46 protein-coding genes and 1 other RNA gene (1 of these 47 only partly in view) are annotated in these 57,671 nt (G+C 39.5%); 12 read left to right on the top strand and 35 right to left on the bottom strand.

From position 1 onward, the window contains the following. The 7 genes from BW944_RS06390 to ilvD form a co-directional block, all read right to left on the bottom strand. On the bottom strand, nt 1–1,174 hold the beginning of the coding sequence (locus BW944_RS06390) for a 3-hydroxyacyl-CoA dehydrogenase/enoyl-CoA hydratase family protein (RefSeq protein ID WP_076557877.1). Its footprint begins 1,226 nt before the window's first position; the window shows 1,174 of its 2,400 coding nt (coding positions 1–1,174); its start codon is at nt 1,172–1,174; its stop codon lies beyond the left edge, outside the window. Between the two features lie 164 nt (nt 1,175–1,338). Next, nucleotides 1,339–2,130 (bottom strand): STAS domain-containing protein, encoded by a 792-nt coding sequence (locus tag BW944_RS06385; RefSeq protein ID WP_076557874.1) that lies wholly within the window; start codon nt 2,128–2,130, stop codon nt 1,339–1,341. Continuing rightward, nucleotides 2,117–2,761 (bottom strand): cobalamin B12-binding domain-containing protein, encoded by a 645-nt coding sequence (locus BW944_RS06380; RefSeq protein ID WP_076557871.1) that lies wholly within the window; start codon nt 2,759–2,761, stop codon nt 2,117–2,119. Before BW944_RS06380 ends, BW944_RS06385 begins: the two co-directional genes overlap by 14 nt. 7 nt (nt 2,762–2,768) lie before the next feature. Next, on the bottom strand, nt 2,769–3,137 hold the full coding sequence (locus tag BW944_RS06375) for a hypothetical protein (RefSeq protein ID WP_076557868.1): 369 nt from the start codon (nt 3,135–3,137) through the stop codon (nt 2,769–2,771). Further along, nucleotides 3,134–3,439 carry an antibiotic biosynthesis monooxygenase family protein gene (locus tag BW944_RS06370; RefSeq protein ID WP_076557865.1) on the bottom strand — a complete coding sequence of 102 codons (306 nt, stop codon included), beginning with the start codon at nt 3,437–3,439 and terminating at the stop codon, nt 3,134–3,136. The genes BW944_RS06375 and BW944_RS06370 overlap by 4 nt, the downstream gene beginning before the upstream one ends. Before the next feature lie 145 nt (nt 3,440–3,584). Next, entirely contained in the window at nt 3,585–4,397 is an 813-nt protein-coding gene (locus tag BW944_RS06365) for a VLRF1 family aeRF1-type release factor (protein WP_076557862.1), read from the bottom strand. 238 nt (nt 4,398–4,635) lie between these two features. Then, nucleotides 4,636–6,330, bottom strand: coding sequence for a dihydroxy-acid dehydratase (gene ilvD, locus BW944_RS06360; RefSeq protein WP_076557859.1), 1,695 nt, complete (start codon nt 6,328–6,330; stop codon nt 4,636–4,638). Between the two features lie 201 nt (nt 6,331–6,531). Between ilvD and murB the strand changes: the two genes are divergently transcribed. Beyond that, nucleotides 6,532–7,449, top strand: coding sequence for a UDP-N-acetylmuramate dehydrogenase (murB, locus tag BW944_RS06355; protein WP_076557857.1), 918 nt, complete (start codon nt 6,532–6,534; stop codon nt 7,447–7,449). Nucleotides 7,450–7,566: 117 nt separating this feature from the next. Here murB and BW944_RS06350 read toward each other — a convergent pair whose 3' ends face one another. From BW944_RS06350 to BW944_RS06330, 5 genes are all read right to left on the bottom strand, one after another. Next, complete coding sequence (locus BW944_RS06350; protein WP_076557855.1) at nt 7,567–7,887, bottom strand: hypothetical protein; 321 nt, start codon at nt 7,885–7,887, stop codon at nt 7,567–7,569. Between the two features lie 44 nt (nt 7,888–7,931). Beyond that, complete coding sequence (locus tag BW944_RS06345; protein ID WP_076557853.1) at nt 7,932–8,234, bottom strand: hypothetical protein; 303 nt, start codon at nt 8,232–8,234, stop codon at nt 7,932–7,934. Between the two features lie 235 nt (nt 8,235–8,469). Continuing rightward, the gene (locus tag BW944_RS06340) at nt 8,470–9,795 is read right to left on the bottom strand and encodes a TniQ family protein (RefSeq protein WP_076557851.1); all 1,326 of its coding nucleotides are present in this window, start codon (nt 9,793–9,795) and stop codon (nt 8,470–8,472) included. Between the two features lie 78 nt (nt 9,796–9,873). After that, on the bottom strand, nt 9,874–11,082 hold the full coding sequence (locus tag BW944_RS06335) for a HEPN-associated N-terminal domain-containing protein (RefSeq protein ID WP_076557849.1): 1,209 nt from the start codon (nt 11,080–11,082) through the stop codon (nt 9,874–9,876). A 221-nt stretch (nt 11,083–11,303) separates the two neighbouring features. Further along, nucleotides 11,304–11,489 (bottom strand): hypothetical protein, encoded by a 186-nt coding sequence (locus BW944_RS06330; protein ID WP_076557847.1) that lies wholly within the window; start codon nt 11,487–11,489, stop codon nt 11,304–11,306. Nucleotides 11,490–11,640: 151 nt separating this feature from the next. Here BW944_RS06330 and BW944_RS06325 point away from each other — a divergent pair, with 151 nt between their 5' ends. Together BW944_RS06325 and BW944_RS06320 are read left to right on the top strand one after the other, a co-directional pair. Beyond that, a complete protein-coding gene (locus tag BW944_RS06325) occupies nt 11,641–12,699 on the top strand; it encodes a hypothetical protein (RefSeq protein ID WP_076557845.1) in 1,059 nt (352 codons plus the stop codon). Then, nucleotides 12,696–13,145 (top strand): hypothetical protein, encoded by a 450-nt coding sequence (locus BW944_RS06320; protein ID WP_143525665.1) that lies wholly within the window; start codon nt 12,696–12,698, stop codon nt 13,143–13,145. The genes BW944_RS06325 and BW944_RS06320 overlap by 4 nt, the downstream gene beginning before the upstream one ends. 67 nt (nt 13,146–13,212) lie before the next feature. Here BW944_RS06320 and BW944_RS06315 read toward each other — a convergent pair whose 3' ends face one another. From BW944_RS06315 to BW944_RS14850, 12 genes are all read right to left on the bottom strand, one after another. After that, nucleotides 13,213–14,457, bottom strand: coding sequence for a DNA methyltransferase (locus tag BW944_RS06315; protein ID WP_076557841.1), 1,245 nt, complete (start codon nt 14,455–14,457; stop codon nt 13,213–13,215). 29 nt (nt 14,458–14,486) lie between these two features. Continuing rightward, nucleotides 14,487–15,854 carry a DNA methyltransferase gene (locus BW944_RS06310; RefSeq protein ID WP_076557839.1) on the bottom strand — a complete coding sequence of 456 codons (1,368 nt, stop codon included), beginning with the start codon at nt 15,852–15,854 and terminating at the stop codon, nt 14,487–14,489. Nucleotides 15,855–16,265: 411 nt separating this feature from the next. Further along, a complete protein-coding gene (locus tag BW944_RS06305) occupies nt 16,266–17,381 on the bottom strand; it encodes an AAA family ATPase (RefSeq protein ID WP_076557837.1) in 1,116 nt (371 codons plus the stop codon). Beyond that, a complete protein-coding gene (locus BW944_RS06300; RefSeq protein ID WP_159438174.1) occupies nt 17,335–19,968 on the bottom strand; it encodes a TnsA endonuclease N-terminal domain-containing protein in 2,634 nt (877 codons plus the stop codon). Before BW944_RS06300 ends, BW944_RS06305 begins: the two co-directional genes overlap by 47 nt. Before the next feature lie 43 nt (nt 19,969–20,011). Beyond that, nucleotides 20,012–21,319, bottom strand: coding sequence for a TniQ family protein (locus BW944_RS06295; protein WP_076557831.1), 1,308 nt, complete (start codon nt 21,317–21,319; stop codon nt 20,012–20,014). 855 nt (nt 21,320–22,174) lie between these two features. Then, a complete protein-coding gene (locus BW944_RS06290; protein WP_076557829.1) occupies nt 22,175–28,219 on the bottom strand; it encodes an ATP-binding protein in 6,045 nt (2,014 codons plus the stop codon). A 695-nt stretch (nt 28,220–28,914) separates the two neighbouring features. Continuing rightward, on the bottom strand, nt 28,915–29,670 hold the full coding sequence (locus tag BW944_RS06285) for a hypothetical protein (RefSeq protein WP_076557827.1): 756 nt from the start codon (nt 29,668–29,670) through the stop codon (nt 28,915–28,917). A 118-nt stretch (nt 29,671–29,788) separates the two neighbouring features. Further along, nucleotides 29,789–31,297, bottom strand: a complete 1,509-nt coding sequence (locus tag BW944_RS06280; RefSeq protein WP_076557825.1) for a TniQ family protein — start codon at nt 31,295–31,297, stop codon at nt 29,789–29,791. A gap of 21 nt (nt 31,298–31,318) precedes the next feature. After that, nucleotides 31,319–32,437 carry an AAA family ATPase gene (locus tag BW944_RS06275; protein WP_076557823.1) on the bottom strand — a complete coding sequence of 373 codons (1,119 nt, stop codon included), beginning with the start codon at nt 32,435–32,437 and terminating at the stop codon, nt 31,319–31,321. Beyond that, complete coding sequence (locus BW944_RS06270) at nt 32,430–35,057, bottom strand: TnsA endonuclease N-terminal domain-containing protein (protein ID WP_159438171.1); 2,628 nt, start codon at nt 35,055–35,057, stop codon at nt 32,430–32,432. The genes BW944_RS06275 and BW944_RS06270 overlap by 8 nt, the downstream gene beginning before the upstream one ends. Before the next feature lie 33 nt (nt 35,058–35,090). After that, nucleotides 35,091–36,395 (bottom strand): TniQ family protein, encoded by a 1,305-nt coding sequence (locus BW944_RS06265; protein ID WP_076557818.1) that lies wholly within the window; start codon nt 36,393–36,395, stop codon nt 35,091–35,093. Nucleotides 36,396–37,504: 1,109 nt separating this feature from the next. After that, entirely contained in the window at nt 37,505–37,696 is a 192-nt protein-coding gene (locus BW944_RS14850; RefSeq protein WP_143525664.1) for a hypothetical protein, read from the bottom strand. Between the two features lie 304 nt (nt 37,697–38,000). Here BW944_RS14850 and BW944_RS06260 point away from each other — a divergent pair, with 304 nt between their 5' ends. After that, nucleotides 38,001–38,495 carry a hypothetical protein gene (locus tag BW944_RS06260; protein WP_076557816.1) on the top strand — a complete coding sequence of 165 codons (495 nt, stop codon included), beginning with the start codon at nt 38,001–38,003 and terminating at the stop codon, nt 38,493–38,495. Nucleotides 38,496–38,518: 23 nt separating this feature from the next. After that, nucleotides 38,519–39,100, top strand: a complete 582-nt coding sequence (locus BW944_RS06255) for a hypothetical protein (RefSeq protein ID WP_076557814.1) — start codon at nt 38,519–38,521, stop codon at nt 39,098–39,100. A 505-nt stretch (nt 39,101–39,605) separates the two neighbouring features. Here BW944_RS06255 and BW944_RS06250 read toward each other — a convergent pair. The 3 genes from BW944_RS06250 to smpB all read right to left on the bottom strand — a co-directional run bounded on the left by BW944_RS06250 (nt 39,606) and on the right by smpB (nt 41,307). Continuing rightward, nucleotides 39,606–40,088 carry a DUF4367 domain-containing protein gene (locus BW944_RS06250; RefSeq protein ID WP_076557811.1) on the bottom strand — a complete coding sequence of 161 codons (483 nt, stop codon included), beginning with the start codon at nt 40,086–40,088 and terminating at the stop codon, nt 39,606–39,608. Nucleotides 40,089–40,425: 337 nt separating this feature from the next. Beyond that, nucleotides 40,426–40,790: a transfer-messenger RNA gene (gene ssrA, locus BW944_RS06245) on the bottom strand. 46 nt (nt 40,791–40,836) lie between these two features. Next, the gene (gene smpB, locus BW944_RS06240; RefSeq protein ID WP_076558092.1) at nt 40,837–41,307 is read right to left on the bottom strand and encodes an SsrA-binding protein SmpB; all 471 of its coding nucleotides are present in this window, start codon (nt 41,305–41,307) and stop codon (nt 40,837–40,839) included. Between the two features lie 123 nt (nt 41,308–41,430). Between smpB and BW944_RS06235 the strand changes: the two genes are divergently transcribed. Then, nucleotides 41,431–42,264, top strand: coding sequence for a GNAT family N-acetyltransferase (locus BW944_RS06235; protein ID WP_076557809.1), 834 nt, complete (start codon nt 41,431–41,433; stop codon nt 42,262–42,264). Between the two features lie 240 nt (nt 42,265–42,504). Here the strand turns inward: BW944_RS06235 and rnr are convergent, their stop codons facing one another. The 3 genes from rnr to secG form a co-directional block, all read right to left on the bottom strand. Continuing rightward, nucleotides 42,505–44,763, bottom strand: coding sequence for a ribonuclease R (gene rnr / locus BW944_RS06230; RefSeq protein WP_076557807.1), 2,259 nt, complete (start codon nt 44,761–44,763; stop codon nt 42,505–42,507). Nucleotides 44,764–44,807: 44 nt separating this feature from the next. Next, on the bottom strand, nt 44,808–45,551 hold the full coding sequence (locus BW944_RS06225) for an alpha/beta hydrolase (RefSeq protein ID WP_076557805.1): 744 nt from the start codon (nt 45,549–45,551) through the stop codon (nt 44,808–44,810). A gap of 215 nt (nt 45,552–45,766) precedes the next feature. After that, nucleotides 45,767–46,000: a preprotein translocase subunit SecG gene (secG, locus tag BW944_RS06220; protein WP_076557804.1), complete on the bottom strand. Its 234-nt coding sequence runs from the start codon at nt 45,998–46,000 to the stop codon at nt 45,767–45,769. Nucleotides 46,001–46,303: 303 nt separating this feature from the next. On the opposite strand from secG, the gene BW944_RS06215 reads away from it, so the two are divergent. From BW944_RS06215 to ytzI, 6 genes are all read left to right on the top strand, one after another. After that, nucleotides 46,304–47,050 carry a DeoR/GlpR family DNA-binding transcription regulator gene (locus BW944_RS06215; protein WP_076557803.1) on the top strand — a complete coding sequence of 249 codons (747 nt, stop codon included), beginning with the start codon at nt 46,304–46,306 and terminating at the stop codon, nt 47,048–47,050. Further along, nucleotides 47,047–47,964, top strand: coding sequence for a 1-phosphofructokinase (gene pfkB, locus BW944_RS06210; protein ID WP_076557802.1), 918 nt, complete (start codon nt 47,047–47,049; stop codon nt 47,962–47,964). Before BW944_RS06215 ends, pfkB begins: the two co-directional genes overlap by 4 nt. 2 nt (nt 47,965–47,966) lie before the next feature. Then, nucleotides 47,967–49,853: a PTS fructose transporter subunit IIABC gene (locus BW944_RS06205; RefSeq protein ID WP_076557801.1), complete on the top strand. Its 1,887-nt coding sequence runs from the start codon at nt 47,967–47,969 to the stop codon at nt 49,851–49,853. A 53-nt stretch (nt 49,854–49,906) separates the two neighbouring features. Continuing rightward, entirely contained in the window at nt 49,907–50,173 is a 267-nt protein-coding gene (locus BW944_RS06200) for a phosphocarrier protein HPr (protein WP_076557800.1), read from the top strand. Nucleotides 50,174–50,177: 4 nt separating this feature from the next. Next, on the top strand, nt 50,178–51,896 hold the full coding sequence (ptsP, locus tag BW944_RS06195) for a phosphoenolpyruvate--protein phosphotransferase (protein WP_076557799.1): 1,719 nt from the start codon (nt 50,178–50,180) through the stop codon (nt 51,894–51,896). 63 nt (nt 51,897–51,959) lie between these two features. Continuing rightward, complete coding sequence (ytzI, locus tag BW944_RS06190; protein WP_076557797.1) at nt 51,960–52,109, top strand: YtzI protein; 150 nt, start codon at nt 51,960–51,962, stop codon at nt 52,107–52,109. A gap of 28 nt (nt 52,110–52,137) precedes the next feature. On the opposite strand, the gene BW944_RS06185 is transcribed toward ytzI, so the two are convergent. The 5 genes from BW944_RS06185 to BW944_RS06165 all read right to left on the bottom strand — a co-directional run bounded on the left by BW944_RS06185 (nt 52,138) and on the right by BW944_RS06165 (nt 57,657). Beyond that, entirely contained in the window at nt 52,138–52,737 is a 600-nt protein-coding gene (locus tag BW944_RS06185) for a YdcF family protein (RefSeq protein WP_076557794.1), read from the bottom strand. A gap of 96 nt (nt 52,738–52,833) precedes the next feature. Further along, nucleotides 52,834–54,123 (bottom strand): phosphopyruvate hydratase, encoded by a 1,290-nt coding sequence (eno, locus tag BW944_RS06180; protein WP_076557792.1) that lies wholly within the window; start codon nt 54,121–54,123, stop codon nt 52,834–52,836. Nucleotides 54,124–54,164: 41 nt separating this feature from the next. Then, nucleotides 54,165–55,703 carry a 2,3-bisphosphoglycerate-independent phosphoglycerate mutase gene (gene gpmI, locus BW944_RS06175; protein WP_076557790.1) on the bottom strand — a complete coding sequence of 513 codons (1,539 nt, stop codon included), beginning with the start codon at nt 55,701–55,703 and terminating at the stop codon, nt 54,165–54,167. Continuing rightward, nucleotides 55,696–56,457: a triose-phosphate isomerase gene (tpiA, locus tag BW944_RS06170; RefSeq protein ID WP_076557787.1), complete on the bottom strand. Its 762-nt coding sequence runs from the start codon at nt 56,455–56,457 to the stop codon at nt 55,696–55,698. Before tpiA ends, gpmI begins: the two co-directional genes overlap by 8 nt. An 18-nt stretch (nt 56,458–56,475) precedes the next feature. Continuing rightward, the gene (locus tag BW944_RS06165) at nt 56,476–57,657 is read right to left on the bottom strand and encodes a phosphoglycerate kinase (RefSeq protein WP_076557785.1); all 1,182 of its coding nucleotides are present in this window, start codon (nt 57,655–57,657) and stop codon (nt 56,476–56,478) included. Between the last annotated feature and the right edge of the window lie 14 nt (nt 57,658–57,671).

Raw genomic sequence — 57,671 nt, 5'->3', positions numbered from 1 at the left:
CATCAATGGATACGATATCGTCCGAAATTTCGCCGGTGAGTTCCGCAGAATACAATAGGACAGGTTTCACGATCGACCAGACGAAGTCTCCGGCACTATCTCCTTTCGCTTTAACGAGGGAAGCAAGCTTCTGTTTCGGGCCTTTCTGCTGCCCGGCCACCTCCGTCGCTTTCGTTTTCATCTTTCCGCGCTCCTGATATTCCATCGTTTCCGGATTCAGTTCGAGAATTTCAGACCCTTTTTCGCTTTTCTTTTTCTGGAAGAAACCCTGACCTGCCTTTTGGCCGATCCATCCTTTTTCGTTCATGTCCTTCATGAAATCCGGGACCTCGAAGACCTCTTTTTCCTGACCCTGAACCTGATCATGAACGTTGTTCGCTACATGAATGAATGTATCCAGCCCTACGACATCAAGTGTTCGGAATGTTGCGCTTTTCGGCCTGCCGATCATAGGTCCGGTTATCGAATCCACTTCCCCGACGCTGAGGTTCTGATCGAGCATTTCTCTCACTGTAACCAGTAACCCGTAAGTGCCGATGCGATTGGCGATAAAATTCGGAGTATCTTTCGCCTCTACGACACCTTTGCCGAGTGTATCCTCGCCGAACTTCTTCATGAATTCCAGTACGTCCCGGTCCGTGTTCGACGTAGGAATCACTTCGAGCAGTTTCAGATAACGTGGCGGGTTGAAGAAGTGTGTACCGAGGAAATGTTTCTTCATATCGTCACTGCAATCTTCGGACATCGCCTCGATGGAAATCCCTGATGTGTTGGAACTGATGATCGATCCTTGTTTTCTATGTTTGTCGACTTCCACAAATACGGATTTTTTGATATCCAGATTCTCTACAACGACCTCGACTACCCAGTCGACTTCTGATAGCTTTTCCATATCATCCGTCATGTTACCGGTTTCAATGAGGTGTAAATTTTCTTTGGAAGTCAGTGGGGAAGGCTTCTGTTTCTTCAGACCTTCCTTACCTGACTCCGCAACCCGGTTTCTCACCTGCTTGTCTTCCATCGTGAGTCCCTGTTTTTTCTCCTTATCCGTCAGGTCTTTCGGTAAAATATCCATCATTAGTACCGGAATACCGACGTTAGCCAAATGAGCAGCTATCCCGGCTCCCATGACACCGGAACCGAGTACTGCGGCCCGTCTGATTTTTCGAGTCATAATAAGATCCCCCTTGCATCCTTTTGAATGAATACTCATTCATTTTTAGTTCAAAAAAATAGAATACCTTTTCTCCTTTAACTATAAAATACTTTCTGACTTTTCGCAATCATTATTTACTGATCACCTTACAAAATATAGAAAGCTCCCCGGAAGAAGAGACGCTACTCCTCCTTCTCTTCCTCCAACAGCTTCTTTTGTTCGTTCAGATAATTTGCGACTACCTGCTCCAAAGATTGCATGAACTGCACATTCGAAGGCAGAGACCATTTATAGATATTCGGCACATGAGTCGGGCGAAGTCCTATCACTGTAAGATCCACTCCCATATGACTGAGGGCTTTCATCACAGAAGCAAGGAATTCGAAGCCTTCCTTCTCAATGGAACCTACAGCTGTAAAATCGAAAAGAATCCGATCCGCTTCACTGTCGCGCACGTCTTCGAGCAGCGTCTCTTCCACACTCATTATTTTCTCATGCGTAAGGTCCCCGAACAGTGGCACAAGTGCCGCTTGTTCTGTAAGCGAGATGAAAGGAGCGGACAGCTTATTGTTCTGCACCGTTACGTTCTCGAGCCGTTCTTTCTCATCTACGAGTTCACTTTTCGTTTTCGTCAGTTCGGTCTGCATCGATTTAAGCCGGGTGGCCACTTTATCGATATGATGATCTTTCGGTATCAAAAGTACTTCCGCTGCCTGAGCGTTCTTCCAGGTAACGTAAACATCAGCGAGGATGACATCCCCGTTCCCCTTTATGACATTCACTTCCACAGCTGCCTTCTCATGTGTCGGTCGGATCCACTCTTTTGCTTTTCCTGAGGTTTCATAGTCCACGACTTCTCTGAGATTACGGGGAACGCCGAATATCTCCTCCGCTTCTTTAGAATACCCATGGATGTCCCAGAACTCATCCACCTCAAAATACGGGAGCGGGAAAGCTGTTTCATATTTTTTCATCGAAAACACCCTCCTTCTCCCTGATAAGCCAGTCTTTGATTTCGGGTAACGTACGAAGGGTCTGGACCCGGGATTCATTCCACTCTTCCCTGCCATAGTTCTTCACGATACGCCCTCCAATCAGAATAAATGCTTCCGGTATACGTTCTCTCAAAATACGGATGATCTTTTGAAGAGACGGCACTCTATAAGAAAGAGAAGCCGACACACAAATGACTTCCGGCTGGAATTTTTCGATCTGCGCGAGAACATGATCATTCGGCACTCCGGATCCGAGAAATCTCGCTTCCCATCCTTCTTCCCGGAAGAGATCCGCTGCCATTTTCAGTCCCAGATGATGCTCTTCTTCCTCTACATTGAAAAATACCGCTTTCCTTCCATGGGTTTCGTAGTTTCTTGGAGATAGGAGCGTCATAATGTAATCGCAAATCGCTGTAGCAAGATGCTCATCAGCCACGGAGATTTCATTCCTTTTCCATAATTCCCCTACATGGTACATAGCGGGAGTGATGATCTCTTCATGAACTTCCATCAATGGCAGCTTGTCTCTCCATTCCCGGACGAGCTGAAGAGCTTTCTTCTCTTCCCCCTCTACTAACAGAGCGGCAAGTTGTTCGTATGCTTCTTTCATCCTTTGTTCACCCCGTGTTTGTCATCTGCTTCAAGTAAGAAATCGATGTTTCCAGCACATGTGTGTAGAAACTCCGCTCCTGTTGATCTATTTCCACATCCTGCATATATCTTTGTATCATATCATAATTTTCGATGATGAGCCTCGTGCCCACTCCGCGGGAAACGAGGACGTCATTCAACCATATCGAATAATCTTTGAAAATCTTTTCATCATCAAGTTCATAAGCCAGTTCAAGGTGACGGAGGTGGTGTTCATTATCTTCACGGGTATGTTTTCTACCCTTTTCCCCGAACTTCTCTTCAAGCCATGGGTAATTCAAATAGAACTCCTTTACCACGCAGTCCGTGATATACTGCTTCGCCTCTTCTCTCATGTGGCAACTACCTCATATTTATATACTTTCGGTACGTATCCCTGTAATTCCTGATCCGGATAGTTCTTCTCCAGTTCGTGAATCTTTTTGAACTGTTCACTCCGGGCCCAATCGAGATAAGCCTGTTTGCTTTCCCATTCCATGTGCACCGTAAGCTCCCCGGGACGATGTTCATTCTGCAGGAGTTGAAAAGAAAGGAAGCCTGCTTGTCCGTCCACCAGACGGGAGCGGTTCTGATAGATGGAAATCAGATCGTCCGCTTTATGATCAGGGACGGTCACTTTTGAATCTACGACGTACATTGGTCCACTCTCCTGTTCCATTCAATCATTTTTTATTTTAACACATTTCACTGAATTATCGCTTGCAGCTCTTCACAGTTCTGAAAAGATTTCCAATCAAAAAAAGCCCCTGCAGTCAACATTGACTACAGGGACTGCTTACCAACTATTCTTCATACAGAACCTGGTCGATAACTTTCATCTCTTCGTGATCAAGCAAGTTCTTATTGACTACTTTGTCGGCTTCTTTATTCATATTGTCTCTGAGGTCGTCGATTTCTTCTTTGTCTCCGACCATAATGATGCGTTCCCAGCCGAGTTCTTTCGCCTGTTTATCAAGTTTCGGAGCTACACTCTTATACCAGCGATAACGGTTAGCTTCGAATCTTTCATTATACTGATCGGACTTCGACTGCTTCGCGCCACCGCTACCCATGGAAGCGCCTGCGCCGTGACCTCCCTGATGGAGTCTCCAATCTTCTGTAGCAAGGTCCAGTTCATACATTTTCGTATCTTTGAGCTGACCGAGCTCTGCGTCGATCAGTTTGATATTTTCTTTTTGGGTAAGTATGATGCCCGTTTTCGGGAATTCTTCATACATTTTCTTAAGCTGGTCCACGACCGGCTGCTCTTCCCAGTAGAACGCTGTCCCTACAGGTAACTGGAATCTCTCTGCGAACCAGACTGTTTCATCGGCTGAAGCGATGATGACCAGACTTTTAGCAAAGTCCTGTTCATTTTCCTTAACATAGTTTTCTACCTTTTCCTTCACAGCCCAGTAGTTACGTTTCTCATCGGAATCTCCATCTTCCTGAAGATAATGTTCGAAATTGTTCAGTCCATTCTTCAGATGGATCTTCCATTCACCGCCCTGCTGGTCAGGATCGGATGGATCTGTATTTAAATACATAGTAAATACTTTTTCCGGTTTCATTAAGTGTACATTCTCTAGTTTAGTTATTTCTTTTTTCAAATCCAAAGCCTTTCACTCCTTCAAAACGTGTTTGCTTTGTATGTTTCCTGAAAAAACGGTAGTTAAACATTATATTAGAAAAAGTCGAAACTTCCTTCTGATTCTCAACATTCATGGGAGCATATCACGTAAAATCTCACCCGTTTTGGGCCGTGGATCAAAATACCTCAACGCAATGACCTTCCCCTCCCCCACAAAAAAAGCCGCCCTCCCTATTAATCAAGGAGAGCGGCTGGTCATGTCATTATTCGTCAGGGTCGTCTGTGACCGCTCCTTTGGCCGCAGAGGAAACGAGTTTCGAATATTTGGCGAGAACGCCGCGCTTATATTTCGGTTCCGGACGTTCCCAGCGGTTCTTCCGTGCTTCGAGTTCTTCGTCACTCACTTTCATATTGATTTCCTGGGTTTTACTATCGATGTTGATGATATCTCCGTTCTCAAGCAACCCGATCGGACCACCGACATAAGCTTCAGGAGAAATATGACCGATGACGAATCCGTGGCTGCCACCGGAGAAACGACCATCCGTAAGAAGGGCCACTTTGCCACCGAGTCCCTGTCCGACAAGCATCGCAGTGATCGAAAGCATCTCAGGCATACCCGGTCCGCCTTTTGGACCGACATTTCTGATGACGACGACGTCGCCTTCTTTCACTTCACTGTTCGAAATCGCGGCTGTCGCTTCGGCTTCGCTGTCGTATACTTTCGTCGGACCTTCAAAGTTGGTGATTTTAAGGCCTGACATTTTCGCTACAGCTCCGTCCGGCGCGAGATTCCCTTTCATCAATACGAGAGAACCTTCCGCTTTGATCGGATTATCAAGCGGACGGATGACTTTCTGGCCGTCCTTCAGTGGATCGACGCTTTCAAGATTCTCGGAGATCGTCTTGCCTGTCACTGTCAGGCAGTCCCCGCGCAAGTACCCATTATCATTGAGAAGCTTCATCACAGCAGGCACGCCACCCGCTTCGTAAAGGTCCTGCATGACGTACGTTCCGCTCGGTTTCATATCTGCGAGGAAAGGGACTTTACGGCGGATACGTTCGAAATCATCCAGGTCGATATCCACTTCTGCTGCGTTGGCCATCGCTGTCAGGTGAAGGAACGCGTTCGTCGAACCACCAAGCGCCATCACTACGGTGATTGCATTTTCAAAAGCTTCTTTTGTCATGATATCTTTCGGGTAAATCTCTTTTTCGAGCAATTCGACGACGAGTTCTCCGGCCTGACGGCACTCTTCTTCTTTATAATCGTTGATCGCCGGCGTCGAGGAAGAACCAGGGATGCTCATACCTAGAGCTTCGACAGCCGCTGCCATTGTGTTCGCGGTATACATGCCGCCACAGGCACCTGCACCCGGACAGGCGTTACACTCTACGCGGTGCAACTGTTCAGCGTCGATTTCTCCACTCTGGTACTGACCGACCGCCTCGAAAGAAGAAACGATGTCGATATCCTTCCCGTCGAGCTTACCAGGCTGGATTGTTCCTCCGTAGATATAAACCGATGGAAGGTTCAGACGGCTCAATGCGATCATACAGCCAGGTGTCGTCTTGTCACACCCGCCGATAGCTACGACGCCGTCGAGCCGCTCCGCTCCGGTTACCGTTTCAATGGAATCCGCGATGATTTCACGACTCGGAAGCGAATAATGCATCCCTTCGTGCCCCATCGCAATTCCGTCAGAGACCGTAATCGTATTGAATATCATCGGTGCTCCACCGTTATCACCGGCTCCGCTCTTCGCTTTCCGTGCCAGTTCATTAATATGTACGTTACACGGCGTAACTTCACTCCACGTACTCGCAATACCGATCATCGGCTTTTTGAAATCCTCATCCTTGAAACCTACGGCTCTCAGCATCGCCCGGTTCGCCACTCTATTTTCATCGTCACTGATGACTTTACTTCTTATTCTCAAATCTTTCTTTTCAGACATCGCATAGCATCCTTTCAAAACAAGTTTACAATGATGATACTAGTTTATCGGTGATTTAGCAATGAGTTTTCTGAATAGGAGAAACTTTCACAAAGGCGTAACATATGCTTAATGCGAGAGGGAGAAGTCCCCTCTTTCCAATGAAGACAGATTGTTATAAACTTAGATAGGAACAGATTATCGACGAGGAAGTGTACTTATATGGAAAAAAACGAGATATACAGTGCCCTGAAGGACATTGTTAAACCTGAATATGTAAAAATGGATGAACCGCTCAAAGATCATTTATATACGAAACTTGGAGGCAACGCCGACTTTTTCGTCATGCCGACGACGTTCAAAGAAGTGCAGGAAGTCGTGAAGTTCACAAACAGTATCGGAATCAGGCACACACTGCTCGGCAACGGATCGAACCTGATCATAAAAGATGGCGGTATCCGCGGAGTCATCATGAACCTGAAGTATCTGAATGATATCAGCAGCGAAGGGGAGACTCTCGTGGCCCAGAGTGGGGCCAGGATCATCGATGCCTCCCGCTACTCGCTGGAACAGAATCTATCCGGTCTCGAATTCGCCTGCGGTATTCCGGGCACAGTCGGCGGAGCTCTTTATATGAACGCAGGTGCGTACGGCGGAGAGATCAAAGACGTGCTCGATTACGCCTATGTCGTCGACAAACATGGGAATCTGGTAAAACGGAACGCGAGAGAACTCGACCTCGATTACCGGAGCAGTAATATCCCGGACAACGGGGACATCGTGGTGGAAGCGACTTTCCATCTGAAACCTGGTAAATACGAAGACATAAAGGCCGTCGTGGATGATTTGACCTGGCGTCGTGAATCCAAACAGCCACTTGAATATCCGTCCTGCGGCAGTGTGTTCAAACGTCCACCCGGCCATTTCGCCGGAAAACTCATCCAGGACAGTAAGCTTCAGGGAACGAATATCGGCGGCGCCGAAGTGTCCACGAAGCATGCCGGATTCATCGTAAACAAAGACAACGCCACAACCACGGATTACATTGCGGTGATCGAACATGTCCAGAAGACCGTCAAAGAGAACTCCGGCGTGGATCTCGAACGGGAAGTCAGGATCATCGGAGAAGATAAAGCATAAATCCTAAGAACGTATACCGATAAAAAAGCCTTTGAGCATAAAGGAGAGCGGCACACATGTCGTGGCCCTCCCTGCACTCAAAGGCTTTTCCTATAGCTCTGTTCCGGTCAAAACCATTCACCTGCTCGGAGTGAAGGTGAAAATGGAATAAGGATCCTTTTTGAAATCTTCCTGGATCCGGTTCGCTTCCTGCAAGGAAATGAAAGATTCCTTCCTTATAGAAGGGTAACTCTGAAGTTCTTCTCTTTCCGTTAAAGTCAAGTTTTCAATCGGGTACGGACGGTAATAAGCGACAAGCGATTCCGTTCTGGATCGTTTCGTTCCGTCTTTATTGCTCGAGGAATAACGCAATACCGAAGCAATTTCGATAAGGTCTCCCTGTTCATTTTTTTCGTATTCTTTAACATATTCGTGCGTTCTTTCCATTATCATTTTCATATGTATTTCTCCTTCGTCTGACGTGAGTTGCTAATCAATAACCTTTACACTTTCAGCTCCTCCGATGGGGGATCTTGAGTCATCCATGCCTGGTACCTATTATATGTAACGATAACGTTATCTCCGGTTTCAATAGCTCGGAATTCCTCCTCCGAAATAATGAACCAGTACAATTCTTCTTTCTTTTCAGATTCCACTAATATACGGGTGTTGGATTCACTCCGTTCTTTGACAACTCCTGTTTTCTGTATATATTCCACTTCAGGTTCATCCGAAGTGAAACCACATCCCGATACAAGAACAGGTATGATCAACAATAATAGAAGGAGTGATCCAAGAAGCTTCAATGATAAAACTCCTGACACGTGAGGTGATTTAAAAGTTCTGATAAATGTGACGTGAAGCATTAAATTTCCCCCAATGAAGCATAAGTCTTCCACCCCAGTCATGGCAAGGGTTTACAGTAGTTCTTTCAATGTAATCACTAAAACACTCTTCGATAATTGAACTCTAGGAAACTCTATTACTTCATTTTTTGAACTTTAGGAAGCTTTATGCTTCATTAAAGAACTTTAGGAAAACTTATGCTTCATCAAAATTATACCCTAGCTCTTCCAATAACTCTTTCCTATATTTATTGTATTTTTGAATCCGAAAAACGTTAGGAGAGTTAATTTTTGCTGCAACAGTATCCACGCTCGGATAAACATCGTTAGAATGCAAAAGCATAATTGCTTCATAAATTAGTTTTTTAGTTTCATTCTCCCTCTTCCTTACTTCATTTTTTTGATATTCTTCGTACCTTTGAACTAACTCATTCACTTTTTTATTCTGATATTTCCTTAAAGTACGTTCAGAAATATTAACCTTTATTAAAAAATCGTTCTTGCTTATAGGAATTTTCGTTTTTAAAGCTCTATCCAATTCCTTCTCAATAAATAACCTACGAACTTCTACATCTGATCCTACAATATCAAGCCCACTAGTATATTCAAATGCTGCAGTTCTTTTTAATGGGATACTATTACTAATTTGACCCTTAGTTATTTTCTCAATTCCTTTTTGAAACATTAAATCATAAACTGAAATATCAAAAGAATAAGATATATTCAAAATATTTTGAACTTTAGGGCTGTAATCTCCCCTTATCCAAGCGTAAACCGTTGATTCTTTCACTCCTGAGGCCTCAGCAATAACCTCTATAGAACCAGTTCGATCTTTTAAATTTCTAATAAAAAATGTGTTGAACAATTTAACTGGACAACTATTCATATTTGGTATTTTGGCAATTAACTCTTCAAAATTATTCAAATTATGCTTATCAATCACTTCTACATTAGAATCTATCCTCACTCCTGTTCCCCCAAGGAAGGAGTGACAGTTATAGCAAAACGCTATTAAGTTACTAGGATGGATGTGATTCAACTTACTATTACAATGTTCACATCGTTCACTTAAATATACATTATGTTCCTTACAGTATTTAACATCATAAATTGTCCATATCAATGGTTCATAGAAGATTCCTCCATCTTCCTTCATTTTTTCAATGCACATAGGGCACCATTTTCTATACTCATTGAATTTGAGTTTATTTAACATTCTACTCAAATTTAACATTGTCATATAGTGCAGATCATCTCTGGGTGAAGAAAACGTAAGTGCTTCCAAAAATTTTAGTCCAAATTCTGTATTTGTTAGTATTTTAGATACTTTCTTTCCTTTGAAATTGTATCTTCTTAAATAACCTGAGTCACCGTACTTTTCCAATATAAAATCTAATAATCGAGTAGACGGTACTAAATGTTCGTCAGATATCCTTTTAATATAACTGGTTATACTTTCCACGGAATTTGTCCCTATTCCAATTGGATTCAAACTATATAAAAAGCTTCTGTTTCCACTCATCTTTTTCATCCCCTGCTATCCATTATGTTTAACATTAATATATCTTCACCGTAATGAATAAAATGAAGTTTTTTAAATTCAGCTAGTTAAGTGTGATACCTTAGTTAATATCATCTCACATGCAGTGCTGTTACCATCCTGTTCTCCAAAATCCTTATTTTCAAAGAAGAGAACGTAGGATTGTTTTCCATCCCTAGAACTTTTAAATCTAATACCATCTAGAGACTCGCATTTTTCAGTTTTAAATATGTGTCTAAAATATTCAGTAACTATTTGAGTTGGAACATAATCAACATGTTCTTTGCCATCTTTACTAATAGGTTTAGTAAAGTCATCAAGAAAGTTGTAGAAAAAATGTATTACATGTCTTTTTTCTCTTTCATCTTCATTAAAAATACTAGGTACTTTAGGTAGTAATGTTAAATCAAGAATGGTTAAATCCCTATTATTCTTGAACTCTCCAATGCTTGCTACTACGTCTTTACGGGGATTATAGTCAACTTCCTTAAGAGCTGTTTCTTTCTCGGCAGCACCATAAAACATAGGAATACCTGCGGGACTCATTCTATTAGAATTAATAGCATATTCCCTGGGTGGTGTCCCTATTTTTTTAGAAGAATAAAAGAATTCCCCATCACTAGAAACACGAACTCTGTAAAATATTTCTTTGGAAGGTATATTTTTGATCAGACCTATATCTGCCACCATTGAACCAATAAAATCTATAATTTCATAAGGATTAATGAAACTGTCGTCAGCGTTAGAATCTGTTACTTTATAGAATACATATCTAGTCTCATATTTAACCAGATTTGAAAAAGCCCTCCAAGAGAAAGACAATTCCTCTCCCTTAGATAATCCATATGGGTCAATTTCACACCACATTGTATCCATTAATTTTTCTCTTATATCTTCTATTAAATCGGAATTTTCAATTTCCGCTTCATCACATAAAACATCTTCAGAAAAATCCCAGCCATCATAAACAGAAACCCCAAGATACCCTCCTTCTCTTGAGTCATAACCAACACCTTCATCATCAGGGTTCCCCCACTCATATTTAATATGGTCAATTATAAATTCCATCACCTCATCAATATCTGCTGCTATCCAGGAACCTTCCTCATTATTACGTCCACAGTAGTCACAATAAGTCGAGCATGCATTTTCCTTAATATAGGTTTGTAGAACATTTTCATTTATACACTGTGCACACACATAATTATCACCAAAAGTAGTAAAGCCATACTCACTTTGCCTATCTAGTAACCGGTCATGCATTCCCATTTTCATTCTCCCTTCTACCATATTACTCTTAATACATTTGTATTATTTAATTCTTGAGCTCATAAGTTTTCAATCTGGTGGACATTCTTCCCTATGAACATTATTCAATATTTGAAGTGTTCTGTAGTTTCCGATTCATTTCTTCCTTACTTTCCCATATTATCATAGGTGAAAAAGCAGAAGTGAAAACTCCCATAAATTAACCTTACACCTAATTAATCTTAGAGGAATTTAAATTCCCCTTCGATATATTCTGCAACGACTTTCGGTAGTTCTGATTTCATACTAACCAAATCTTTATAAGTATAAATTTTTATCATATCTTCCCCTCTATACCTTCTTTGGCCATCATTAACAACTATACATACTGCAATCCCAACAACAGTTCCTAACAAAAAATATTGCATGATCTTTCATCCCTTAATAATTCTATTATCTAATTGATACATTTATACCAAAAATGGATGACTATAGTCATTGATAAAGTTGTATGAACGAGCACAATGTGCTACCATATTGGTAATTTAAGATATATATATATAGAAGGGTTTGTTTCTTTTGGAAAAAATAACATTGTGGGCGGAAACTGAAGCTGAAATACAGGATTTTCTTCACGAATTTGGAGACCAATTAGACTTCGAAATTGATAGCGTATATGTAGCAAAACGCTCTAGTGGTAAAAGAGCAGTAGGTCACCGTTACTTAGAAGGTGTTTATTACCCATATGATTTGAATTTGGGTGCTACTCTAGAAGAAGAAGTAGTTTCTCCTGACTTCATAAAGGATTTAGTTCAATGGTGTTCTCAAGATATTATTATTGCTACACAAGACAAACCACTTCTTTCAATAGAATTAACTTACCACCTTCTAACTTATAATAACGTTGCACAGAGAATTCCTCGCCTAGTAAATAGTGCTTCTTTAGAAGTTCCAACTGTTATATTCCAAAAAGTAGATTACGAAAAATACCCTCTCCATAACAGTTGGTTCTTACAAACTTTTCTAAAAACGTCAGTAATATATGACACTCCTTGTATGGCCTTAACTTTTGACGAAAAAGAGTTCGAATCGGCAAAAAATTCATTGATTGAATTGGTGAACTCTTCTGTAAATGATGAAATAATGTTTTCAATAACAGCAGAATCAGTGATTATTGATATGAAAGAAAAAGCTCAAGATTTTGATGTTAATACCGTTACACATGGAAAAAATGGGAAAGAAAGAAGATGGGTGACTGAAACAGATAATAGAGTAACGGTCTCTATTGGAGTAAGAGATAATTGTGCTCTTACAGGAATTCCAGGTTATGGTTGCCAAGGCGACAGGGAAGCACAAATTAAGTTTAAAAAAGAACTTAAACATAGACCTACGGGGGCAAAGGGATGTGTATGGCTTTCTAAAGGTACAGGTGGCATGGATCCTTACCCAGGATTAGTAAAAATGTGCGAAATTCTATTATGTTATGATAATAATGGACAAAGGATTAAAGAACTCTTCTCATTTTTTACTTGTTTACCACAAGACTTCTGGTGGTTCCATAAGTATCCAAATGAAACTTATTATAAGTTAATTCGTGAATTTTCTGATAAAGTATTGTATGCGGATGATTACAAGTGATTAGGATCACACAAACTTATTTAATAAACTTCACAATTACTCACTATACTCATCAAGGTTGGGAATTATTATATAAGGATTTGCCAGGTGGAAGAAGGTCAGGAATGGGACAGACAGCCTCGATAAATGAATTGTGGGAAGGCATTTACAATCTTTCACCTGATATATTGTTATATAAAGATGGAAACCTCTTATTATTCGAAGTTGACAGTAGTTTAAATAGTGAGTATTTAAATAAGCTCAAAAAGTACAAAAAAAAAGAAAATGAATTAATTAGTCGTCTCGAAATTATTCTAAACGTCAAGATAGATAAAATTGATTATGGATTTATAGCTAAAAGCGTTCAAATCCCAGAAAGTATTCCCATAGATTTATACCCCTTCACTTATATGGGATATGATAAAGAAACCCACACATTAAAGGGGAAAATTTATAAAACAGGTTAAAAAAAGAATGACATCTATCTTCTGGATAGATGTCATTCTTTTTGAAATAGTATTTGTCAGTCACAATCTATTCTTTGCTTGAATCATACTTTTTTAGAATGATTATCTGTTCTTCTTTACCTGAAGTTCTCATCTTTTCAGTTGCAGGGTTTGATTTTATTTCCGTTTTTTTAGTTAGTAATGAGGCATGCATACCAGAATGTGGACCAAAGACTTTTTTATCAACAATATCTTCGAGAATTAGATCAGCTTTTCTAGCTTCCTCTATTATTATTTCAGTAGTATTTACATATTCTTTTTTTACTATAGAATTTGCATTTACAATACAACAATAACTACCTGGTTTTAAAACACGAGAGAATTCCTTTAAGCATAGACTCATATCGTTTCTATACCTATCAACTACATCCCCTACTCTTCTAAGGTGCCTTCCAATTTCTTTATTGTTATATTCTTTAACTCCAAGGTTGAGCCAAAGAAATCTGAATTTATGATAAAGTCCATAATCCCATGAATTCAGGTATGGAGGAGATGTTACTAAGAAGTCACATTTCTCATCCTCAATAAAATTTAAATACCTAGAATCACTATTGTGTATCTCAATTTCAACATTTCCAGTACTCCCATTGAAGTCCTCTATTTTATCTATACAAATTCTTAAGTGGTCTACAAATTTGTCGATTGCAACTCCATTTTCTATATTCTTATCGACAGCTTTATACTTAGATTCTGTTTGTTGATTAGAAACTGAAGTGATAATTCTAGAAAACGCTAGAAGACATAAGTTTTTAGCTGCCTGTACTTTATCTTCATGCCAATCCTTAGTTTGAAAATACTCTTCAATACTTAATTTTATTAAACCAAGTTCTTTTAGTACATTATCTTGAAACCACTTTTTTTCATTATGAATTTCTGGTTTAATAATCTCTATTTTCTCCAAAACTTCATAGTGATCAATATATTCATATTTGGTCAGTAAGTATTCAGGTAAGTTCATGTATATATCTTTTAATATAAAGTTATCAATTGATGTTGTTTTCACTTGCGCCATTAGTGAAGCTAAGGGATTAGCATCCACTCCAATTCCATTTTTACCAAGTGCTTTAGCCTCGACTAAAGTTGTACCGCTACCGCAAAATGGGTCAATAATATATTTAGAGTCAGGAGCTAATTCTTCAATTAATGTTCTTGCTATCATCGGGTGAAATTTACCAAAATAGGGATGTAAATCATGAGTGAAATTTTTCGCCTCTTTTTTAAAATCACCAAATTGCCAGTCTAATTGCTTCAAAGTGCTATAGTCAGTCTGCACCAAACTTCCCCTCATTTCCTTTTCGAATATTAATTTAATGGCTTTTTAAGAATCATTATCATTTCGTATTTAATTTTTCCACCAGTTTTGTTTCTGTTTACTTTTAATTTTATGTTCCTGAGCTGATGATAGAAATAGGTATCTAATTCGAATCCAACACGATTAGAAGTAGCTAATTCTCTAATATATTCATGTGTAGGGATATATCTTTTACGGATGTTATTATCACCAATAACAATAATTAAATTTTTACCTGGTTTTAAAACACGATAAGACTCCTGCAAAAACCTAAGCATATTGTCAAAGTATTGCCAAATAATATATGCTCGATTTCTGTCCGTAGTGTCTCCCGTACTATATAAATCCTCTATTATATCATCAACAACTTTATATCCTAAAAGTCTTTTTTGAGAATATAAAGACTTTGTCACGACTCTCTCAGTTACTCCCACATAATCTCTGCAGTGATTTGAATAATCATCAGGGTTAACTAAGTCTAAAAAGAATAAGTTATACTTGTGAGCCATTGGGTAATCGATAGCATTAAGGTAAGGTGGAGAAGTTACAATTAAGTCTACATAATTGTCATTTAATTCTATTTCAGTTGCATCTCTAGGGACAATTTCAGAAACTGTATTAGTACCCTTTACATGATTGGAAAATTCAATCATACTCTCCAAGTGCTTATGAACTACCTTCAAAAATATATCCAACGTATCAGGTAATCCTTCATCAAATTTGTCTTTCTTTTTTCGTACTTTAATCTCTCGTTCATCGAAGTATGAAACTTTCTTAACCATAGATGAATAACAAATTATCAAGAAGTCCTTCAAGTCACTTAGCTCTTTATTGTCTATAGTAAACCCAACAGATTCTGTATCTAAGTTCCTGATTATTCTTTTTATTCTTATCAAATCTATGGCATTCTGTTCCTCAAACCAAAAATTCCAATTCTCGTGAAGGTTAATATCCTCTTCTGAGTTATCTATTTTAATATAGCTGTCATCTTGAAGGAAGATATGTTTAATTGAACTTATTAGAATCTCAATATTGAGTTCGTTTAAAAAATGCATTGGAGTAGTTTTAACCTTTGCTAACAGTCTCCCTAATGGGTTTATCTCTGTCGCATATGAGTTAAAACCTTGCAGTTTAGCTTCTAATGAAGTTGTGCCACTTCCATTAAAAGGATCTAAAACAACGTCCCCTTTTTTTAGGTCGCTATATAAAAAAGCCCATCTAGGAATTTGAGGTATATACTTTGCTGGATAATTGTGCATACCATGGGTGTAGTTCGTAACTTCTCTTGAAACTTCAGGTTTGAAAGTATAAATAGAACCTTTTTCTATATATTCATAAGGAAAAATGTTAACTTCCTCAGGAGTAAGGACTTTATCCACTTTATCACTTCGCTTTTTTCTTAGTCTAAAACATTCTTTGCTTAAATTTACCTTTTACCAGTAATTAGAGTTAAAAGGACAAAGTCAATTATACCACACGAATGTACAAATTTAAATTGCCTGAAACCTTTTGTGTAACAGGCACCAGAATCTTTGATTGCTTATAATGAAGGTTTGGAAATATATACTTTTTCGTTTTCTGAATAAGGCTCATTAATATCTTTGATACATTGGCAACAGATACTTTTTAGTGATGGGACTACTAGGTTAGGGTATTATTCTCCTAATAGTTTTGACGTTCACATATCTAAAATTTTGGCATAATACAGGAACAGGTCTTGATGGAAAATTACCAGCACTGTCTCATTTGAAAATTGGATATGGAAACTCATTTACTCGTGATACGGTTCATCAAACCTCATCCCTATTAGGTTTTCTTTTACCAGGATTGTTGTTTCCTTTTCTCTTATTAGGCTTGTCTTCTAGGTTTTCCACACCCAACATCTTCTTAAGTTCAATAGCATCGCTTTTACTTTCTTTAAAAATTTCTTCACCTACAACTATTTCCTTAAACAATGTTAGTAGTTTTGTATGATTCATGGAGGTTTTCCTTAAACTTTCTAATGTAATGGTCTCCTCCCCATTTTTTATAGTTTCTCTTAAGCTTTTTTGCAACCAGGTTTTAAGGATACCCACGCATCCTAAGCTTTTTTCGTAAATGTATTTTCTTTCACTCAACAAGTCAGGTGGTTTCTCTACAGGAAGTTTTCTTTGAAACGTATATAGGATGTTAATAAAATCTTCCACATCTTTCTCATTATTTAAATCATAACGGGGGAAATGGATCTCCTCAACTCTGCGAGAAAGTTGACCATCTAGGTTCATTATTGAAATTAAATCATAGGTACCAAACAAAATTATCTTAGCTCCGGACATATTTGCTAAAGACTTAATAGAATTAAACTGTTCTGCTACTGCCTTTCCAGTCTTCAGCCTAAAAAAATGCTGAGCTTCATCTATTATTATCGCTCTTGTTCTTCTATGATAAATAGCTCTTTCTAACGATCTCCTTAGATCTCCTACTGTTGATTTTCTCCCTTCATTTACATATCGATCATTATTTCTAACCCCTCTATTCACATTAGTTTTCCTGTCAACTAACGGTTCATTAAGACTTAGCAATACCCTATAATAAAAATCTTTCCAGTTGAAGTTTCCTAGATCTGGATTTGGAAGCTCTATTCCAGTTATAGGAATGAAGGAAGTATCCTTTATCATTTCCTCTTCCATAGAGTCTAAAATTTCTTCAATGAAAATCTCTGCAAGTTTTGACTTACCTACGCCTGACGGCCCAACAACTAAAAGAATGTTGATATTTTCATCAGCCATTACTTCTTCCTTAAGTTCCTTTAAAGCCTCAGCCATTTTCGCATGTGGAGACGTGTAAGCATCAAACTCTGACAAAAGCTTCTTTGAATCCTTATTCAAATTCATCAAACCCTTCAAGTAATTTGAGTTTGCTTTCATCAATTTCAATTTCATCCTTATGGAAGCTCATAGCATCAGTGCTCGTATACTCGCTATTTTTGTTTTCAGATCCGTCATTACTTTCATTTGCTCTCTTAAACTCCTCCATATTGTTCTCCATATGTTCTGTCTCAATAATAAATTTAGCTATCATTTGTGCATTGATACTGACTATTCTTGAATAACTTTTTTGCTTCTCTCTAATCTTATCTGTTATGATTTTCAACTCTCTTTCGGTTTTTCCACTTAAAATCTTATATTGTTCAGAGAAACATTTTTCCCATCTTCCATGCACGTAAACATAGCAAACACTAATATCGTATGGATCGTACTTAATTTCTACATCTTCTTCCTCTACCCCCCCATCTCTAAATGCGTCACACCAGTAATATGCATAATTAAGCTTAACTCCTCTACCTACATGAACTTTTCTGGTTTTTCTTCTAGGAGAAGGTAAAGTCATAATCATGAAAGTTTCGTCATAGGGAATATACCTTCTCTCTCTAACTCCACTATCTCTTAAAGAATCATTGAATCTTTCATTAGGTGATTCAAAAGTAGTGGAGTGGGTCTTATTATGATAGACGTCTTCTATCCACAGTTCCATCCTTTCAATCAACAATTCCAATTTCCACACTACTTTCTCTTTCGGGTTCACACTCTTTGTAACCTGACGCACATTTTTTGTAATTTTTGTATTTCCCTCTAAATTGTGTATAAATAGTTCATTTATTGTACCGAAAAACCTTTCTCCCACATTTCCGTAGCGAGAACGCCCTGGCGGTCGCTCTTTTTTGTGTATACTGTGCATAGCTAGAAGAGATTCAAAGTAAATACTGTTAAATTCTTTTCCACCGTCCACAACAATACTATTTGGCAAACGATTATGTTTTCTTACACAATCTCTTATTGCATTCATACACGCTACATAAGAAGGAGGATCAAAACTTATCACTAAAGCTAGTACTTTTCTTGAATAGGCATCTATCATGCAAGTACACCAAGGCCTTTTAGATTCCTTTTCATTATATTCTACCTCTACATCTAACTGTGTGTGGTCAATATGGGCTAATTCTAAAGCTCTTTCCCCATGTTTAGGCGAGGTGAACCGTTCTTCTTTATAAAATTCTTCATTATTATATGCAGCACGTCTTCCTTTACGTTCCCTAGTTTTAACATAAACATTGATATTACTTATTTCTTCACAAAAAGATCTATAGCTAGGTGCGTAAAGCCTTCTTTCTTTACAAGCTAAAGCAAACTCTCCATATACTACTTTTGCTGACTTGGATTTACCCAAATAATAACTGGTTTCAATAATTTCATTCATTAAGTCTAATGTTTCTTTAGGGAACCTTCTTTTTTTGTTTCCTTTCTTTTTTGTTGAAGGTATCAAACCTATATACCCATTACCATACTTTATTTGAGCGTCTTTAAACTTCTTGACCCAACTTCTAATCGTTCTTTTTGTGACTATGCTGTTCAAATCTTTTTCTTCCAAATAATTCATAACTGCTTCATAACGATCATTAGCAACTTTCAATTCACTTTCACTGGCACTTTCTAATATTCCCATTGATTCACTTTGACTAGCGTTGACTTTTTTCCCAACACCTCTAATATGCCCTTTTTGAACATAGTCTTCAAATAAACCTAACGGAAGTTTCAATGCTTCCTGCTTAAAGGAAACTAAAAAAACAAATTTGTTATCACAGTTTACTATCTCCCACTCAGCTTCCCCCCAGAGTATAAGTTCACCACTTTTAAGTTTAACTTCTTCAATGTTCCTCCAAATTTTGTTTTGATTAAAGAATTGAAACCCTGCCATCTGCTCATTAGATAAAAAAACGTTCACTTTTTCTGTATCCTTCAGTAATTGAGTGTTTAAATCTACATATATTAAATTATTAGCGAGAGAAGATAGGATCATTTGCTTACTAAATCCAATTTCTTCTAAGCTTTTCAATGTAACTCCTGGTTTTTTAATTAATGTTTTCTGTAACTTATCATAAGAGACCTCGTCTACAAACCAATCACTTGTAAAATAATCTTCTATATAAGTTAGATTTCTTTGGAATATCCAATTAATATTCTCAGATGTAAACACTTCAAAACCAATCCCTAATTCTTCTGCATACCTTTCTCCGGGCAAATAACTCCATCTTCCACTAACATAAGAATACTTAGTTGAATCTTTTTGCAGTAGGTTTAAGAGTTCTTCTTCTCTTTTACACTCTACCCAGTATGCTTTATTCTTTTCAATTACGAAAAAATCAGGTGTATATAAAAACGTGCTCTTCTTTCCATTTTTAGTAATATGATTTACTTTTAATTGGAGAGGTTGATCATAAAACTCCAGTACATCATCATTATGCTCTAGTTGATAAATATAAGGCAGTTCTACTTTGTGGCTTTCGAATTGAATTGTAGACTTCATTTTCTTACTACTGAAACGACCGGTTACACTGTAGCGACTATCTCCTACTCTTCTAGATGGCGGAGTACGCCTGATTTCTGATATTTCTTCAAGGGCCTTTGATGATAGATCAGAGTTTTGCTTCCATTTCTCAAACGTTTTATCATCCATCATTGGTATCCTATCCCTTTCTTCGAAATTTATCACGCTCTTCTTAGGACCGTTTTAACTGTAACCAATAATTCTGAAGTTCTTTCTCTCTCAATACGCCTTTCGCACCTATCGAAGATTCAACTTCCTTTTCTATCTTTCTACGACTTGGATAAATTCCTGCTTGAACCATTTCCTGAAACGCTTTTTCTATTTCTAATTTTATTTTGTTTCTTCTTTCCGAAGTTTTATTTTTGGAATATTCCAAAAAATTATTGGAAATTTTTTTACTTAGTATAGGGAAGTGATTATATAATAGTTTTCTGTCTCTTCCCACTTCCCCCGCTACATCAACTAATGAAAAAGGAACCTGGGTATTTAAAAATATACGTAGCTTTTCTTCTATTTTTCCCTCATCCAATGAGTGCCTTTTAGCTATTTTTTTATCAGCATATAGAACTTCTCTTACCTTCACCATTTCTTTTGTTAGTTTTCCTTCTTTCTCCAACAATGACTTAGTTGGAATATCCAGACAATAACCAACATGCATTAGTCTTTTCAAAGAAGGAAACTGCTCACCAGTTAAATATTCGTATAACGTAGTTTTAGGTAACTGTAAGCTCTCACTCATCTTCCCTAGCTCTTCATTAAAATATTCTGTGCGTATCCAGTTCAAGTTAGCGATAAAATTATCGCGGTAAGAATTAATGTGATTTTCTTCTAAACTTAACAAGTATTTCAAATTTTCACTCACGTATTCTTGAAAGTCGTCGATCTTTTCTTTAATTTGATAGTAATTACCTTCGAAAAATAAATTGAAACACTTCGAACATTTTCCCATAACCATTTTTCCTCTTAGAAAAGTGATCTGTTCATTACAATTTAAACAATAACTGATTAACTTTCTTTGATGATTCACACACACTTCTACTAACTTCAGCCCCCAGATTAGTGGGTAGTACAGTTTGTTCTCGTTATTCCACTCTTTTAAGCAGTCAGGACAATACTTAAATTTCTTATCTAATAAATTCCTGGAAGGTATTAACTTTTTCCAGTTTAAAAAAGTTAACTTATTCAACCCTTCTCTAGAACTTAGCTCATTCAATGCAATTACGAGTTCCCTTGCATATTTTCCAAACCCGTTAATTGCTTCACTGTTTTCATAAATATATTTTGGGAGTTTAATCTTTTTATCTACTATTGAGCTATTATTAAACTCTATTTCTAGTACGTTCCTTAACATATCATTTACAGTTAAATGGTGTTCGTTTGACAATCGAATAAGGTAACTGGCCAATGATTCTCTCGTTAGAAGATCCTCATTGAAAGGAGGCAAATTATAAATAACAGTTCTTTTTCTATAAATATACATACTTCTCCTACCATCCCTAAGAATTTTATTCAATTTTCAAGGTCCAAGGTTCAATTCCTAAACCGTTTCTATAAAAAGTCAACAATCGTTGAAACCCCTATAAACAACTTAAGTGCCCCCATTCAATAACGAATGAGCACACTTTAATACTTAAACTTATATTAATATAAACCCTGAACTTTGTCAATAAAAAACCATTAATATTAAATTATATAACTTAATTTATATTTTGTCAACAAAAATTTAAATATTAAATGGAATAAATAGTCAATTATGGTTATCTATGGTTCTCCACAGTGAAATGTGTTGATTTCTTCCTCTAACGTATGATTCTTAGTAATTTCTAAGATGGAGATCTAGCCCTCATACCATACGGATCACAGAGATACATAATCGGATATGAAAAACCTTTCCGCACCATAAAGTCTTTTTTATAATGGCTCTATTAAAGTTCAGTGTTGATATTTATAGAAAAAATAGGACTTCCAATTATATGGAGGTCCTATAATGAATTATTGTCTTATCAAACTAATATCTCCGTTAATTGATTTACATTACTGAAACATGCCGAGAATCCAAACAATCATGTATATTGGAACTGCAACAATTATCGTTCCTGCAAGTAAATAGCAAATTGACCTTATAATAAATTTCAAAGTATCATATCCTGCCCCTACTAAGTCATCAACCAATTTCAACACTAAAAGCTCCCCCAACATATAACTTGGTAATTTAAATTTAACACAATTTCCCTTTAGAAAATCAATATATCAACATTGGCGTTTAACAGAGCCTTTATAATAGTAATCGTTAATGCATGTTTTGAGGTTAGAGGATGATTAAAAGTTCAGGCAATTACAGAACCTCACCAAATGAATTCACTTCCACATCAACGTTCTCTATTTCAAACATATCCATTTTGGTAAGAGCTTCTTCAAAGGCTTCTTTTGAACATACCCATCTTTGCATGAAAGGTTGACGATAATATGGTTCATGAATTAAATCCCTCACTGGACCATGAAAATGCTCAAGCCTAACCACTGGTTTGTCACTTTCATCCACCCACACTGTTGGATTCTCTTTCGATGGTTTCCAGCCAAAAATAGTTGTCCAAAGATTAGACGGATAGCATAAAAGACTTCCTAGCTCAAAACTTCCTATTCCTCCGCTTTCATAAGTCAACCTCAGAAGTGGTTGGTGTACAATCTGAGGGTCGAACCTGTTATTATCAAATAAAGCGAAAGTTCGCCCGTTAAAGGTTGAAATTCGACTGACTGGTGATAATAAAGTTTCATCCATTTTCAATGAACAATCATAAACTAATTTCACATCGCTTGAACGAGAATATGTGCATAAAACCGCTCCAAGTACCAAATCGTTTTCAGCCAATCCTGTATGAACACAAGGCATTAGGGATTCTTTTATTTCTTCATTGCTACCTACCTTTTTTTCAAGTGCTTCGTCAATGAGCCACCCCTCCATATTTATGAAAGGTTCAGGCGATTTCAATAACACAAATGGATCATCGCTTGTTGTCAACGCTTGTGATATCCTCACAAGTGGGATATCTTTCCACCTTCCATTATAGAGCTCGTAATAGATAACCTCCAGTAAGCGATCAAGTTCGGATGATTCTGACAGTAGTTTTTCGTGAGTTCTTCTTTTGATTTTTTCGATACTAAATGGCTCCGAAGGGTATGCTTTCGAATATGCTGCATATTTTCTCTCAATTTCCCTTAATCTTTCCCCAGTAGCCGCTTGTAACATATTTAATGTACTTCTTATCAAACGTGTTCCAGTGGCATAATGTAATGCTCCCTGTTTAATACTAGGAATATCTAATACTCCTTGCTCGCTTTCTGATGATAGGGATGCAATTTGTTCATGCGCTGGATGTTGACTCATATTCCAATTTGGAGTTTCGCTGTCTAAAGCCTTTAAAATAGAATACGATTGTAATTTCAACCTTAAATCATGCCCTTCATAACACTGACTCACAATTTCTATAAAAGGCTTAAAGGCTTGGGGTAAGCTGATTGCTGCTCTTTCTGCTAACAATAGAACCCACTCTTTAGCTCGTGAATTTAATTTGCTCCAATTACTTGTAATAAACTCTAAGTCTTCTGGGTTTGTTTCCGCAATCCCCCACAACCCTCTTAGGGCCGCTTCAATTCTTGTGCCATTATCAGTTTTCAATAAATCAAATAAATAACGCACTGCAAATTGTGACCAAGTAACGGGAGGGGTTTCAGTTTCTTCATAACTCGGAATTTCGATTTTTGGCATTTCTGGTAAATAGCCTTTACCGTTAATCCACATTTCATGAGTGGAAAGAATTCGATTTACCCCGTCATCTAGATCTTGTCCAACTACTGACCTAGACCGAAATAGGCAGATATAATCCAAATTCTCACTAATGCTCTCAAGCCAAATTCTATAATCATCTTGTTCTTCCATCTTTGCTATTACTTCTTTAAGTATACCCTTCCTCTTGTCCTCTGTTAACAAAGGAATAAGTTCTTTGTAAGCCAAATATACCCTGTCATATGTCCAAGTATATAAATCTTCTCGGCTTTTTACCAAATCTAATAATAAGTCTACATACTTTACAAATCCCCGAGGTCGTTCTTCATTTAATCTCTTAGCTAGAAAGCATACACCCATCCAAATTTCGCTAGAGTAAAATTTCTTACCATCGCTGTATTGTTCATTCAAAACATTAATAGCATTCTCTATTGATGTTTCATTTAGTTCTTGGTATAAATCATTTAATTTATCGTCTGATGAATGTAGTTCATTTGAAGTTTCAAACCATCTTTCTGGAACTCTATAACGATCTTCATCATAATTGGCGTGAAACTCAGCAGGACCAATTTTGTTTAGTTTTTCCCTCAGGTCCATGCCATTTCGATTCATAGCAATAAATATTGCCTTCTTTAAGTCACTAAGATAACACCTATCAACACCATTTTCCCAATTGAAAACACCAACCCCAAATGACCACAACGCTAGGTACTCTTGCTCGGGTAGATCTTGATTACCTAGCATTTCGATTAAACCGTCAAAAAGCATTTCTTTATGGTCTATGAGTGGTTCCATCATATTTTCTGCCATATATAAGCGCCACATTGCAGAAACACCATTAGAACTAGCTACTCCGGCAACAGAATCATCCACTAAATAAGAAATCCGATTATCTCCTACCCTCGTTGCTTCCTGGGAAATTTCAAGCAATAACTTCCCTTCCTTGTCCCAAATTTCGGGCTTTATTTGAGCCAGTGATCTAAACCAGGAAAGCGCACCATCAAGCACATATTCTTTGTGCCCCGTGTAACTAATTCCGCACCAATTCAAACGTTCAGAAGCTCTATTTGCTTCTTGCTCAAACCCAATTTCAATTGCTAGCGTTGATAAGCGTTCTACTATATTTGCTCTTTCTGATGGATCCTCTTGCCATGCTTTACCTTCGACTCCGCACCAATGGTTAAACCAATTCATTAATAAATCGTATTCTCCTCGGTCGGCTAAATATCGCCACCCTATTTCCAAAATATAGTTAACAGGATAACTCTCACATTCTTCTTTTATTATATTAAAGACAATCCCACTAAATGGTTGACCAATACGATCTGCACATTCTATGAGAATTTCAAGGATATCTTTTGAAGGATCTTTCAAACCGTAGACAAGTTTCCACTTTTGCTTACGCTGCCCGAATAAAGCTTTCAACACTCTTTCAAGTTCAATGCCGGTAACAAAATTTTTAGTTGTGTCCACACCTTTCCTAAGCAAAATCCCTAGCCACTTTCCTGCTAAAGCACTAGAGTTAAATAGAACCGCTGCATTCTCTCGTACTCTATCATCTTGTCTATTCGAAAGATAATGTTGAACTCCCTCCATACTTATTCCGCTACTCTCACGCCCCAGAAATTCAGCCCCCAAAACAAAACTTACCATGCAATAAAGGTTTGCCCGCTCATCATTATCAAAACTACTTCTATGTTCATTTAAACAATCAAAACCAGAAGATTTTATTGGTCCACTCCAATGTTCAAATAGTACGTGATGACCTGTTATCAAACTATAAGTAGCCGCTCGTATCTGAAAAGAAATCGGAGATTTCTTTTGACGACCTTTCAAGTGCAAAAGGGTGATATTAACCTCTTCCCATCTCTTTTGAACGGCAAGTTTCTCCAGACATACTCCAATGTCGCTCCAGAAAAAAATTGTAGTGAACTTCAACACTCTGGCCCATCGAAATTTTCCGCCGTAAGCAACTGCTCCCTCTAGAAATCCTCCATAAAAAGAAGCTAGAGCTAAAGAATATTGCCTTTCTCCCTCCACTACTTCTCTGTCTATTTCGCCATTCCACGATATTCCTATATACTGACTAATATACCCCCAATTGCGAAACAAATTTAATGTAGTATCCGAAAGTTCTTCATCCTCTCTAAATTGGTCATATATATCACTTTCAGGAAGTATTTCTAATAGATCAATTGGGTTTAAATCAGTAAACCACCGCTTCACTAGTCCTCTCGCTCGATCTAACTCGCCTGACTCAATTAGGTTTAACGTATCATTTAACGTGTCCTCTACAACCTCTAGACTCCAAGAGTTCACATTGGGAACTCTTCCTTCTGATATTAAAAAGGAAGGGGTTTCTGAAACAAACTTATATTCACTACCTGTCCATTCAACTGTCTTGAGTAATTGTTGTAGTGTAGTAACTGCGCAAGAAACATTGTGAACACATCCCCAATCATCAGTATCCGCAACTTCTGACACCGCTATCCGGCATTGCTCAACTAATTCTCTCATAGGGCGTTTAAGCGCGTGTGCTTCCATTACATACTGAGGTGTAAATACGTAAGATTGATCAGTGAAACGCCCACTTAATTGTAATAATTTAAACAAGTCTGCGTGACGAGCTACCCCCTTCTCTTCTTCGTACCAATAGTAATCAGCGATATCACTTGCAGTTTCTTTTAATCTCTCAGTATCCGATTGAATCTGTGATGTCAGATGGACTCGAACATCATTATGAGTCAAACGAAAACCTTGTTCATCATTCTCTACTAAAGGGCGAAGTTCACGCAGTACATTTGTCCAAGTGGATACAGATATAGATAATTCCGAAAAAATTTTTGAAAGTGCTTTTCCTGTTACTCGTTCACTGCTTAAAGAAAAACACCCAGCAATATCATAACCTATAAAAGGGTGAGTTTTCTTCAAAGGTTCTACTGCAGAAGACCAAATCTCCTCATAGTAAGCTGATATCCCAGTTGTTAATCGTCGATTTTCTAACTTTTCATCAAGCTCTTCCACACTGTTGCAGTAACGAGCTTCATGAACAGCAAAAATAGCTGATAATGTGTTCCCATCCGCTACTCTATCAATAACTCTTACAGCATTATGAAATTGACCCTCCGGCAAATTATTTTCAGAAGAAGAAAACAAGCTTGCAATATCCTTTGTTTCGATTCCAGTTACATCCCAAAAAGAAATATTACTTTTTTTATCTTTAAGCCAAAAAGGATATTTATCGTATGCTTCAATTGGTTGGCCAATGATAAAAAAGCGAACGTTTTCAGGTACTCCATCTGGGGGTATCAATGTATCAAGAAAGGTAGATTCTTCATAACTAGCTCGAGCAGCATGATCAATTCCATCTATAGCAATAATCGTTGGACGATCACGTTCCTTCCCTAGTTCGTTAGCAAGCCTCAATACATTTTCTCTCAGTTCATCAATACTCAAAAACTCATTTCTTATGGGTACTTCATATCGTTTTAATCTACCTTTCAACATTGTCCTTAGCTGAGATAGTAAGTCCCCCCATAAAACTTTAGCTTTAGTTGTTTCACCAACATCAGCAGGTAACTCTGTTATATCAGGAGTTATTGGTCGAAACGCATGATATCTTAAATCAATAACTGGTTCTCGGTGGTTTGCCAGTGTACTTACAATGCTTGTTTTCCCTATACCTGGAAGACCACTTAAAAATACAATAGGTTTATCTCCACTTAACAATTCATTTGCCAAATCATCAACAAACTGCTTTCGACTTGGAAAAAAAGGCTCCGGTGGGCAAAGGTCATGCTCGCCGGTGGTCTCTACTGCTGGTAAACTTAATCGACTATATACCTCCTCTACATCTATCGGTTCTTTTTCACGCAGAGTTGTGGCCCATACACGCAAAGCACTATCAAGCAATCCTAATAATGGGCGTGCTTGCTCGAAGGTAATAGCAAATGAGAAGGCGAGTTTTTCAATAAGCTCATCATTCATTTCCTGTAAATTCGGTTGTCTCATTTCCATTCTAAGTGATTGTAGAAACTCCAATTTCTCATGCTCGTTATCTAGAACGTTCAGTTGAGCACACCATTCTATCCAAGCTTCACTCCATTCAGGTGGGATTTGGACATCTTCAAGCTTTTCAGCAACTTTCACCTGCCCTTTAATGTACTCCCAAAATTTTGATAAAGCAGGCCTTTGGTACTTATTGTTCTGTAAATTTGGTGCTTTAGATATACGTTCCCCAGGTTTTCTATTAGTGAATAGAATAGGATAGCATTTATTTGACTTAGCTTTAGCTTCTTTCCATGCTTTTGCTATACTTTTTAATAATGAATTATTACTATCGTTATCTACAGATACCAAGTTCCCAAATGTGACAGTATCATAATTGCGGGTATGTTTAACCTGAAAATATTCTCTTGATCCATTTGTATATGTAACAATTACATCATCTAAACCTTGTGCCTCAGTCGATTGTAATATGACTGACGCAATTTCCATATCAGGATTCAGCATATCAATTATATATCTTTGACCGACAGACCATTCGTACCAATAAGGATCAGCTGCCCCCGCCGTTGGGTTAAGTGTTGAACTCATTCTGTCACTCCCCTACTAAATAATGTATTCACTCTAAGTTAATTAAATTTTACAAAAAAGTCAACAATCCAACTACTCTCTATTAGGTATGTCCTATCAAGTAATTTGTATTTATCAAACAAAAAAGACCCCCAACCAAAATGGTTGAGAGCCTTCAAACGTAGATATATTAATGTTTTGAGAAATGTGGAGCACGATGAGCATCTTTAAGACCGTATTTCTACGCTCTTTCTTTGTACACATGTAATTGATGAACAAGATGGTTACTATGTAACGCTACGAGTTCTTTGATATTCTTTAAAACAAATTCATCTGTTCCTGACATTAAAGCATAAGCTTTCCTAGATTTAAATGAAGCATAAGTCTTCCTAAAGTCAAATGAAGCATAAGTCTTCCGTTTGGAAAATTTATGCTTCACGTCACAATAAATGTGACGTAAAGCATATAATTTCCTTAAATAAGGCATAAGCTTTCCGCTCCAGTCATGACAATGGATCACACCATCTATTAACAAAAATCTTTTTATATAATTTTCAAAGTTTGAACTTTAAGAAACCTTGTTTCTTTATTCTTCAACTCTAGGAAGCCTTATTCTTAATTTTAAAATTCCAGGAAAACATATGATTTAACCTGATAAAACATGTTCACAAAAAAATTTCGCAATGAATTTGTTAATCATAATTTTTAGATCAACCTTACATTTCGCCTGAATTCATTTCATTTATTTTCTGTTCTAATTTTGGTTGCAAAACATTATTCAATAATTGACTTGTTAGACCCATGAACTGTTCGAGATGATGATTTAATGATGCTTGATTAAAGTCTAAGTATTTCTTAAAGCTATAATCGTCTCTATATCCACTTTTAAGCTCATCAACAAATTCAACAAGTTGACTACTTATGCTTTTAGTATAGCTAGATGTATCTTCTATATATAAAGATAATCTATTAATTCTAAAATTAAGTCTATTTAACCTATGAATCCAATTATATAATTCATCTTTGAGTTCTTTTATTTCTTCTTTATATTTAGTCTCTTCTTCCTTTGTGTAATTATCCTGTTCACCATACAAGATATGCGTATATGTAATGTACTTGGTAAAATCGTTCGAACATTTAGTAAGAGTATCCAAAAACTCTTCTATTGTTTCATTAAAATCTTCAATTTTATCAATTTGATTCCGAAAATGGTATTGTTTCATTTCCCTTTTCAAGGCATTATAGTGTTCTTCCCTAATAGACTCCAATTGAATTTTTCGTTGTTCCTGTATTTGTATATTGGTTACCATATAAACAGTTCCCGCACCTACTAATGCACCAAGATAACTTCCCCAAAATCCTATCCAAGAATCAGTAGTACCACTTGAAAAATTAAATAAAGGTACTTTAATAAGTAACGACATAATCAGCGGGAATAAAACTAAGGCTAAAATAATAATCACTTTTTTCATTTCAAAATACACCTTTCAATTAAGCTCATTTTATAAAAAATTTTGTATGTAATTATGATATATTTGGGAGCACAACATTACTTATGCCCCCAAAAACTTCAGTAAATTTTATAAATAGCTATTTACGATTTTTATTCACGACATACCCCAATTCCTTCATTTGAGCTTTGTAATAACTTCTAATCTCCGGGTTTCTAAACACTCCCTTTTTATTCATACTCTTAATTATATTTCTAATACTAGGGTATTCCCCTCTGTTATGAATAGTTATCATTATATCTTTTACTTCCTTTTTGATTTCTTCCTTTCGTTTCTTCTTTTTAAACGCAGTATATTCTTTATGCTTCTCAACTAATTCTCTAGCTAATAGGGGAAAATGTCTATTTAAAGAACTTAGTGAGAATTCATTTACTCTACAAAACTCAGCTTTACTTATTGGTTGGGGACTGTTTATTTCTTCATTTAAGAGTTGAATAATTTCATTTGATCTGTTTTGCCATATCCTTGATTGATGCTCCCTATGTTTATTTAACAATTTCTTAGTAACCCCAGGAAATTTGCTTTTTAAATAATTAGTACTAACTTGAAGTTCTTTAGCTATACTGCTGAGCGGCTGTACTGTATCATCGTTCAATTTAATTTCTAAATTTCTTTGCAGCTCCTTCCTTGATTCTTCGTCATTACCGAAAATAAACGAGTTAGGAAGGGAAACTCTATTGTCTATCACTGTTTTTTCATCTAAATCAAAAAAATCGAGCATAGAAATATTAAGTGAACTACACACTATTTCTAAATTCTCAACAGACGGTCTATTGTAACCTAAAACCCAACTAACTAAAGTGTGGTATTTTACATTTAGAATTACAGAAAGTTTATTTATCCCACCATATTCATCTTTCAAGCAATTAAAAGAATTTAATATATTGTTTTGAGTAGGAAAGCTGTGTTTGTTTTGAGACTCTAAAATTAGCTCTTTGAAATTTTGATTAATAAACTCCTCTTCATGGGGTGTTTCAACAGATTCTGATGTAGAACGTTTAACTCCTAACCAACTAAAACAGAATTGACAATAACCCAGGTTATTCATACTGCTCAAATAGCCCTGTGATTTATTACAGTTAAAGCATATTGATGATAATTCGCAATTATGGTTATCACAAAAATTAACATTATCTACTTGCCATATAAGAGGCTCATATATCACTTGATCATTTTTCTTCCATTCTTCTAAACAAAATTCACACCATTTTTTATTTTTCCCAATAATATTTTTGTGAAAAACTCCCTTCCAGTTACACATAGTTAAATGTTGTATATCTTCTCTTCCAGTCAAGATTTCCATTACTTTAATGTAATAAATAGATACATCACTATTACCATTAATATATCTTCCTGTTTCTCCAAAAACACTTTCTGCTAGATTCTTTTTAATATAAGATTGCTCGAAAGCAGGCCCAATAACACCTTTAACAAGATTACCCAAACTTACATTGTGCTCTTTGCTTAACCTTGTAATGTAACTTGTAAGGGACTCTATGTATGGAGTCCCCAAACCAACAGGCTGTAAATTATATAGGGTACTGTATTCCGCAGATACGCTATCTATACGTTCAGTTGTAATTATCATCACCTCTTAGAATTTAGCATTTTAATTAACAACGTCTCTACTTGGCTTTCTCTTTCCAGGTTGAGTATTTTTCCTCCTACCTTCATTATTTTCTTTTTTGACTTTGCTATTTGTGCCGAGCAAGGATTTTAATCTTTCTAAATCACTTTCGTTATTATTTAAATGCCTTTCCCCACTTATAGCTTCATTAGATAACCTTATTAGTTTGTCAGTCTTAAGTTTATTATTATCTAAGTGCGAAAAGTTTATTGTTTTTTCGTTATTAGTTAATGCATCTAAATAACTTCTTTGAATCCAATCTTTCAAGATGCCTGCACATCCTAAGCTATGATCGTACATATATTCTGTCTTACTCACAAAATCAGGCTCTTCTTCAATTGGCACCACTTTTTGAAAAGAATAAAGTAAACTTTGAAAATCAATGAAATCTTTCTTCTCTTGGTAAAGGTATCTAGGAAAATGAAGTTCTTTCACCCTTCTTGATAATTGACCATCCAAGTTGATCACAGACGTTAAATCATAGGTTCCAAACATTACTATTTTAGCTCCTGACATATTAGCTAATGATTTTAATGAATTAAATTGACTTGTAACAGCTTTGCCACTTCCCACATTGAAGAAGTGCTGAGCTTCATCAATTAAAATCGCTTTTGTACCACGATGATAAACAGCTTTCTCAATAGACCTTCTAAGTTCTTGACCTGTCCCAGATGTATTCGTTTTTCTTTTATCACTTTGATTAATTAAATGATCTACATTGTACTTCTTATTAATCAACGGTTCATTAATACTAGTTAAAATTCTTGAATAAAAATCCTTCCAATTGAACTTACCTAAATCCGGGTTCGGAAGCTCCGTTCTAACGATTGGAATTAAAGATTTATCCACCTCCATTTCATCTTTCATTTTCTCTAGAATAGATTTATATATCATATTGTATAGTTTGGACTTACCCACACCTGAAGGACCAACAACCAAAATAATATTATATCCAGCTCCCCACATTATGGCTCGTTCCAAATAGTTTAATGTTTCAATTAACTTATCATGAAGTAGAGTTCTATCTTCAAAATATTCAACTCGTTCTTCAAAAGCTTTCGTTAATAAATCTTCATTGAATGCCCGCTTATTTTCACTCATAGTTGAAATCCTCATAAATTTTCAGCTTACTTGTATCAACCTCATCGGTCTCATAGGTCACTTCATCAAAAGTATTTGTATAAGTTTCATTCTTAACAGCTTTATTTAGTGGATTTACTTCATTTTTCTCCTGTAAGCTATCCTCTATTCTCTCTGTTTCCAATATGAACTGTGCAATCATTTTTGCATTTATTGAAAGCTTTTGAGAATAACTCCGGTGTCTCTCTCTAATTTTTTCAGTTATGAGTTTGATTTCTTTCTCATTCTTACCATTCAAGATACTATACTGTTCAGAAAAACATCTAACCCATTTATTATTAATAAACACATAGCAGAGACCAATATTGTATGGATCGTACTTCACTTCAACATCGGACTCTTCTATCCTTCCATTTTTAAACTCTTCACACCAATAGTATGAATAGTTCAATTTCACGCCTCTCCCAATATGAACCTTTCTGTACTTACTTTTAGGAGACGGTAAAGTCATCATTATAAAGGATTCATCATAAGGTATATATTTCACCCCTCTGTTTCCAGATTCAAGTAATGACTTCTCAAAAATTTCTCGTGGGGTTTGAAATAACGTAGGGTTTACTTTCTCATGATATACATCTTCCACCCAGTAATCTAACCTTTCATTCAAGGATTCTAAATCCCAGACAGCGTGATTTTTGGGATTGTTTGATTTAGTTACTTGTCTAACGTTTTTAGTTAACTGAGTGTTACCCTTTAGGTTGTGTATAAACCCTTTATTAGCAACTCCAAAAAGACGTTCTATTACATTTCCGAATCTCGCTTTGGCTGATGGCCTCTCCTTTTTATGAACTCCATACAAACCAAGCAAGGACTCAAAGTATACACTGCTAAATTCTTTTCCACCGTCTACAACGATTGTACTTGGTAAGCGATTATGCTTTCTTACGCATTCTCTGATCACCATCATACAAGATCTGGAAGACGGTTCTTCAAAACTTAAATGATAAGATAGAATTTTTCTTGAAAAAGCATCAATCATAAATGTTATCCACGGCCTTTTAGACTCATTACCGTTTCCAAATATCACTTCTACATCAAGCTGAGTATGATCTATATGTGATATCTCAAACACTCTTTCTCCATGTTTTGGAGTAGTAAAAGCTAATTCTCGATAAAAATCTTCATGTTCATAAGCTGCTCTCCTACCTTCCCGGTTCTCTTTAACAGAAAAAGATTTTTCATTTTTGATAGCCTTGCAAAAGGTTTGATATGAAGGAGCATATAAATTTCTCTTTTCACATTCAATCAGCAGTTCACCATAAACAATTTTCGCAGTTTTTAACTTAATTGTTTCATAACTGTTTGCAATAAGCTCACCTATAAGTTCTTGCGTTTCCAATGGGAGTTTACTCTTTCTGTTTCCTTTCTTTCTTTGCGAGGGAATTAAACCAATGAAACCATTTCCATAAATTTCTTGAGCATCCCTATACTTTTTTACCCACCCACGTATTGTTCGATTAGTAAACGGTACATCAAATTCTTTCTTTCCGGCTATAAATTCAAGAACTATCTCATACCTCTTGTTTGTTTCTTTTAAATCCTTAGCATTCATGCCAGCAATGATTTTTCTAATTTCTTCATTCCGTCCGTCTTCAGAAATTTGTGTACTTTTAATATCTCCATTAGATATATATTGTTCAAATAACATCAAAGGAACTTCTAAATTTTCATTCATATCAGAAATTAGATATACATTCTTATTATCACAATTCAGTATTTTCCATTGATTTTCGCCCCATAGAATTACTTCGCCCGATTTCATACGAATTTCTTTTTTTCTAATCAATACAGAGGAATTATCAACAGCTTCCAAACTTCTTTTATGAACAACGTTATTGAAAACTTTTGACTTGGAATAATCTGATATAAGTTTTGTTTGTAAATCAATGTAAACGTTATTTCTAACAACCATAATCAACAAATCATCAATTGAAACCCCACTGTCAATTAAATCTCTAATGCTTATTCCAGGGTTTTCTCGTACATTACTTATAATCTGTTCACTAGCTTCAGATCCAACTTCTATCTCAGAATTGTAGTAATCTTCTAGATAAACCAAGTTTCTCTGTAATGTCCAATTGATGTTATCCGATGAAAACACCTTGAAATCCAAATTCATTCCTTCAGCATAATTTCTTCCCGGTTCATAGATCCATTCATTTCCATTGAACTTATATCTTGCACTATCTTTCTGAGAAAGTTTTAATAACTCACCTTCAGTCTTACACTCAATCCAATAAGCATTGCATTTTTCTATAACGAAAAAATCAGGAGTATAAGTGTAACCTATCTTTTTTCCGTTATCGTTCACATAATTAATTTTTATAGATGGTGGCTGGTCATAATACTCAATTACATCCTCATTAAATTCTAATGAATATATAGCGGGCAACTCCACTTTATGACTTTCAAATTGAATTGTGGACTTCATTTTGTTACTACTGTATCTTCCACTTACACTAACCCTGTTATTACCCACTCTTCTTGAGGGTGGCGAATCTCTTATTCTAGCGATTTCTTTAATCGCTTCTTCTGATAGCCCGACATTGCTAGTCCATTCTTCAAACTCTTGATCACTCATCATATTTTACTACCTCACTTTCTGGATCTTACTTCAACTATAACCGTCCCTTTTCAACAAAAATTTCCAATAATTTTGTAAAGGTTTCTCTCTTAAAAGCCCTGGTTTCTTAAGTTTATTTTCTATTTGTCTCCTACTAGGATAAATTCCATCCTTTATTAAAGCGTAATATGCATTCTCTATTTGTAACTTCATTACTTTTCTTCTTTGAAAAGTTTTGTTTTTCAAAAATTCGGAATATTTATCTGATATTTCTTTACTTAATTCTGGAAAGTGGTTATATAGTAATTTCCTATCTCTCCCCATTTCCTCTGCCACTCTAACTAAGGATGTAGGTTCACTTCTTACTAAAGTTTCTTTAAGTTTTTCCTTCATTTTCAAACGGTCTATCGGCGTACCTCCGGAGGTTTTTTTGTGGATATCTATCCTATCACATGACTTAGGTGAATCAGCATTTAAACTGATTTCTTTTTCCAACAATGATCTTATTGAAAGATTCATGCTATAACCTATACTCACAAGATTCTTTAAAGAAGGAAACTGCTCCCCCGTTAAATACTCGTATAAGGATGTTTTCGGTATCTGTAATTCAACACTCATACTCTTCAATTCATTATTAAAATACTTGGTTTGTATAATGTTTAAATTATTAATGAAGTCATTACGACAAGATTCATAATCGATTGAATCTAAACTTATTAAATAATTTAAATTTATATGCACGTACTTTTGAAAACCATCGACATTGATTTTTTGGGGGAGAAAGTTATCATCATATAGCAAACCAAAACACTTAGAACATCTTCCCAAAACCATTTTCCCTTTTAAAAATGTAATTTGTTCATTACAATTCACACAATAATTCAGCAGCCTCTTCTGATGCTTTATACAAACTTCAACTAGGTTTAACCCCCAAATTAATGGGTAATACAGTTTATTTTCATCTTTCCAATCTTTTAAGCAGTCAGGACAGTACTTGAAATTTTTATCTAGTAAATTTCTTGAAGGTATTAACTTTTTCCAGTTTAAAAAAGTTAGCTTTTCAATCCCTTCCCTAGAACTCAGCTCATTCAACGCAATTACGAGTTCACTCGCGGACTTTCCATATCCATTAATTGTTTCACTATTTTCAAAAAGATATTTTGAAAAATTGATTTTTTTATCAATAGAGTTTTTATTAAACTCTATTTCTAGTACTCTCCTTACCATATCATTTACAGTTAATTGATGTTCGTTGGACAATCGAACAAGATAGCTGGTCAATGATTCCTTAGTCAGAAGATCCTCATTAATAGGAGGTAAATTGTAAATAACACTTCTATCTTTATAAATATACATATTTCTCCTGCCAATCCTAGTGTGGTTTATTCTATTTTCAAGGTTCAATTTATACAACCACGGCTATGAGAAGTCAACAATTTTTTAAAACCCCTATAAACACCTAAAGTGCACCCATTCGATAATGAATGAGCACACTTTAATAGTTAAGCTTATATTAATATAATCCATAAACAATGTCAATAAAAAATAGTAAAATTTAATTATACAACTTTAATTATTATTTGTCAATTAAAATATAACAACGGTTTAAATGTTAAATTTTAACATTAATTGAAAAATAAACATAATCAAATTTAGTTCAAAGTACGTATTGATTAGTAAAGGAACTTTCTATACTATTATGGTAGAATTGTATTGAATGAAACCCCTATAAATTGAATATTAACAAAACATCTTCTTAAAGGAGTTGCTATTTTGGAACATTTTACCTCTCACTCATTTGAACAATTAATAAATAAAATTATCAAGAATGAATTAATCGATTTTGTTAATCGAATAAAGTCAGTCAATTCATCGAGTACACGTACATACCTTACAATTAAAGAAGTTTCTGAGATTACCAATATAGGTGTCTCTACCATAAGACAACTCTCTTTATCACGTGCCATGCCTCATCGAAAGATTAGATCAAGACTCTTATTTGATTAGTCAGAAATCGAAGAAACCATAAAAGACTATAAGTTAAATGGATGGAAAGCCCCCCTATAATGAGTGGGAAGTTGAAAATGTTCTAAAATTAACCGAATAGTGATAAATGAGATACTAGCAAAAAATCTTGTTTATAAGCGATATCGGTCAATGGCAGCACCTAAGTTATTTGATTAAAGACTTAGCAAAACATCTTTTGGTTTTTCTTCGATGAGATAAAACATTGTTTTATTTACAAACTATCCCACAAGTTCATATCTCTTATATCCAGGAAATGAATTACAAGCAGATTTCATAAATTAGACGAACACAATTCACTTAGCCATATCCTCTTCTTTATTTGTGCGAAGCAATTATTAAAATAGATGAATCACCTCCACGGGTACAACGCGTCTAATTTTTGAGTCTTATCTTCCATGTAATTTTCCACCCACTTAATTCCCTCTAACAAATGTTCACTAAATATTCTCTTCTTTATAGTTACCTACTTTAATGTTTCTTAAATCCACTTCGTAATCACCATGCATCCATGTACCACCTTCCTCCTCTTTTTGAAGCCAAATTGCAGAGAATCGATTAATTGCACATATTTTTGCTTCATCAATTTGTCCCGCTGGCTCAGATTTTTCAATACTTACAAACCTTTCCAAAGCTGCATAAGCTAAATTACGCCATGTTTAGGGAACGATATGAATCTTAGATTGAAAGCGAGGAGGGAACTAACTAGACCTCCTCCGAGAACCACCCTACTGTTTTACACAAACTTATTGACGGTACCTTCTTCAATACCAATTTAACTTAATTTCAATTGTTTAATTATATTGAATTTTTAGAATATTGTTGAATTACGTGAGCAACTGTATTATATTGTATATGTATTGAAATTAAACCAATTTAAAGGAGGGTCGCAAACTTCAGTACTACAAATCCACTACTTATTAAGGAGATGAATTTATGAAAGTTAAAAAATTACTTATCATTCCTATGTTTGCAATTCTTCTTATCGGATCTTTCTTAGGTACTTCCAACATAGGCGCTGACGTTATTCCAAGAACGTGCTCCTTTCCATCAAATTTGACCTCCTCATGTTCTAATATCTTGTCTAAAACTGATCCTTACACTGGTACTTACCTTTACAGTAAAGTAAACACTGGGGTCTCGACAGATAGTTCTAATAATATTCAAGTTAGAACTGTAAAACTTTATCCTGATGCTTCTAGCGGAAATCCTATTTATAAATCAGCCTATTCTGTAATTAATGGTTCAGTATATTATATGTTTAGTAGCTTTAAATACTACAATGATTATTCAGAACTTTCATACTCAGTTTATAAAACTGATAATGATGGAAGAGCTAGTGTGAATGCTGTAAGTAACAGTGCTGACACTTATACATGTTCCTATTCATGTACAGAATATAAACAAGCAACTGACGTTGTAGCATATTAAAATTAAATGAGGAGGGCGATTATATGAAAAAATTACCACTAGTCTTAGGAGCAGTTATTTGCATAGTTGCAGGTGGTGTTTCAGGAATTTATAGTAACGGATCTACTACGTTCGCAGATAATTCCAATACCTCAGAAGTACCAAACGAACCACAAACATTAGAAGTTTTAAGTACACAGGAAGCAATTAATAAATCGGGGCTAGGGGATAAATTAAAAAATAGTTTAGAAAACCTACCATTTGAATCCACAGCTAATTATGGAGTAGTGGATCATATTCAAGACGGTGATAAAACTATTAAACATTTACGTTTGAATTATCAGAGCAAACATGGAGCTGAACTTACTTTATCAGTGTTTGAAAGTGATCTAAATATGGTTTTACCCAATGAATTAGAAGAAAAAATAGTTAGAACTAGCTTAGAACTACCATGGGGAGGAGAAGCGGAATACACAAAAATCGGGAATTCCTCTAGTGTTAATTGGGAAAAAGACGGTCTTTCTTACGTGATTAACTTTTCTAATGAAGAAAAGATATTAAATAACATAAAAGAAGAAAATGCGGAAGCTAAAATTTCTAATTTCCTGAAGCAAAACTTTAAATAAACTCTAAAAAAATCGTCTTCTTTATTGAGGAAGACGATTTTTTAATGTAATGTTTTTATAAATCTACTGATTCTGATTCACCAGACTTTTTTATGATATCATTAGTTCCTCGCCCGATATCTTCAAGTACTACCTATAAAACCTGTACAGTTGTATTTTGCAAAAATAGATTTTAGAACATTGCAAAGCGAATTTCATAGAATTGCGATGGGAACTTTAGAAGCTAATCTTCATTTGACATGGAGCCGCTACGAGAATGAATCAAAAGCCCGGAAGCCATCGATTACAAGGGATCTAGCTTTAGACGAATAGACTATCATTCTCGTTTCTCCACATCAAATGCAGGTGAATTAGCTTATAAATTTCAGTTTGCAATCTTCTATAGTTTTGTTTGCATACTTATCAATCATTATTTTGCATTACACAAAAGTCTTACATTTAATAAAAAAACTCCCTTTAAACAGTTCTTTATTAATTTCAAGTGAGAGTTAAATAATATTTCATACTATTCAAACGAACTTGCGGTTTCTATAAACTCTTCTTTTTTAATATCTTTAGATTCCGTCGTACCGGCAGACAACTTATAAACTATACCGTCATCTTTCCATATTAAAATTTTTATTGTCTGACCATTACCTGGACTGACTTCACCATATTCACCTTTTATCCCTTCAATATCTACTGTTTCGTTAACAGATTCATCTTCAATAGATTTTCCGTTAACCGTCATCAGCTCCATTGCCTTATTTTCACCTAAAAACTTAAAGTTTAAAATGGTTTCATTATCAACGTCATTGATAGCAGGTTCAAAACTTGCACTCTCCACTTTAAAAGGTAACTCAGTCGGCAGCTTAGGTTGATAAGGTTCTGACGCAATTTCTTCTTTAAGATTACTATTATCGAAAGACCCAGAATTTGTTGAACCATTGCTCCCACATCCCCCTAAAAAAACAATAGCTATAATCAAAACAAAAAGTAGTTTTCTCACTTTACCATTCCCCCAAGTATTTATTTGAAAATATTGTATATTTTACGAATAAAATTTGTTGAATTATAATTATACTTAATAAAAATTATCCTAAATGTAAGATTAATTAAACATTAACTAACCCTTTACTTGATTTCATTATATATAATGAACAAACAAAATGAAATAGAAATATACAATTTTTATCCAGTGATATATATATTAATTTCTTCTACGCCCCTATTTATTATAAATAATAAAGCATAACGTTTCCTAAAGTTTAATAAAGCATAATCTTTCCGTTTGGAAAACTTATGCTTTACGTCACAATAAATAAAAAACCACCAATAGTATGTATTGGTGGAGACGGTGGGAGTCGAACCCACGTCCGGAGATAACGACACTCGGGCATCTACAAGCTTAGTCGATTCATTGGAATTCGCGAACTGCTCAGCCTATCGACGGGCATTTCACAGACGCTAACCTGATTAGTCTCTTCGTTTCTCCTCAGGTGGTGGAGAAACGCGTAGCCTGCTTCAGTTTGAGACCCTCACACCGGCACACAGGCGATGCCGGGGAGGATCAGCTCCAGTCAGTTTATGCTGCTAGAGCTAGGTTATCTTCAGATTCGCCAGTTATATTTAGGCAAATGACGTTTTACGAGTCGTCGCCTCGACCTGCAGCCCGAGTTCGAACTATCCCCGTCGAATCCGTAACGTCCCCGTTACAGTAATAGCTGCATTTACTTAATTAATTATATCATATCTTCTTACCTTTGAAAACTATCTTTAATAGCACGATCCATTTCCCTTTTCACCTGTTTCTCCTTCAGCGCCTCTCGCTTGTCATATTTCTTCTTCCCGCGGGCGAGACCGATGAGCACTTTCGCTACTCCGTTCTTGATGTAGACCTTGAGAGGCACGATCGAATACCCTTTTTGCTGGGTCTGACCGATGAGTTTATCGATTTCTTTCCTGTGGAGAAGTAATTTCCGCGCTCGGGTGGGGTCATGGTTATAGATGTTCCCCTGTTCATAAGGAGAGATATGCATATTATGGATATACATTTCCCCGTTTCTGTTGACGCGGGCGAAGCTGTCTTTCAAATTTATTCTACCGTTTCTGATCGATTTTATTTCCGTCCCCTGCAGGACGATTCCCGCTTCGAACGTTTCTTCAATAAAATAATCATGTCCTGCTTTTTTGTTTTGGGCTATAGTACGCCCGTCTCCTCTTGGCATCCTGACCACTCCTTCTTTCTCTGTATTCATTCTACCAAATTCCCTGTTCCATTGAAAAAGATATTTGATTAGACATCGTTATCGGCCTTGTGAGATATTATTACTGGCAAGGAGGAATAAGAAATGAACGCTACTTTGAAACGACTAACCGAAAATGATAAACCACTGTTCCTGTCCATGCAGACCGGCATTGAAGACGACTACATCGCCCGGATTTTCGACCGGCTTGTATCTTCTGACTCCCATGTTCTGTACGGGTTATTCCATCAGGGAACGCTCGTATCCACGGCGGGATACAGCTTATTCGCTGAAGGTACATACGCTATGCTCGGCCGGTTCCGTAGTGATGAGAATCACAGAGGAAAAGGGTTCGTAACAGAGATTCTGCAGCATATCATTGCTGAACTCCAGACTAACCCGGATATCAAATGGATCGGCGCGAATACCGAGACGACAAACACTCAGGCGAAGCGAGTCCTGGAAAAGTTGGGCATGACTCCCTATCCGCCTCTCACCTATACGGTCGTTCCGAGAGAAGAGTTTCAGAAACACTCTGAACAAAAACACGATTGGACGGAGGTCACTTCTCCAGAAGAAAAAATACGCCTGGTGAAATCTCTGCATCCCGGTCGCTTGTTCGCCTACGAGTGCTATTACCCTTTCCCCTTATCCAGTGAGCTCCTCCGGGAATTCTTCCAAAAACAAACGCGCCTGTTCATCGATCCTTCCGGGAGTCGTTATGTAGTCTTCACAGAAGACATCAAAGGACAGACGTACACGAACGTCATTTACCCCTGGACCGATGCCGCCAGCAGTCCTCGGCTTCATCAGGTTATCAGAGAAGTGCTCCAGGACCACGAACACCACTACGGCGCCTGGTTCAATCAACAGCACACAGACCCTCCCCTCCCTTTCCAGACCGAATCGAGAGGAGAATGGGTACTGTACAGTATGTAGACAGAAAAGCCGGGAGGTATTCCCGGCTTTTCTGTCTATTGGCTAAGTTCACATCTATTGTCAGTCATAGAAACGAAAGGTGGAGACGCCTGCGGCAACAGCATGAATGGAAATACCCCGAACCGACCAGAAAGAGGTTCGGGAAATTTCCTTCATGCCCGCGGCAAGCTTCCACCTGTAGAGACTATATGAACAACAATAGATAACTGAACCTATCTATTATAAAGAGCACCTTCTTGCTTATTTCTTCTTCGATACCCCTTTATTTTTGTAAAAAGGCTTATTGCCTTTTTGTTTCTTTTTCTTCTTCGCGCTTGCTTTTACCTGTTTCGGCTGTTCGCGTCGCTCTTTCTTCTCGCCTTTTGGTTTCATCCCTACGATTTCGAAATCCACGACTCGTTCGTCCAGATTGACGTTGGAGACTTTGATTTTCACTTCGTCGCCGATACGGAAGATATTCCCGGTACGTTCACCGACGAGAGCATACTGTTTCTCCATGAAATTGTAATAATCATCGGTCAGAGTACTGACGTGGACCATACCTTCCACTGTATTCGGAAGTTCCACGAACATACCGAAGCTTGTGACGGAACTGATGATGCCCTCGTACTCTTCTCCGATTTTATCCTGCATATATTCCGCTTTTTTCAGATCGTCCGTTTCCCGCTCCGCGTCTACGGAAGCACGTTCCTTCTCGGAAGAATGACGGGCGATTTCCGGCATATGATCTTTCCAGTATTTCGTCGTTTCCTGACTGAGATCCTTTTCGATGATATATTTCCGGATCAGTCTGTGGACGATCAGGTCCGGGTAACGACGGATCGGGGAAGTGAAATGCGTATAATAGTTCGTCGCAAGGCCGAAGTGACCGACGTTCACAGGGTCATACTTCGCCTGTTGCATCGAACGTAGCATCAGCTTCGAGATGATAAGGTCTTCTTGGGTGCCTTTCACTTCCTCAAGCACCTTCTGCAATGCCTGAGGATGCACATCATCGGACGTTCCTTTTATGGAATAGCCGAGGTTGGCGACGAATTCGAAAAAGTTCTGCAGCTTGGAAGAATCCGGATCCTGGTGGATACGGTAGATCGCAGGTACATCCAGCCAGTGGAAATGCTCCGCTACCGTCTCGTTGGCGGCGAGCATGAACTCTTCGATCAGCTTCTCCCCTACGGATCTTTCTCTCAGCTGGACGTCTTTCGCTTTTCCTTCTTCATCGAGAATGACGCCCGCTTCTTTGAAATCAAAATCGATGGCACCACGGTCGAAGCGTTTCTCCCTAAGAATCTGCGCAAGATTCTCCATATCCTTGAACATAGGAACAAGAGGTTCATACCGCTTCTTAAGGTCTTCATCATCGTTGACGAGAATGGAATTGACGTCCGTGTAAGTCATCCGTTCATCCGTCTTGATAACACTTTGGAAAATATCGTGGTTCACGACTTCTCCGTCTTCCGTGATTTCCATTTCACAGGATAATGTCAGCCGATCGACCTGCGGATTCAATGAGCAGATACCATTCGACAGACGGTGCGGGATCATAGGGATGACCCGGTCCACAAGATAAACGGAAGTAGCGCGTTCTGAAGCCTCTTCGTCGATCGGGGAGTCTTTTTCCACGTAATAGGAAACGTCGGCAATATGGACCCCGAGCTTATAACTTCCGTTATCCAGTCGCTTCACCTGAATGGCATCATCCAGGTCTTTCGCGTCCGCTCCGTCGATCGTTACAATCTGTTCTTCACGGAGGTCGCGACGGTTTTTGATTTCCGACTCACTTATTTCATCCGGGGTATCCGCTGCCTGCTGGATAACCTCCTCCGGAAAGTCGACTTCGATTCCGTACTTATGGATGATGGAAATGATATCGATGCCGGGATCGTTCTTATGCCCGAGGATGTTCGTGATGATCCCTTCTGCACTCATTCTTCCTTCAGGGAACTTCGTGATTTCCACGATCACTTTATGACCGTCGACAGCAGCATTCTCGTTACCCTTAGGTATGAAAATATCATTCGGAATACGTTTATCATCAGCGACAACGAAACCGAAGTTCCCGTTCGCCGCATCGAATGTTCCGACGACTCTCGTCTGAGCGCGCTCAAGAATCCGTATCACCGATCCTTCAGGACGCTGGCCGTCTTCTCTCGTCTTATCGACACGGACGAGTACTTTATCTTTGTTCATGGCACTGTTCAGGTCGGAATGGTGCAGATAGACGTCATTTTTCTCTTCATCATCCGGAAGGAGAAAAGCGAAGCCTTTCGCATTCATCTGGATCCGGCCTCTTACAAGATTCATTTTTTCAGGGAGTCCGAGGTGGTTTTTCCTTGTACGAACGAGTTGCCCTTCCTCTTCGAGTGCCTTCAGTTCTTTCGTTAAATCTTTAAAATCTTCACTTCCTGTAAGTCCTAATTCTTCTTCCAGTTCATTGACAGACAAAGGGCGCGTAGCCGATTCTCTGAAAAAGTCCAATATTCGTTTTCTTTCTACAGACATAATTGTCCTCCTTTTAGTTATTCGGACACGTCCCCTCTATTGTCTTATGACCAGTCCAATGAATTCAGGAACTCCAGTACGTCTTCGTGAAGCTGTTCCTTTTCTTTATCCATCGTAATTACGTGTCCGGAGTTTTCATACCACTTGATATCTTTATGATCGGATTCCACCGTCTCATAAATGTATGTGGCACTCTCCGTATTTATCATTTCATCTTTAGAAGCTTGGACGACAAACGCAGGTGTATATATCTCATCCACGTGGTCGTGTACTTCATTGATGAACTGGCCTAATTGAGTGAACATATCCTTTGATTCTTCCAGTAATTGATTCATTTCGGTTTGGATCGTTTCTTTATCTTTTCCTTCTAGTTGCTTGAATTCTTTCGCTTTATATTGAAATCCTTGGGTCAGTTGCTCTTCGTTGTCGAAAAACATCGGGGCACACATCGGTATAATACCCTGTATGTTCTCACAGTATGCAAGTTTCAAACCTAAAACCGCACCGAGGGATAGTCCCGCAACAGCTACCTTCTCGTAACCGAGATCCCTCAGATGCTGAAGTGCATTCTGTACATCTTCCCACCACTCTTCCGGCTTCACGTCGATGAGGGCTTCCATCTCTTTTCCGTGGCCCCGGTATATCGGTGCATGTGTCGTATATCCGTGCTTCTGCAGGTAACGCCCCATCATACGGACGTCTGCCGAGTTACCGGTAAAACCGTGCAGCAACAGTACAGCACGATCTCCGCCTTCGAATGTAAACGGTTCAGGCAATTTCACTTTCATGATCATTCTCTCCTTATTCCCGCATTTTCCTATCTTGTCTATCAACATTTCTATACTTTATTTCTGAAAAACAGCTCATGAAAGGAGTCATTCTTCTTCGTCCGCGTTCCTGTCTCCAAACCTAAAATGACGGTCGAACGACTAACAAAGCCCCCCCCACCAAGGCCGCTTTTCAAAAATGAAAAAGCCACGCTCTATAGCGCGGCTTACGAACATTATCCTATGAGATACCCAGAGATAAAAGCCAGCACGAAGAACAAGACACCGGTGACGACCGTTGCGCGGTGAAGAACCTTATCTATTCCTCTTGCTTTTTGTTTACCGAAAACCTGCTCGGCTCCACCGGAAATAGCTCCCGACAAGCCTGCGCTTTTACCTGATTGCAACAGCACCAAGGTAATCATAGCAATTGTATCAATAATAAGTAATGAAATCGTAAGTGTTTGCATAATTTATTCGTTGCACCTCCTGAAACGGACACATGACTAGAACAAATATAGCATAAATCCTCTCCCCCTACAAGATTTAAATTTCCATCCTTGAATCACGGGCTTTCGTCATTGATTTTCCATGCAAGCTTACCCCTAAAACGACTCCGCCCTTCGTTCTAAAATCGTCACCACCTTTAACAGAGCTTGATCATGAAGGATAATAAACGAATATTGAATGTTTTTGAATTAAATTGAATGTTTTTGATTGATTTATGTAAGCGCTTCTTTTATAATAAAATCAGAATAACAGGAGGTATGCCTATGCTGACACCGGAGAGACATCAGTTGATTTTGACTCTCCTGGAGGAGAAACACACGATCCGCCTTCAGGAACTTATCGACCATACGCACGCATCCGAATCAACGATCCGCCGTGATCTCGACACCCTTGAGAAAAAAGGGAAGCTGAGACGTATCCATGGTGGTGCATCCTCTCTCTCCACTGTAAAAGAAGAAGCACCCATGAGTGAAAAGACGGAACAGTTCCACGAGGAAAAGCGAATCATCGCCTCTCTCGCCTCCCGGTTCATCCGAAAGAAGGAAACGATTTTCCTTGATGCGGGATCGACGACGAATCTGATGATCCCTCATCTGGATCCTTCTGTCATTGTAGTCACCAACGGTCCGGAACACTTGCCGATGCTGGCAGAGCACGGCATCACCACCTATTTGATCGGTGGTTTCGTAAAGCCGGGAACGAGAGCAGTCATAGGGGCCAACGCTGCCGAGAACCTCAGGCAATACCGATTCGACCGCTGCTTTGTCGGGGTGAACGGTATTACGGAAGAAGACGGGCTCACCACTCCGGACCCGGAAGAAGCAGCCATCAAGAAAAACGTACTGCATCAGTCTTTGAACCGTTACATCCTTGCTGATCATTCCAAATTCGGCACGAGAACTTTCACCAGATTCGGAAGCCTCGAGGATGCTGTCCTGATTACAGACACGTCCAGCCCCCTCGTGAAAACATTACAGAAAAATACAGAGATTGAGGTGATACACCCATGATATACACACTGACGCTGAATCCTTCCATTGATTACACGATGCACGTGAAGGGTTTCGAACCGGGAGGGCTCACCAGAGCGACCGACACGGCTTATTATCCCGGCGGCAAAGGGATCAACGTCTCCCGGGTCTTGTCCCGACTCGATATCCCTTCTACGGCTCTCGGATTTATCGGAGGATTCACGGGAGAATTCATCAGACGTTCCCTCCACGAGGAAGAAGTGGAAGAAGCATTTATTGAAACAGGACAACCAACGAGGATCAACGTAAAACTTAAGGACAAGACGGAATCCGAAATCAACGGCCCCGGTCCCGAATTGACCGAGCCACTGCAGAATCGTCTTCTCGAGCAGCTCGATAACCTTACTTCAAATGACCGATTACTGATTGCGGGAAGTATTCCGTCCTCGCTGCCGAAAGATTTCTACCGTAAAATCGCCGAAAAAAGCAAAGACAAAAACATACCCCTGGCGGTGGATACTTCCGGAAGTGCGCTCAAAGAACTGCTCGCCTATCACCCTTACCTCATCAAGCCCAATAAACATGAACTCGAGGAATTGTTCGGGGTGACGATCGATTCGAAAGAGGAAACGGCGGGATATGCCGAAAAACTTGTACAAAACGGCTGCCGTCACGTTTTAGTCTCGTTGGGAGGAGACGGAGCCATCTATGCCAATGAATCCGTCACTCTGTTCGCAGATGCCCCTTCCGGCACCGTAATCAACACTGTCGGCGCCGGAGATTCGATGGTAGCCGGGTTTCTCGCTGCCAAAGAAAAACAGCTCGATGAAGAGGAAATATTCCGTACAAGTGTAGCCTGCGGTAGTGCTACCGCATTTGATAAGGATCTGTGCACCAAAGAAGGCGTACAGTCCCTATATGATTCCATCAAAATTTATCAAGGAGGGAAATAAAGATGAAAATTACAGATCTACTGAAAAAAGATACGATGCTTCTGTCCATGGACGCCTCATCCAAGTCTGAAAGTCTTGATCAACTGGTCGGACAGCTTGATGCTGCAGGTCGTCTGAATAACCGCGATGATTTCCGTGAAGCGATCCAGACCCGTGAGGACCAGAGTACGACTGGAGTCGGCGACGGTATCGCCATCCCTCACGCAAAATCAGGGGCTGTCAAAGAACCGGCCATAGCATTCGGTCGATCCACCAACGGAATCGAATACGAGTCACTGGACAGTCAGCCCGCACATTTATTCTTTATGATCGCTGCGACAGACGGTGCCGATAACACGCACCTGGAATCCCTGTCCCGTCTTTCTACCTTTTTAATGGATGCCAACTTCCGTAACTCGCTTATGAACGCTTCTTCTGAAGACGAAGTGATGGAGATCATCAACGCCAAAGAGGCGGAAGAAGATGGAGGGGAATCGGAAACCACCGGAGAATCCGACCAGCTGATTCTTGCTGTAACAGCCTGCCCTACAGGGATCGCTCACACGTACATGGCTGCGGACAAGCTGAAGGAAGCCGGTAAGCAAAGAAACATTCCGATCAAAGTCCAGACGAATGGTTCGAGTGGAGTCAAAAACAAGCTCACCGCGGAGGATATCGAAAAAGCCGATGCGATTATCGTCGCGGCAGATACAAAAGTCGATATGAGCGGTTTCGACGGAAAACACGTCATCGAAGTTCCGGTCGCCAAAGCGATTCATGAACCCGACAAGCTTCTTGACCGCGCAGTAGCCAAAGACGCACCCGTCTACAAATCGGACGGCAAAAAAGAAGCCGGAGAAGATTCGAAAGGTCGCTCAGGTATCTATAAACACCTGATGAACGGTGTATCGAACATGCTCCCGTTCGTTGTAGGTGGCGGTATTCTGATCGCATTCTCGTTCTTCTTCGGTATCAACGCAGCCAACCCTGATAGTGATCAGTACAACCGATTTGCCGAAATGCTTTCGACTGTCGGCGGAAACGCATTCTTCTTCCTGGTTCCTATCCTTGCCGGTTTCATCGCTTCGAGTATCGCTGATCGGCCCGGCTTTGCTCCTGGTGTCGTCGGTGGTTATATTGCGGTTTCTTCCGGAACTGCTGATGGAGGATCAGGTTTCCTTGGTGGTCTGATTGCCGGTTTCCTCGCAGGTTACTTGACGCTTGCCGTGAAGAAAATGCTTGAAGGTTTACCTGCATGGCTCGATGGTCTGAAAACAGTACTCTTTTACCCGGTACTTGCTATATTCGCTACCGGAATGATCATGCTTCTTATCAACCCGCCACTTACAAGTGTTTACACAGGGCTTCTCTCTTGGCTTGAAGGACTTTCAGGCGCGAACGTAGCAATTCTAGGTATAATCATAGGTGGTATGATGGCCGTCGACATGGGTGGCCCGGTTAACAAAGCAGCTTATACGTTCGGACTCGCTACACTAGATGCGGGGAACTATTCGATTATCGCTGCAGCTATGGCCGGAGGTATGGTGCCTCCACTCGGACTAGCTCTCGCAACGACATTGTTCAAAAATAAATTTTCGAAAGAAGAAAGAGAAGCAGGCAAAACAGCGTATGCACTCGGGGCCAGCTTTATCACAGAAGGTGCTATTCCGTTCGCGGCTGCCGACCCTGCGCGTGTCATCCCATCTGCGATAGCAGGTTCAGCTCTTGCAGGTTCCCTTACTATGCTGTTCGGTATCGGACTGACAGCTCCGCACGGCGGAATCTTCGTCATTGGACTTGTCGAAGGCGGGTTTACCTCAGCCCTTCTTTACATCTTTGCGATCGTAGTCGGTTCAATAATTACAGCAATTCTTGTTGGATTGTTGAAAAAAGACCTCACAAAGGCTTAAAATAGTATGGTTAGGAAAAGTATATATTCACACTTTTGAGGAGGAACTTAACAATGGTAGAAAAATCTTTTAAAATCACATCTTCTGACGGCGTCCACGCTCGTCCGGCGACAGTACTTGTACAAAACGCAGGGAAATATGAATCTGACATCAACCTGCACTATAAAGAAAAATCCGTGAACCTGAAATCCATCATGGGTATCATGAGTCTCGGCATCCCTGCCGGAGCGGACGTGAAAATTTCCGCGGAAGGTGATGACGAGCAGGAAGCGATCGATCACCTCGCTAAAACGATGGAGAATGAAGGCTTGGGGGAATAAAAAGATGACACACTTGCAAGGTATTGCAGCTTCAAGCGGGATTGCGATTGCAAAAGCATACCGCTTAGAAGTACCTGACCTTTCCTACAGTAAGAACAAAGTCGACGACCCTGACAAGGAAATCAAGCGTCTGCATGAGGCGCTTGATGTTTCCAAATCAGAACTCGAAAAGATCAAGGAACATACGAAAAAATCCCTCGGCGATGAACACGCTGAGATTTTCTCGGCTCACCTGCTTGTCCTCAGTGATCCGGAATTGATACAGCCGATGGAGGACAACATCAAATCTGATAATGTGAACGCGGAAGCGGCGTTGGATGAAACGGCCAATATGTTCATCGATATGTTCAAAAACATGGATAACGAGTACATGAAAGAACGTGCTGCTGACATTCAGGATGTCACTAAACGTGTGCTGGCTCACCTTCTCGGTGCTGAATTCCCTGATCCTGCGCTTATCAACGAACAGGTGGTCATTGTGGCGGAAGATCTTACACCGTCCGATACGGCCCAGTTGAACAAAGAATTCGTGCAAGGATTCACGACGGATATCGGAGGACGTACCTCCCACTCTGCTATCATGGCACGATCTCTTGAAATTCCGGCAGTCGTCGGAACGAAAGATATCACGAAACAGGCGGAGAAGGATGTTATGATCATCGTGGATGGTCTCGGTGGTAACGTGATCATCGATCCCACTGACGAGGAAATTGAATCTTATAAACAAAAGCGTGCCGAATTCGAAGAGAAGAAACAGGAATGGGCCAAACTAAAAGACGAGTCCACCGTTTCCAGCGACGGAGAGCACGTAGAACTTGCTGCAAACATCGGTACACCTGATGATGTAGCAGGCGTACTTGAAAACGGCGGGGAAGGGATCGGCCTTTATCGTACCGAATTCCTTTATATGGGTAAAAACCAGCTCCCTACAGAAGAAGAGCAGTTCGATGCCTACAGTTCTGTGTTGAAGCAGATGGGGGACAAACCCGTCGTCGTCCGTACTCTCGATATCGGGGGAGACAAAGAACTCGATTATCTGGATCTTCCGGACGAGATGAACCCGTTCCTCGGTTTCCGGGCCATCCGTCTATGTCTTGAACGTGATGATATTTTCCGCACCCAACTCCGCGCTCTTCTGCGTGCCGGCGTTTACGGAAATCTTAAAATCATGTTCCCGATGATTGCAACCCTTGAAGAGTTCCGTCAGGCGAAAGCGATTCTGACGGAGGAAAAAGAGAAGCTCATCAATGAAGGTACGGATGTCGCCGATCAATTCGAAGTCGGTATCATGGTAGAAATCCCGGCAACAGCTGTGTTAGCTAAACAGTTTGCCAAAGAAGTCGATTTCTTCAGTATCGGTACGAATGACCTCATCCAGTATACGATGGCTGCAGACCGTATGAATGAACGGGTATCCTACCTGTATCAGCCTTACAGTCCTGCTATCCTGAATCTTGTCAGCAATGTGATCGAAGCTGCCCACGCCGAAGGTAAATGGGCAGGCATGTGCGGAGAGATGGCTGGAGACGAAATCGCCATCCCGATTCTTCTAGGTCTCGGCCTCGATGAATTCAGCATGAGTGCATCCTCCATTCTTCCGGCAAGAACTCAGCTCCTCGAGTTGTCCAAAGAAGAGATGAAATCCTATAAAGAGGAACTTCTCTCCATGGGCACTTCAGAAGACGTAGTGGCTTTCGTGAAAGAGAAGGCGAACCTTGCATAATCCCTCTCTTTCCATCCGCTTGTCAGAGAGTAGATGTGTTCTTTCCGTGAAGGAGGAGAACCTATGACATTCACTATCGTCATGAGTCTGGCGATTGCAATCATCGTAGGTGTAGCAGTCGCTTTTGCAGTCACTATATCTAAAGGGTATGACTACAAGCACACCATCGATTCTCACCCGGACGATGATGATTCATCCCATACAAAAAGCTGAGCCATCAGGGCTCAGCTTTTTTGTAGTCTCAGGAAATCATCGATTCTATATTCTCGAATGTATTCTTCACTTCATATCCCATATAATGGACCCATTCCTTCAAAAAGAACGGCGCTTTCGTTTCCATGGTCTTATATGCCGAATATTGAGTGGGTACTCCTTCAGCTTTTATTCCGATATCTTCAGCCATTTCTACGGCCCGTTTCAAATGATACTGATCACTCACGAGAAAATAATTCTGGAACGATTTCTTTTTTGCAATCTTTTTCGCTTCCTCGAGGTTCTCTTCGGTCATCAGGGAATTCTCTTCTACCAGAATATTTTCTTCCGGCACCCCTGCTTCCATTGCTGTATTTTTACCGACTTCCGCTTCCGAGAAAGCAGCATCCCCGTTTTTACCTCCTGTAAAGATCAAATATTCGACATATCCTTTTTCATAAAGATCGATCGCTTCTTTGATTCTTCCATGGAAGACGGGACTCGGGCTTCCATTCCATTGTGCCGCCCCGAGTACAATAGCAGCATCCGCTTTTTCGCCCCCGTCCACACCATAGGTCCATACCTGGTATGCGCTGACAAAGGCGAACAACACGGCAATGATCATAACAAGCTTTATTAGTCTCTTCATCCTTTTTCTCCTTAGAAGTAGTCGCCTCCCCCTATCATACTACGAGCGGGACAAAAGAAAAAGTCCCAGTTATTCACCAGGACTTCCTCCATTGATTTATTTATGCTGCAAGTTGTAGAATGCTGTCTTCCCTGCGTATTTCGCGGTATCAAATAGCTGATCTTCGATGCGAAGAAGCTGATTGTATTTTGCGACACGGTCGGTACGGGACGGCGCACCTGTTTTGATCTGACCGGCATTCGTAGCCACTGCGATATCAGCGATGGTCGAATCTTCCGTCTCTCCGGAGCGGTGGGAGATGACGGCCGTATAACCGGCACGTTTCGCCATCTCAATCGCGTCGAATGTTTCCGTCATGGTACCGATCTGGTTCACTTTGATCAGGATAGAGTTGCCGACACCCTGTTCAATTGCACGGGAGAGTTTCTCTGTGTTCGTTACGAAAAGATCGTCCCCGACCAGCTGGACTTTATCACCGATACGGTCGGTAAGGAGTTTCGTACCTTCCCAGTCGTTCTCATCCAGGCCGTCTTCGATGGAAATGATCGGATATTTACCGATGAGCTCTTCATACCAGTCCACCATTTCTTCAGATGTCCGGGTTACGCCTTCGCCTTTCAGGTTGTACTTACCATCTTCGTAGATTTCAGAAGCAGCGACGTCCATTGCAAGCTGTACTTCTTCATCCGGCTTGTAGCCTGCTTCTTCGATCGCTTCGATGATGGTCGAGAGTGCCTCCTCGTTGGACTTGAGGTTAGGAGCGAACCCACCTTCATCACCGACACCAGTGTTGTATCCTTTGTTCTTAAGAACTTTTTTGAGCGCGTGGAAAATTTCAGCACCCATGCGAAGTCCTTCTTTGAACGTTGGAGCACCTACAGGCATGATCATGAATTCCTGGATGTCTACGTTGTTGTCCGCGTGCTCTCCACCGTTCAGTATATTCATCATCGGTGTCGGAAGCGTATGAGCGAAGAATCCTCCCAGATACTTATAAAGAGGCTGTTCAGAGAATTCTGCGCCGGCACGCGCACAAGCCATGGATACGCCGAGAATAGCGTTCGCACCAAGGTTCCCTTTATTGTCGGAACCGTCGATTTCTCTCATGAGATTATCGATGATCACCTGTTGAGTGACGTCGATACCGAGAAGTTTCGGCGCAATTTTTTCGTTCACGTTTTCCACAGCGTTCTCGACGCCTTTGCCGAGATAACGACTTTTATCTCCGTCACGAAGCTCCACTGCTTCGTATTCCCCGGTGGAAGCACCACTTGGAACGAGTGCTGTACCGAAAGCTCCGGATTCTGTGAATACTTCGACTTCTACTGTAGGGTTCCCGCGGGAATCCAATACTTCGCGTGCGTAAACATCAGTAATATATGGCATGAAAATCTCTCCTTTTTCTATTTATTCATTTTAGTTATCTGTTACTTTTTAATAATCGATTCGCCGGTCATATCTTCCGGTTTTTCGACGCCGAGAAGGTCGAGTAGCGTAGGCGCAAGATCGCCGAGCACTCCGTCTCCCTTTAGCTCTGCGCCTTCTTTCGTAACGATGACCGGTACGGGGTTCTTCGTATGGGCGGTCATCGGATCGCCACTGGTCGTCGTCACTTCATCGGAATTTCCGTGGTCGGCTGTAATGATCGTGGAACCGCCTTTGTCTATGATTTTATCGACGATTTTACCAAGACACTCGTCAACGGCTTCAATCGCTTTGATCGTCGGTTCGAGTTTACCGGAGTGGCCGACCATATCCGGGTTGGCGAAGTTCAGGATGATCGCATTGTGATTATCTTCATCCAGGTCCTTGAGTAACGCGTCCGTCACTTCATAGGCACTCATTTCAGGCTTCAGATCATACGTAGCTACATCCGGAGAGTTGATGAGTATCCGGTCTTCCCCTTTGAACTCATCTTCCCGTCCCCCGCTCATAAAGAACGTAACGTGTGGGAATTTTTCTGTCTCTGCAATCCGGAGCTGGGTCATGTCATTCTTCTCGAGAACTTCACCGATCGTGTTCTTCAGTTCATTCGGAGGAAAAATGATTTTATCCGTATCTACAGTGTCGCTATAAGCGGTCATCGATACGAAGTAAATATCCTTCGGCGCATCACCGCGATCGAAATATTCGAAATCGTTGTTGGCAAACGCCTGAGAAAGCTGAATCGCTCTGTCAGGACGGAAATTCGCGTATACGATGGAATCTTCGCTTTCCACGTTGGCTACCGGCGTTCCGTTCTCATCTGTAAGAACGATCGGTTCCACAAATTCATCGTGGATATCTTCATTATAAGAACGTTCTACAGCTTCGATGGCATCCGTCGCTGTTTTCCCTTTGCCGTGAGCGATAGCATCATACGCTTTCTTCACGCGGTCCCACCGTTTATCACGGTCCATCGCATAATAACGTCCGGACACGGTAGCAATCTTTCCGAGACCAATCTCATCGAGTTTGGACTGAGCCTGTTCGAGATACGTCTTAGCCGTCTGGGGCCCGACGTCGCGTCCGTCAAGGAACGCGTGCAGATAGACCTTTTCAAGACCTTCTTTTTTCGCAAGTTCTATGATCGCAAGCACGTGTTCACTATGGCTATGGATGCCTCCGTCCGAAAGAAGACCGAAGACATGAAGGGCTTTTCCACTTTTCTTGGCATGACGGACAGCACTCACAAGCGTATCGTTTTCAAAGAAGTCCCCTTCGCGGATAGCCAGGTTTATACGGGTCAGACTCTGATAAACGACACGGCCCGCTCCGATGTTCAGGTGGCCGACTTCCGAATTGCCCATTTGTCCTTCAGGAAGACCGACCGCTTCTCCGCAGGCGGTGAGCTGGGAATGCGGATACTGGTTCCAGAAACGATCGAAGTTCGGCGTATTCGCCGCCTTGACGGCATTCCCGTATTCTTCCTCGCGGATAGCGTAGCCGTCAAGGATGATCAATGCTGCAAGAGGCTGTTTACTCATGTTTGCCTGCCTCCACCAATTTCAGGAATGAATCGGCTTCCAGACTCGCACCGCCGACAAGAGCACCGTCAATATCGGACTGGGAAAGAAGCTCATCCGCGTTTGCAGGCTTCACACTTCCTCCGTATTGAATGCGCACAGCTTCTGCCGCTTCTGTTCCGGAAAGTTTTTCTACGACTTTACGGATATGCGCGCAAACTTCATTCGCCTGTTCGCTTGAAGCAGTACGTCCGGTTCCGATAGCCCAGATAGGTTCATAGGCGATGATCAGCTGTGTCACCTGCTCATCCGTCAGTCCTTCAACAGCTTTCGTAATCTGACTCTCGATATGGTTCATCGTTTCGTCCGCTTCCCTTTGTTCGAGAGACTCTCCGACACAAACGATCGGTGTAAGACCATGATCGAATGCGGCATGCACCTTCTTGTTCACGATTTCATCCGTTTCGCCGAAGATGTCGCGACGCTCGGAGTGGCCGATCACTACATAAGTGACACCCAGGTCTCTAAGCATGACAGGGCTCACCTCACCGGTGAATGCACCCTTTTCTTCGAAGTGCATGTTCTGCGCACCGATTTCCACGTTAGAGTCCATCGTTTCCTCTACCAGTTTCTGAAGAAAAGGAAAAGGTGCACACACTACGGATTCAACATCACCTTTAAAAGGGACGTTATTCCTGACTTCCCTGATGAAAGATTCCGCTTCTGTATGGGTCTTATTCATTTTCCAGTTACCTGCGATTACTTGTTTACGCATCTAGATCACCTCTTTGGATTATTTGTCGTTCAGGACTGCTACACCAGGAAGTTCTTTCCCTTCCATGAATTCAAGAGAAGCTCCTCCACCTGTGGATACGTGATCCATATCAGAGGCATACCCGAACTTCTCGACAGCTGCAGCGGAATCTCCGCCACCGATGATGGTGTAGCCTTTCGTTTCAGCGAGAGCTTCAGAAACAGCCTTAGTACCGCCGGCGAATTTCTCAAGTTCGAATACACCCATTGGTCCATTCCAGATGATAAGTTTCGAATCCTTCACGATACTTGAGAATTTCTCACGCGTTTTCGGACCGATGTCGAGGGCTTCCCAATCTGCCGGGATTTCTTCGATGTCCACTTCTTTCGTGTTTGCATCTTCTCCGAAGTCATCAGCCACGATCGCATCCACCGGCATGATGAAGTTTACATTATTATCTTTCGCCTTCTGCATGTATTGTTTCGCCAAATCGATTTTATCCTCTTCAAGCAGGGATTTACCGATTTCATATCCTTGAGCTTTTACGAAGGTGTAGGCGAGGCCTCCGCCGATAATCAGATTATCAACTTTATCCAGTAAATGATCGATGACACCGATTTTGTCTTTGACCTTCGCCCCACCGATGATGGCTGTGAACGGACGGTCCGGTTCTGTGAGAGCACTGCCGAGCACATCCAGTTCCTTTTTCATAAGAAACCCTGCGACAGCAGGAATGTGTTCAGCTACACCAGCTGTCGATGCATGCGCACGGTGAGCTGCACCGAAGGCATCATTGACATAAAGGTCGGCCATATCCGCAAAAGCTTTTGCAAGTTCTGGGTCGTTTTTCTCTTCACCAGCTTCAAAACGAACGTTTTCAAGGAGAAGAATATTTCCGTTTTCAAGCGTGGAGACAGCCTTCGTCACGTCTTTTCCGTATACGTCGTCGGATTTCAGTACATCTTTTCCGAGAAGATCGCTCAGACGCTTCGCTACCGGGTCCAGACGCAGTTCATCAGAAGCTTTTCCATCCGGACGTCCGAGGTGGCTTGCGAGAATGACTTTCGCACCGTTACCCGTTAGGTGTTGGATAGTAGGGATGGCAGCTTTAATCCTCGTATCGTCTGTCACTTCCCCGTCTTTCATAGGTACGTTGAAGTCTACACGGCAAAATACCGCTTTCCCTTCAACCTGTACGTCACTGATCGTTTGTTTATTCATCTTCAAACAACCTC

Source organism: Salimicrobium flavidum, from assembly GCF_900156645.1.
Lineage (GTDB): Bacteria > Bacillota > Bacilli > Bacillales > Halobacillaceae > Salimicrobium > Salimicrobium flavidum.
The sequence above is the reverse complement of the archived record's forward strand: the minus strand, read 5'-3'. Positions and strand labels throughout refer to the sequence as shown.

Coding starts and splice junctions, on each gene's coding strand:
- BW944_RS06385 (WP_076557874.1), bottom strand. CDS start 2,130: ATGAAAAAATATGAAACAGCTTTCCCGCTCCCGTATTTTGAGGTGGAT.
- BW944_RS06380 (WP_076557871.1), bottom strand. CDS start 2,761: ATGAAAGAAGCATACGAACAACTTGCCGCTCTGTTAGTAGAGGGGGAA.
- BW944_RS06375 (WP_076557868.1), bottom strand. CDS start 3,137: ATGAGAGAAGAGGCGAAGCAGTATATCACGGACTGCGTGGTAAAGGAG.
- BW944_RS06370 (WP_076557865.1), bottom strand. CDS start 3,439: ATGTACGTCGTAGATTCAAAAGTGACCGTCCCTGATCATAAAGCGGAC.
- ilvD (WP_076557859.1), bottom strand. CDS start 6,330: ATGTCTGAAAAGAAAGATTTGAGAATAAGAAGTAAAGTCATCAGTGAC.
- murB (WP_076557857.1), top strand. CDS start 6,532: ATGGAAAAAAACGAGATATACAGTGCCCTGAAGGACATTGTTAAACCT.
- BW944_RS06350 (WP_076557855.1), bottom strand. CDS start 7,887: ATGAAAATGATAATGGAAAGAACGCACGAATATGTTAAAGAATACGAA.
- BW944_RS06340 (WP_076557851.1), bottom strand. CDS start 9,795: ATGAGTGGAAACAGAAGCTTTTTATATAGTTTGAATCCAATTGGAATA.
- BW944_RS06335 (WP_076557849.1), bottom strand. CDS start 11,082: ATGGGAATGCATGACCGGTTACTAGATAGGCAAAGTGAGTATGGCTTT.
- BW944_RS06330 (WP_076557847.1), bottom strand. CDS start 11,489: ATGCAATATTTTTTGTTAGGAACTGTTGTTGGGATTGCAGTATGTATA.
- BW944_RS06305 (WP_076557837.1), bottom strand. CDS start 17,381: ATGAAAGCAAACTCAAATTACTTGAAGGGTTTGATGAATTTGAATAAG.
- BW944_RS06300 (WP_159438174.1), bottom strand. CDS start 19,968: ATGGATGATAAAACGTTTGAGAAATGGAAGCAAAACTCTGATCTATCA.
- BW944_RS06295 (WP_076557831.1), bottom strand. CDS start 21,319: ATGTATATTTATAGAAAAAGAACTGTTATTTATAATTTGCCTCCTTTC.
- BW944_RS06290 (WP_076557829.1), bottom strand. CDS start 28,219: ATGAGTTCAACACTTAACCCAACGGCGGGGGCAGCTGATCCTTATTGG.
- BW944_RS06285 (WP_076557827.1), bottom strand. CDS start 29,670: ATGAAAAAAGTGATTATTATTTTAGCCTTAGTTTTATTCCCGCTGATT.
- BW944_RS06280 (WP_076557825.1), bottom strand. CDS start 31,297: ATGATAATTACAACTGAACGTATAGATAGCGTATCTGCGGAATACAGT.
- BW944_RS06275 (WP_076557823.1), bottom strand. CDS start 32,437: ATGAGTGAAAATAAGCGGGCATTCAATGAAGATTTATTAACGAAAGCT.
- BW944_RS06270 (WP_159438171.1), bottom strand. CDS start 35,057: ATGAGTGATCAAGAGTTTGAAGAATGGACTAGCAATGTCGGGCTATCA.
- BW944_RS06265 (WP_076557818.1), bottom strand. CDS start 36,395: ATGTATATTTATAAAGATAGAAGTGTTATTTACAATTTACCTCCTATT.
- BW944_RS06260 (WP_076557816.1), top strand. CDS start 38,001: ATGAAAGTTAAAAAATTACTTATCATTCCTATGTTTGCAATTCTTCTT.
- BW944_RS06255 (WP_076557814.1), top strand. CDS start 38,519: ATGAAAAAATTACCACTAGTCTTAGGAGCAGTTATTTGCATAGTTGCA.
- smpB (WP_076558092.1), bottom strand. CDS start 41,307: ATGCCAAGAGGAGACGGGCGTACTATAGCCCAAAACAAAAAAGCAGGA.
- BW944_RS06235 (WP_076557809.1), top strand. CDS start 41,431: ATGAACGCTACTTTGAAACGACTAACCGAAAATGATAAACCACTGTTC.
- rnr (WP_076557807.1), bottom strand. CDS start 44,763: ATGTCTGTAGAAAGAAAACGAATATTGGACTTTTTCAGAGAATCGGCT.
- BW944_RS06225 (WP_076557805.1), bottom strand. CDS start 45,551: ATGAAAGTGAAATTGCCTGAACCGTTTACATTCGAAGGCGGAGATCGT.
- secG (WP_076557804.1), bottom strand. CDS start 46,000: ATGCAAACACTTACGATTTCATTACTTATTATTGATACAATTGCTATG.
- BW944_RS06215 (WP_076557803.1), top strand. CDS start 46,304: ATGCTGACACCGGAGAGACATCAGTTGATTTTGACTCTCCTGGAGGAG.
- pfkB (WP_076557802.1), top strand. CDS start 47,047: ATGATATACACACTGACGCTGAATCCTTCCATTGATTACACGATGCAC.
- BW944_RS06205 (WP_076557801.1), top strand. CDS start 47,967: ATGAAAATTACAGATCTACTGAAAAAAGATACGATGCTTCTGTCCATG.
- BW944_RS06200 (WP_076557800.1), top strand. CDS start 49,907: ATGGTAGAAAAATCTTTTAAAATCACATCTTCTGACGGCGTCCACGCT.
- ptsP (WP_076557799.1), top strand. CDS start 50,178: ATGACACACTTGCAAGGTATTGCAGCTTCAAGCGGGATTGCGATTGCA.
- ytzI (WP_076557797.1), top strand. CDS start 51,960: ATGACATTCACTATCGTCATGAGTCTGGCGATTGCAATCATCGTAGGT.
- BW944_RS06185 (WP_076557794.1), bottom strand. CDS start 52,737: ATGAAGAGACTAATAAAGCTTGTTATGATCATTGCCGTGTTGTTCGCC.
- eno (WP_076557792.1), bottom strand. CDS start 54,123: ATGCCATATATTACTGATGTTTACGCACGCGAAGTATTGGATTCCCGC.
- gpmI (WP_076557790.1), bottom strand. CDS start 55,703: ATGAGTAAACAGCCTCTTGCAGCATTGATCATCCTTGACGGCTACGCT.
- tpiA (WP_076557787.1), bottom strand. CDS start 56,457: ATGCGTAAACAAGTAATCGCAGGTAACTGGAAAATGAATAAGACCCAT.
- BW944_RS06165 (WP_076557785.1), bottom strand. CDS start 57,657: ATGAATAAACAAACGATCAGTGACGTACAGGTTGAAGGGAAAGCGGTA.